The sequence below is a fragment of the Bacteroides faecium genome (assembly GCF_012113595.1).
Classification (GTDB): Bacteria; Bacteroidota; Bacteroidia; order Bacteroidales; family Bacteroidaceae; genus Bacteroides; species Bacteroides faecium.
The window spans coordinates 2,076,169-2,133,839 of record NZ_CP050831.1 but is presented as its reverse complement, the minus strand read 5'-3'; the positions used below and the strand labels follow the sequence as shown (position 1 = coordinate 2,133,839).

Sequence of the window (57,671 nt, the reverse complement as noted above, 5' to 3'; positions counted from 1 at the left end):
TGAAATTATTCGACGTATATCCTTTATATAATATCAATATAGTCAAGGGAAAAGGTTGCAAAGTCTGGGACGAGAACGGGACGGAATACTTAGACCTTTACGGCGGACACGCCGTCATCTCCATCGGACACGCACACCCTCACTATGTAGAGATGATTAGCAACCAGGTAGCCAATCTTGGTTTCTACTCGAACTCGGTAATCAACAAGCTGCAACAACAGGTAGCCGAACGGCTGGGAAAGATTTCCGGCTATGAGGATTACAGCCTGTTCCTTATCAACAGCGGTGCCGAAGCGAATGAGAACGCGCTGAAACTGGCTTCTTTCTACAACGGACGTACCAAAGTGGTTTCTTTCACCAAAGCCTTCCACGGACGTACATCACTGGCAGTAGAAGCAACCAACAATCCGTCCATCATCGCTCCTATCAACAACAACGGTCACGTTGTCTATCTTCCTCTGAATGACACCGAAGCCATGAAGCAGGAATTGTCTAAAGGAGACGTATGCGCCGTTATCATTGAAGGAATACAAGGTGTAGGCGGCATCAAGATACCGACTACCGAATTTATGCAGGAACTCCGCAAGGCATGTACCGAAACGGGCACTATCCTGATTCTCGACGAGATACAGAGCGGATACGGACGTAGCGGAAAGTTCTTCGCCCACCAGTACAATGACATCAAACCGGACATTATCACCGTAGCCAAAGGTATCGGAAACGGATTCCCGATGGCGGGTGTTCTTATCAGTCCGATGTTCAAGCCTGTGTACGGACAGCTAGGAACCACTTTCGGCGGAAACCATCTGGCATGCTCGGCAGCCCTCGCCGTAATGGACGTTATCGAACAGGAAAACCTGGTAGAAAACGCGGCTAAAGTAGGTAACTACTTGCTGGAAGAGTTGAAGAAATTCCCGCAAATCAAAGAAGTACGCGGACGCGGGCTTATGATTGGACTCGAATTTGAAAACCCCATCAAGGAATTGCGCAGCCGTCTCATCTATGACGAGCACGTGTTCACGGGAGCAAGCGGTACGAACGTACTGCGTCTTCTGCCGCCTCTCTGCCTCAGCATGGAAGAAGCAGACGAGTTCCTCGCGCGCTTCAAGAAGGTACTCTAACCGCTCATTTGATTAATAAACAGCCAACGATAAAAGCAGTCTCTATCAGAAATTTATTTCTTATTCAGGCTGCTTTTTGTTTTTTCGCAATTTACCGTTACCTTTGTCTATGACAACTCATTAAAAACAAGCGTAATATGAAAATAGCTATCATCGGTGCAGGCAATATGGGCGGTTCCATCGCTCGCGGCCTGGCAAAAGGAAGTCTGATAGAGGACTCGGATATCATCGTATCCAACCCCAGTGCAGGCAAACTGGAACTATTGAAAAAAGAATTTCCGGGTATCTCTACAACTCACAACAATGCCGAAGCGGCACTGGGAGCAGACATCGTTATCCTTGCCGTAAAGCCTTGGTTCATGCAACCCGTAATGCGCGAGTTGAAACTAAAAAGCAAACAGATACTTATCTCGGTAGCCGCCGGCATCAGTTTCGAGGAACTGGCGCATTATGTGGTATCACCGGAAATGCCGATGTTCCGCCTTATCCCCAACACCGCTATCAGCGAACTGGAAAGCATGACACTCGTTGCCGCACGAAATACCAACGACGAACAGGATAAATTCATTCTCCAACTGTTCAGAGAAATGGGAACAGTGATGCTTATCCCCGAAGACAAGATATCAGCAGCCACCGCACTGGCTTCCTGCGGCATCGCCTACGTGCTGAAATACGTGCAGGCAGCCATGCAGGCCGGCATCGAAATGGGTATCCGCCCGAAAGACGCAATGACCATGGTAGCGCAATCACTGAAAGGAGCCGCCGCACTGATTCTGAACAATGACACCCACCCCAGCGTAGAAATCGACAAGGTGACTACTCCGGGCGGAATCACCATCAAAGGAATCAATGAACTGGAACACAACGGCTTTACTTCCGCTATCATCCAGGCAATGAAGGCATCCAAATAATACCATAAAATTATTAATTATAAAATACCAACCACTTGTATGAATGACCAAATTAAACAGATAGCAGAACGCCTTCGCGGATTGCGTGATGTACTGGAACTGACTTCTGAGGACATTGCCCGCGACAGCGACATCTCTGCTGAAGAATACCGACTTGCAGAAACAGGAGAATACGACATTTCTGTCAGCATGCTGCAGAAGATTGCACGTACGTATAATGTTGCCCTCGACGCCCTGATGTTCGGCGAAGAACCTAAGATGAGCAGTTATTTCGTAACCCGTGCCGGCAAGGGAATCAGCATTGAACGTACGAAAGCCTATAAATACCAGTCACTGGCATCGGGCTTCATGAACCGCACTGCCGACCCGTTCATCGTTACCGTTGAACCGAAAGGGGACGACGAGCCTATCCACTACAACAAACATAACGGACAAGAATTCAACCTTGTGATTGAAGGACGTATGCTCATCAATATCGAAGGCAAAGAAATCATCCTCAACCAAGGAGACAGTATCTATTTTAATTCTAAACTCCCACATGGCATGAAAGCGCTCGATGGCAAAACGGTACGTTTTCTGGCAGTAATTATGTAATAACATCATGGTAGAAAGATTTTTATCACAGACCTCTTTCAGCTCACAAGAGGACTTCAACAAGAACTTGAAAATAAACGTCCCGGAGAATTTCAACTTCGGTTATGACGTAGTAGACGCCTGGGCTGCCGAACAACCCGACAAGAACGCCTTGCTCTGGACAAACGACAAAGGCGAGAGCCGCCAGTTCTCATTTGCCGACATGAAGCGCTATACGGACATGACCGCCTCGTACTTCCAAAGTCTGGGCATCGGTCGCGGTGACATGGTGATGCTGATTCTGAAACGCCGTTACGAGTTCTGGTATAGCACCATCGCCCTTCACAAGCTGGGAGCAACCGTCATCCCCGCCACTCATCTATTGACAAAAAAGGATATTATCTACCGTTGCAACGCCGCTGACATCAAAATGATTGTAGCCGCCGGTGAAGGAATTATCCTGCAACATATCAAAGATGCCCTGTCCGACTGCCCGACTGTCGAGAAACTGGTCAGTGTCGGCCCGGAAATCCCCGAAGGTTTCGAAGATTTCCATCAGGGAATAGAGAATGCCGCTCCGTTCGTACGTCCGAGACATGCAAATACCAACGATGATATTTCGCTGATGTATTTCACTTCCGGCACTACCGGCGAACCTAAAATGGTGGCACATGACTTCACTTATCCGTTAGGCCATATCGTTACAGGCAGCTTCTGGCACAATCTGGACGAGAACAGCCTTCATCTTACCATCGCCGACACAGGTTGGGGAAAAGCCGTATGGGGCAAACTTTACGGACAATGGATTGCCGGAGCCAACATCTTCGTGTATGACCACGAGAAATTCACTCCCGCCGCTATTTTGGAAATGATACAGAATTATCATGTCACTTCCCTCTGTGCGCCGCCTACCATCTTCCGCTTCCTGATTCACGAAGACCTGACGAAGTTCGACTTGTCTTCACTCAAATACTGTACGATTGCCGGTGAAGCTCTGAATCCTGCCGTATTCGAGACATTCAAGAAACTGACAGGTATCAAACTGATGGAAGGTTTCGGACAAACGGAAACTACCCTGACTATCGCCACCATGCCTTGGATGGAACCGAAACCGGGAAGCATGGGACTGCCGAATCCACAATACGATGTTGACTTGATTGACCACGAAGGCCGTTCGGTTGAAGCCGGTGAGCAGGGACAAATCGTAATCCGCACCAGCAATGGCAAACCTCTCGGACTTTTCAAAGAGTACTACCGCGATGCGGAACGTACACACGAAGCTTGGCATGACGGCATCTATTATACAGGAGACGTTGCCTGGAAAGACGAAGACGGTTATCTCTGGTTCGTAGGTCGTGCGGATGATGTTATCAAGAGCTCCGGTTACCGCATCGGCCCGTTCGAAGTGGAAAGTGCCTTGATGACTCACCCGGCTGTCGTGGAATGTGCCATCACCGGAGTACCCGACGAAATTCGCGGACAAGTAGTAAAAGCTACAATTGTTCTATCCAGAGACTATAAGAACCGTGCCGGAGAAGAACTGATTAAGGAATTGCAGAACCATGTGAAGAAAGTGACTGCTCCTTATAAATATCCGCGTGTGATTGAATTCGTGGAAGAACTCCCGAAGACTATCAGCGGTAAGATCCGCCGTGTGGAGATTCGTCAGAATGATGAGAAGTAAGTAAAAAATAGCCAATTCACTGATATATTTTCCCCTTTAGCTATCTCCTTGGATAGCTAAAGGGGGATTTTTATGGCTAATACTACAAGATGGTCTATTTATAGTTAGTTAATTCGGCGTAAAAACAAATTAATTAATAATAGAATCTTGTAACATACGGTAGATTTCCGTCCCAGCTAATAAAAAAGCTCCTGGACCATACACTTCGCTCATCTCACGTGTCACGTTCTTCGGATCAGCTCCAACAGGTTGCACATAACCCAATTTACCATCTTTCTCCACTGCTGAAAGTAATGCCCGCCATCCACTGGTCACAATTGGCAGAAATTGTTCTTTGGGAAGTAATCCCTCATTGATTCCATAAGCCAACGCATAAACAAAAAATCCGCTACAACTAGTTTCCGGAGATGGATAAGAATCAGGATCAAGAAGACTAGCATGCCAAAAGCCGTCAGAATTCTGTAACTCAGCTATCCGTCTACACATTTTTTGAAATAATTCCTGATAAAAAGGACGATATTTACTCTTTGCCGGAAATTCACGCAACATTTCAACTAGTCCACCCAATACCCAACCATTGCCACGTCCCCAAAAGACATTGGCTCCATTCGCTTCCTTCTTATCAAAATAGCGATGATCTCGATAGAATAAATTTTCCTCTTTATCAAAAAGATAGTCATAAGTCAGTTTATATTCCTTATCCATGAAACGGATAAACTTCTTATCTCCAGTTATATTGTATAAATGCAAATAAACGGGAGGAGCCATAAAAAGAGCATCACACCAAGTCCAATGTTCCAAAGTCGTCGCATCATGATAATCCAATTTAAATGAACCGGTAGGGGGATTCATTATTACCCACTCCGTACGTGCTAAAGTAGGAACAAGCATTTCCTGCTTTTTATATTTATCATACATATTTAAATACATCTGCGAAATACAAATATCATCTGCATGATACATACGTTGGTCTACCTGCCAATAGTTGCGACACCCCAAACGCATCAACCATTTATAATAAGAATCATCTTGAGTGGTTTGTTCGGCGACAGCCGCCCAGCGGGATACCCCCAAATAAAAAGTAGCATTTACCCAGTTCAATTCACTGTGATTTACCTCCCCCATATGAGCAATCTGCCAATCAGCTACCCGCTTCATAGATTGCCATACTTCCATTTTATCCATTGTTTGACCGTTCAGCACACTCAAAACATTGACGCTTAAAATAAAGAACAGGAACTTTTTCTTCATATCATCCATATCGCTATTTTTTGTTTTTATATCTCATCAATGCCTCCAAATAGTAATAATCGGCATACACTAACGGAACATCAATCTCCACTCCATGCGGAATACTCCCGACACTATGTTTTAATATGAAATTACAATTAGTTCCCGGCTCCGCCAAATATTCGGAAGAAGATAGAGATTGTAAAATATGTTCGGCAGCTTCAGCATACTTCTTTCCTTCCGTTACATACTCCGACAACTCCAGGAAAGCGGAAGCAGCAATTGCAGCCGCTGACGCATCACGAGGGATTACCTTAAAACGTTGAGGATCATAATTCCAATCCGGTATATAACCTTCCTGACCGGCATTGAAGTCCCAATAAGGTATGCCATCCTCAGGCAAACGGGGATGATTCAACCAAAAATCCGCAGTATGGACAGCCATATTCAGAAAGTCCGGATTCTTAGTTTCACGATAAGCCATCGTATAGCCATAAATAGCCCATGCCTGCCCGCGAGCCCAAGTGGAATTATCAGAGAATCCCTGACAAGTAGCCTTATGAAGTACTTCACCGGTTTCTTCATCATAATTCACTACATGGTAACTGCTATAATCATCGCGGAAGTGATTTCGGGCTGTCGTCGCCGCATGTTTATTCGCTACCTTCGCAAAGAGAGAATCTCCCGTCACTTTCGTTGCAAAATAGAGCAATTCGAGATTCATCATATTATCAATGATAACCGGAAAGAACCATTCATCCTTTCCATTCCAAGCTTTCCGATAATTCCAGGATTCGATACAACCGGTTTTTTCATTAAAACGTGTACATAAAGAACGGGCAGATTCGACCAGTACATCCTTATAAGCTTCATTTCCGGTCAGGCGGTAAGCATTACCGAAACTGCAATACATCAAAAAACCTATATCATGATGATTCGTCAATTTCTTTAATGGCTCCAACGCTTCTGTCCATTTCAGCGCAGACTGTTTCCAACTTTCATCCCTATTGTTTTCATATATATACCAAAGACATCCGGGATAAAATCCTTCTGTCCAATCATTCATCTTTGTCGTATAAAGTTCACCATTTCTAATAGTACGCGGGAAAGCAACAGGCTCCGGTACAGCTTTCAACTGGGCAGCCAATTGCCGCTCAGCCACAGAAAAAGCATTTTCGACCATGCCGCCCTGTTTCTTCTCCGTACAAGACAGACAACATACACTCACCAATAAAACGAATAACAATCCTATTTTACTCATAATTAATTTATTTCCTTATTTTCCATCATTCAACCATCGAAGAGCACTTAACGCAGAACGCCAGTTTATCCAGACATTTCCACCCCGGTACTTATCAAATATTTCCTTCAGGCTATCATCAAACTCATACAACTCATCCACTACATACAGAGTAGACGAAGGGTCGTAAGCCTTATTATAATCCTCTCTTTTCTTATCAGGCTCATACTCCGTATCCACAAATTCAACATGTCCGTATTTAGGAGTATTCATCATAAAGGGTTTCCAGAAGTCTACACACCTCTTTACCGAAGCTCCCCCGCCCACATTCTGCATATAGAAATTGTCAGCAGCATCATACCCCTCATACAATGCTATCAGATGTGCTATTTTTGCAAAAAAAGAAAGATCATACGCATGATAAGCAAATGCGTCACGCGCCAATAAATCCGTAGTAGTACCGTTGGGAAATAAATTTCCTTTCACCCATTCGGGATACGTACTTTTATACTTGTTTATCCATTTATTATCATTCAATACCAAGCCGTAGAGATAGTACTGCCGCAATAAACAGGTTCCCCAGTTGTTTCCTCGCAAGTCATTGTCTTTTTCAAACTGCGTCAAACGTTTTATCATCCATCCATCAATGAGCTGCCGGTTTTCTGCGGAAATAATATTCCGGATAAGCGAGTATCCTTCCACTGCCCACGAATACTTTTCTTCATGAATATTAGCTTTAGGCTCCGCTATATTTATCTTAGCCCATGCCGTAAGATAATCTACAGCCTTTTCCAAATATCGCTGGTCTTGGTTGAAAACATACATCACACATAAATAATAAATGGATTTCATTTCCTCATAGATGTTCACTCCCTGCTCATTGTTATTCGAAGAGACGGCGGCAACCGGCTGTTTACCGCTCGCCATCACCCTCTCTGCATATCCACGGATATGTTTGTCAAACATTGTTTTGAAAGTATTATCCCCTTCTTTCGAGAGTTCGGCTTTCAACCTATCATAATGTTCTCTTGCGATAACAGCATTAGGAAACATTTTGTCCAGTGCAGGCACTTCCTGCGAGTAGATTTTGGGGAAGAACAAAAACTCCCCCAAAATCACGATACTGAAAAGAATTGCTCTTTTTACCTTCATCATTCTATCTATAAAATGTTACTGTTTACCAACCTTCATTTTGTATCAGGTTCGTGTTTTTAAACCGTTCAGAATTAGAAATCGGATAAAAATACATGCAATCCCTAACTACACGTTCGCCATACAATTGTTTGTCATACAACATATCTGTTCCGTCTTTCCTTATCTGCACCTTATAGATTTCGGTTGTTTCATCCAGTTCTTTCCAGCGGCGTACATCCCAAAAACGATGTCCTTCAAATGCTAATTCCACGCGGCGCTCATTCTTCAAACGCTTTATAAAATCTTCCTTTGAAATATCATCCGGATAGGAAGGCATATCTACGTCATTACGACGACGAAGTTCATTTACCGCATCCAAAGCACTTATAGGATATTTATCCCCATCCTTATAGGACGGCGAGAATGCATTCGCCATCGCTTCGGCATAATTCAGAAGAATTTCTCCGTAACGGAACAAAATCCAGTTATGATGCTTTTTCGTAACCGTAGCTCCGGATTCAAAACTAATATCATTGTTGACATACTTTTTCAGATAATAACCCGTAACCGTAGCATTATTCAATGGTAACCCGTTGGCTCCACCTTCCCATATCTGCAATGCAGTCTTCGGCCACTCCATACCATTGTAAGCAATCGTCATCGCCAAGCGGGGATCTCTACCTGCATACGGATTCTTACGCATCGTCTCATTTCCCCAATCAAAAGGAGTTCCGTCAGCCTTCATTTCGTAAGCACTGACCAGATTCTCGGTCGGGCACGTAGAGGTCTTTCCACCCTGCACTCCCATAGGAAAATTACTCTGTTCGAAACTGCCGCTCTCCCCTACCGGACGTGCAAGAATAACTTCCTTTTCCTTATTGTTATCCTCATCAAACAAATCGGAATATTTACTCAATCCATATCCCAATGTTGACGCCTGACCAATAATCTCATAAGCCGCATCTGCCGCATTTTTCCATTTTTCCGGGCTATCTGACGAATAAAGAGGACTTGCCAGATAGAGCTTCAGACGAGAAGCCAAAGCCATAGCTGCTCCACGGGTGATACGCCCAGTCTCCTTGTCCATAAAACCGTCGCTAAAATTTGCCGGCAATATCTTTTTTAACTCGTCGCACTCATCCAGTATAAACTTGGCGACTTTCTCTAATGAAGCAGGTTCCACCCAATTGGCTTCTTCGGGAGTCAGCACTTTGTCCACCAAGGGGACATTTTTATAACGTTTTATCAACTCAAAATAATAATATGCACGTAAGAAACGTACTTCATGTTTGTAATATTCGAAACTTTTCATCCAAGCTTCGTAATTATCATTAAACTTCCAATCTTCAAAAGTCAATCCTTCCGCCTCTTTCAGATAAAGATTAGCAGCACGTATGCCTTCATAGTAGTGACTCCAAACATCATCTACTACAGAGTTTGCCCCCCATGTTCCATCTACAAAACGCTGAATCTTAGACGTTCTATATACATGCACTGCATCATCGGTAGCAGCGTCAAGCATAGCTCCATCAATATTGCAGAACCCGTTCGGCAGAAAACTATATACATGCGTAGCCATTTGTTTCGTCCGTTCATAACTAACAATAATGTCTTCTTTCTTATAATCCGACGACTCGTCACAATCAATGAAATCGCATCCGGTAAGTGATCCAGCCAACAGCCCCACCACATAATATTTCAGTATTATCTTTTTCATCTTACATCCATTTTAGAAAGTTAAATTCACTCCGAAAGTATATTGTGTCATCAACGGATGACCAGCCTTGACCGCTTCCGGATCCATTATATCAATCTTATCCCAAGAGAACAGATCGTGAGCACGCGCAAATAAACGTGCATTTCTCAATGGGCTTACTTTTTTCATCACTTTGGGAGAGAACTGGTAATATACTTCCAGTGTTCTTAGTTTCAGGAAGGAAGCGTCAGCCACCCACAAACTGTTTGTGTTATAGTTGTTGTTCGAACCGGAATAAGTCAGACGGGGGTACAGGGCATTCGGATTCTCTTTTGTCCATCGATTTTCATAATAATGAGTAGAAACTGTGTTGTTACTCACCAAAGGACGATAAACACTGTTCACATTCAATACTTTACTATAATTACCAGCTCCCTGGAACAAGGCATAAAATCCCAGACCTTTGTATTCTGCTCCCAAATCAAACGAATAATATATTTCAGGGCAGGTTGAGTTATATCCCAAAGCCACCTGGTCATATTCATCAATACGATTATCACCATTCTGATCCTTGAACATCAAGTCCCCCGGACGAACTTCCGACAGATACTGCTTCACTTCACGGTCATCTATTTCCTTCTGGTTCTGATAAATACCTTCTACTTCATAACCAAAAATTTGTCCCAAAGACTTTCCTGTACGCTTCAGATATTCATAAGGACGATATTGCTCATTCATTTCTACGATTTCATTCTTACTATAAGAAAACATAGCACCTGCCTGATAAGTAAAGTCGCCAATCCGATCGTTCCATTTGACAGCAAGTTCCACTCCGTAGTTATCTACCACCCCGGTATTCTGTTTAGGAGCAGCAATACCCAGCACTGTAGACATAGTGCCCGAGGCGTCCACCAAAATATCGGTGCGATGGTCATAAAAGGCATCTGCCGTCACCGACAAACAATTCCATGCGACAAGGTCTACACCAAAATTTACTTTGTGGGATTTCTCATAAGTAAATCCGGTAACTCCCAAACGTGATTCTTTCATTCCTCCCAAAGAAGTGATATTGTCTTTAAAGTAATATCCGGAACCTACACCATACACACTATTAAACAGATTCATGTCATAATTCGCACGTCCCGCAATGCCGTACGAAGCTCTCACTTTCAGTAGGTTCAGCCAGTTTCTTTTCAGATAATTTTCTTCCGAAAGTATCCAGCCAAGTCCTACCGCAGGGAAGATTCCCCAACGGTTGCCGGGCTCCAATACACTGGCAGCCGTTCCAGAGAAAGAAGCATCCAGCATATAACGATTCTTATATACATAGTGCGCTTGTGCTATCGCGTCTATAAAAGCTGTCGACTCATTACGTTCTTTCTGCGTGTTTTTATCCATCGAGTACATCAATGTCGCATTTAACTTATGATCTTCTTTCCAGGAATGTTCATAATTGACACGCGCCTCCAGATTAAAATGATTGGATACATCACCGACACTACTTCCAAAAGAAAGGGTTCCTTCATTTCTCAATGTCTTATATGTTTCCTCGCCAGTCTCAAAGTCCATTGCCGCTGACTCATAACCAAAACTTTTGGTATTACTGTCCCAATAAGTGGCATAGTTGTCCAAACTGATTCTAGCTCCGAAGGTCAGCCCCTTCGTTATAAAGTCCAAAGACTGCGTTAACTCCATATCTGCATACAACACGCGCCCTTGCGAACGTGCATAACCGGTGCCGGCTATATATCCGATTGGATTATTAGCATAGGTCGTAGTACCTCCATACACATTATTCTTGGTTTTAGCCGGAAAAGCACCGGAAGGAACTTTATACAAAGCATCGAAAATAGTCGAGGCCTCCGTTCCCGGACGATTATGCTCCGAGAAGTTTCCAAACATATTTAGCTTCAACTGCGTAGAACTACTCACCTTTATATCAAGATTGGTACGAATATTCAAACGCGAATACTTAAACTGTGTAGAATAACCATCATTCAGGTCGGTAGGCTGCAAGATGCCACGCTCGTCCAGAAAATTCAATTGTGAGTAATACTTCACATACTTCCCTCCACCACGGGCTGAGAACGTCACATTATCACCATAACTGTGATCGCGTAAGGCCTCATTCATCCAATCTACGTTCGGATAGAAATCGGGATAAGTACCTTCCTGAAATGCTTTCAGTGCTTTTGCATCGTATCGCGGCTGCAACCCGTCATTTTCCAATCCCTCATTTAACGCACGGGCATACGTATAGCCATCCACCAAATCGGGAAGCCGGCGGGGAGTCCCCATATTGAATTGATAAGAAAAATCAATCTCAGGCGCAGATTCCACTCCCCTTTTCGTTTTTACCAGAATCACTCCGTTTGCTCCTTTTATACCGTACAAACTAGCGGAAACAGCATCCTTCAATACGGTTACCGATTCTATTTCCGATGAATTAAGATAATCGAGGGGACGCTCGAACCCATCCACCAAGATCAAAGGAGACTTGGTACTCATGGTTCCCATTCCACGAACCAATAAAGAAGCTCCGTCATTCCAGGCATTATTCGCATTCTGCAATACTTGTACGCCCGGCAATAGTCCATAGAGTAAGTTTGAAGCATTTACACTTGTCCTATGCGACAGTTCGTCCGCCGTAGCAACTGCCGTAGCAGCCGTATTTTCTTTTGCATCATAAGAGATTCCACGTCCGTATTCAACGCGTTTTGCCATCTCATCTCCAGTCTTATCTGATATACTGTCTGATACTTGCGCCCATGCCGTAGATGAACAAAGAGTACCAATGATTAATAGTTTTATATAATTCCTCATAGTGTCATTGTGATTTCATTACAATTATACCGTATCTTACTCCCAACCAGGATTTTGTACCAACCCGTATCCTTTATTTATCTCATCGGACGGGAATGCGCTCAAATAATTCTTCGGAGAGAATTCTTTCTGCCATGCACGCTCCGGTAACAAGAATTCAGAAAATGCATATTCCTTGGTTGTCTTATGTTTAAAGACTTTCAGACCATGCAGGCGTTTTGAGAAGATATCTTCACGCTTCCAACGAATTAAGTCAAAGAAACGTACTTCCTCCCAAACAAACTCACATGCACGTTCACGCAAAATAAGTTCGCGGAAATCCTCTTTTCCCATATTCTTATCCAAATCTCCCAGTTCTACACGATTGCGTACCACGTCTACATAATCAAATGCATCCATTCCCAATTCATCTTTCACTTTAGCCCGACCCAATTCATTTAACGCTTCAGCATACGACAGGTAGATTTCGGCAAGACGCAAATGCGGCCACTGGATCACTCTGCCTTTAAATTCACCACCATCACGGTCAAAACCAAATTTGAAAGAAGTCAGCCCTGTATTTATACTGCTAGCATCTATCGGATACACTCCAAAATTTGCTCCTTTCGGATAGTTCACCTTATCTGCCGGATTTTCCTGAAATAGTTGGATCGGCTTCCCTTTAAAATCATCACCATCTATATAAATTGTTTCATAAAGACGCGGATCACGATTCGCAAACGGATTCTTTGCCTGTTCCTCATTATCCCAACTGAATTCCGTACCATCTGCCATTGGGAACATATCAAAACATTCTTTCGTAGGCCCGAATCCTCCCCAACGTATGCTTTGTACCAACAGAGAATTTTGATTGGCCGTACGGATGTTACGAAAAGAGGCTATGAGGGTTTCGGTCGTACCTCTCTTATAATAAGCGTCCCGAAAAGCCGCACGACTGGTTCCTTTTTGCGTATCGCCTTTCTCCACAAGCCTGTAATAGCCTTGCGATTTCATTGTTTTGAAAAATGCCAAAGCCGCATCGGCCACCGCTTGCCAACGGCTATCCTGACGGTCACCATACCAAGTCAGATATTTGTCGGACGCCTCACCCGGATAATAAGGTTTGGTATCATTAAACAAAGGACTGGCTGCAAAGAGTAACACTCTGACTTTCAATCCCATTGCCGAAGCTTTTGTAACACGACCATACCAATTGTCCTGTTCTCCTTCCGGCAATACCCAAGGCAGATCCGGACATGCCGCCGCATCATCCAACAATTTTACGATAAAATCAACCGTTTCCTGCACCGTAGCACGTGCCGGAAAATTCAGTTCATCCGCACGCAGACTATGGTCAACCAACGGCAGCCCTCCATAATGACGGAACATATTGGCATAAAAAATAGCAACCAGAATCTTTGCCTCAGCTTTCATTCTAGACTTTTCTTCCGCCGACATATCGGGTACGCGGTCTACATTTTCATAAAACAACCAGGCATGACGAATGCCACTCCATGAGCCGAATTCCTTGAAACGGAACTTAGATATATTATTCATTGAGATTGTTCCCGACTGATTGCTATTCTCTACATCAGCGGTATATTTACCCGGATAATAGATTTGTAATTCACCACTATCATTACAATAACCTTGATTCAAGTCTGTCAAGCCTTCGATATTTCCTTTTTTCATAGCAGTAAAGAACTTATCCGTAGAATAGCCATAAGGCAAATAGTCATAACTATTCCATAATACCCTGCGCGCCATTTCGGCTGTCGAGAAGATAGTATCGATCGTTATATCATTACTGGGGGGCTTTTGCAGAAATTTATCTCCCAATGCAAAGTCTTCACAAGAGGACAATGCCAGCAATAGTCCTACTCCTAATAATATATATATTTTTATCCTTTTCATATTTGGTGTCTTTTTTATTAGAAACTAAGTTTTAATCCCAGATTCACCACTTTGATAAGCGGATAGGAAGGATTTAAAGTATTTGTCATTTCGGGGTCCAATACATCCAGGCTGTCGAAAGTCAACAAGTTATATCCTGATAAATAGATTCTCAATTGGTTAACATTCATTTTCCTTACCCAAGCAGCCGGCAATGTATAGCCAATTTCCAAATTCTTCAAACGAAGATAAGAGGCATCGCGCAACCATAAATCGGAAGCCTGATAATTATGTTTCTTATTCTGAAACGAGATGCGGGGAGCTTTCGCCGAATTTCCTTTTTCCGGAGTCCACGCATTATCTACCAAATACTTCAACAGTGATTTATTATTCTGTTCACCAAATGGCTCTCTGTAAATCTGCTGCAACATACGCGACGTTTTTGTCGCACCGGACCAAGTCATGCTTATATCAAATCCCTTATATGAGAGTCCCAGATTAATCCCCCCGGTCAACAGGGGATAAATAGGATAGCCAATAGCCGACTCGTCACGATAGTCTATCACATTATCACCATTCAAATCTTTATATTTCACATCACCCGCATTGGGAGTAAAACCTGTTCCATAATCCGGCATTGTTTTACCTTTCTCCGATGTATAATCAGCTGCCTCTTTCTCCGTAAAATAGCCCTCGAATTTATAACCGAAAGACTGTCCTACCGGCTTTCCCGTTTTTGCCATATAGTCATAAGGTTGCGGAATCTCATCCATAAAAACAATCGTGTTCTTCGCATAAGAAAGGTTGACACCTATATTATATCTGAACTCCTTCAACGAATCTTCCCATTTCACACTGACCTCATATCCCTTATTGTCCACTTTTCCAATATTGGCAGTAGGCAACGTTACAGCTAGATAACCCGGCAGCACTTGTCTTGAAGTGAGAATATCTTTTCGATTTTCAATAAAATAATCAAAGGTAGTTTTGAGACGGTCATCAAAGAAATATAAATCCAAACCATAGTTTTGTTTAGTAGACGTTTCCCAAGTAACATCCGGATTTCCTTTCTTAGCTTCCGACGCGATAATCACATTTTGCGAATTGTTTATACCAAAATTATATCCATAATTATCTCCATTGGCATCATATACGTCCGGCAAATAAAGAAAACGGGATTTATCACTGGTGAGGTCGTTACCGACAACACCTAAAGAAGCACGTATTTTCATGTAGCTCACATAAGGTTTCAGCGGCTTCATAAAGTTTTCCTCTGATATAATCCAGCCCATTGAACCGGCAGGGAACAATCCGAACCGTTTACCCGGAGCAAAATTCTCGGAACCATTGTAACCGACACTAAAGTCCGCCATATAGCGTGTATGATAATCATAAGTGACACGCCCGACGAAACCGACATAGGAACGTGGAATACCAGGCCAATCTCCTTTCGGATAATACTTCATAGACTGGTTATACATAGCCAATGCAGAAACATGATGTGCCCCAAAATCACGTTTATAGTTCAAAGCCGCTTCCATGTACCAGTCTCTGGATTTGCCATATCCTACACTATATCCCAACACTGACTTTTCATGTGTTTTCTTCAAATCAACACTACCATTCTCATTGATGATAGCTTCGTACAAATCTCCATTGCCGGAAGCTCTTGTTTTTTTCTGCGTGACTCCACTGTTATAAGCCCCCTTCAAAGCCAGTTTCAGCCCTTTTGTTACAAAATCCAACTTCTGTTCCAATACAAAGTCAAAATTCAATGTATTCCCCAGTGAATTGGCATAGCCTTTCCCATAGAAATTTTGTAAAGGATCTGCCAGACTTCCCATTGTCGGGGGGATAATCGTCGGATCAGTCTTTATACGTTTCCCGTCAACGATACCCGCACCTGCAAAGGGCGGAGCCTCATATATTTCCCTAAACAGATTTATCAGGTCTGTGGAAGAACCATTGTTATAATTCGGCGTACGTGTATCGTTCAACCGTCCTCCCAGATTGATCCTCATGGTGGTGGTCTTTGTCACGTCTATATCCAAGTTGATACGATAATTATAACGGTTGTATTTATAATTACTGTCATAATCTGTTTCATAAGTCTTAAACAGTCCATCTTGCGTAAATACTCCCAATGATGCAAAAAAGCGCACCGCCTTCGCACCGCCCGATATGGTAAAATTGTGTTGTGTTTGTAAAGCCGACTTCTTAATCAACATATCCGCCCAATCGACATCCGGATAAGCCAATAAATTATTGCGGTTTTTGAATCCCTCAAGAACTTTCGGTCCGAAAGCCAAATCCTCTTCTTTTATGCCACTGGCAAGCTGTGCCTGGTTGTACACGCTTGCATACTCGTAACTATCGGCAAATTCGGGAATACGTGTCGGCATTTGCAAGCCGAAAGAGGTTGAAAAGCTCATCTTCGTTTTACCTTCCTGACCGCGTTTCGTAGTTACCAAAATAACACCATTAGCACCGCGTACACCAAATACTGCCGTAGCAGAAGCATCTTTCAGTACCGTAATATCTTCTACCTCATTCGGATCGAGCTGCCCGAACGAACGTTCCACACCATCTACCAATATCAATGGTGATGACAGTCCCTCCGACAAAGAACCGACACCACGTACATAAAGCGTGGCATCGTCCGCTCCCGGCTGTCCGGAACTTTGTACACTGGATAGTCCGGTCACCTTACCGGTCAACGCATTTGTGATACTTCCTGCCGGAGTCTTCAGAATCTCATCCGCATTTACGGAAGATATAGCTCCTGTAATAGTCACCTTTTTAGTCGTACCATAAGCAATCACCTGCACTTCCTGAAGACTGGTCACATCTTCATTCAAAGAAATCTTCAGTTCGGATGCCCCATCGTAAACGATTTCTTTATCTTTATAACCGATAAACGAAACCACAATCTTAGCCCCTACCCGGAGTTTTAATTTAAATTTACCGTCCAAATCGGTAATCACACCATTCTGTGTTCCTTTCACAAATACCGTAGCACCAATAACGGGTCCCATATCATCAGACACCGTTCCAACTACAAGCTTCTCTTTTGTTTGCTGTGCAACAGCCGCTATCTCGGAACGTACATCATTCCCCAACGCCCTGCCGAAATGCATTACCAATAGAGCCAGCACCACTAACCAAGTCTTGTTTCTCATAAGCAAAAACTTAAATAAACGTTACTTTCAAATTTGTTTTTTATTTCTTCTTTATATCTCCACTTCCCGCTGTTTATCATTCTTCGGGAAAATTTAATCGTATATCATCGATATAGCATTTGTATACTGAATGTTCGGATAGTGTCACGCCTGCTCCGTAAGTAGGCATAATGGCCAAGCCGCGGACACCTTCTTTAAAAAGCTCCAGTTTCCAACTGCTTACCACCTCAGGATCAAAAACAAACCGACAATCCACCCAACTGTTTTCCTGAATAAAGTCCAACACAACATCTTCCAATACAAGACCTTCATCCTGTTTAAAGTCATTGATAGTATTGAACTCAGAAAGTAACTTCACGCAAAGTTTTTGTCTGCTTGCAGAAGCGCTTCCTGTCCAGGTTGTTTTTCCTATCACATTCGCCGGCTGGTAAATTTTAAAGCTGATACTTCGCAATCCTCTCACCTGAACCGGTTGGGTAAACATGATTTTGATGCCATAATTCTGCGCTTCCATCGACTGATAGCTCAGCACACGCCCCGACCGATTACCGGAACCCTGAACCGGATTATTAATGACTTCGTAATCATAATTCCACCGGGGGAGATAATCAAATTCTTCTTTGGCATTTCCTTTATTGCCAAAACGAAAAAAATAGGGTGAAGTCTTTTCCGACTCAAAATCACCGACCAGCACTTCGTCGAACGGTCGGTCGGTTGCCGTTCCTCCTCCCCCATCATCGGGTTCTCCCGAGACGTCTTCTTTTGAACAAGCCGCAAAGACCGAAAACAGTAGTACTGTCAGTAGCTGAAACTTAATTCTGTTTTTCATATTATTCAAGCATTAATTTAAAACTTCCCGCTCGCATTATTATCTGTTGCAAGACAGGCCTTAGTAAACACAATGCAAATAAAAAGGGAAATAGAGAATAACGCTTTCGTTTATACAGCATACATCACCGATAATCGTATTTCGGATAATATATGCTATAATCTGTACAATTCTAGTACATTTTCAGAAGACAAACAGATAAGAATCAAGCCTGCGTACTTATTTCTTTGCAGAAGTTTTTCTGTAGCTCTGAGGAGAAACTCCATAAAAGTTTTTAAAACATTGACTGAAATAACGTGGAGAATTAAAGCCTAGTTTATAGGAAATCTCCGAGACATTGTATTGTGGTTCTTCCTTTAGCAATCTCAAAGCCTCTTCCAATTTTAGCTTTAGCGTAAATTCATTAGGAGTAAGCCCTACTACTTCTTTTATGCAGGTAAACATTTTGCTGCGCCCCAAGTTCAGTTCCGCCGCCAACATATCCATATCAAAATCCGGATTATCAAAGTTGCGCTTTATTATCTCAACAGCAGTATCCACTAACTTCTTGTCAACAGCAGTCAGCCCGCCGACCTCTTGTGTCGGTATTTTCTCTACATGAGCCATTTTCTTTAATAGCGACTGCCTATTTTTCAACAAATTGCCGCAACGTGTCAGCAGCAATTTCACATTGAAAGGTTTGATGATATAGTCATCCGCACCAAACATATATCCCTCAACCATCTGTTCTGTTGAGTTCTGTGCCGTAAGAAGCACTACCGGTATATAAGATAATTCAATGCTATTCTTTATTTTATAGCACAAATCTTTTCCCGACATGACGGGCATCATCACGTCACTCAATATAATATCCGGCTGCAACTGACAGGCCATATCAAACCCTTCCTGTCCATTTGTCGCTTTACAGACATGATAAGCAGACGAAAATACCTGTTCCAGCATATCAAGAATTTCCAAATCATCCTCAACCAACAGTATGGTGGGTCTATCCTTCATTTCTTCCTTCCTATCATCACCATCTGTATCCGAATCAATTTGATTCTCCATATCTTCGTCAATAATAACTTGCAACTCTGAATCGGAAACCATAAACCCTACATCTTCATGTTTCAACTCTTCCGGAGTAAAATGCGCATTGCCTATAGGCAGATATATTTTAAATATACTTCCTTTATCTACCTCACTATTCATTTCCATGCGTCCTTTGTGAGATTCGACAATTCCTTTGGTCAAAGCCAGCCCGATGCCTGTCCCGATCCTCATTCCTGTATTATTGTCAGCTTGATAAAAACGTTCGAATATATGAGTCCATTCCTCCTCAGGGATACCGCATCCGGTGTCTTCCACTACTATTTCTACCATTTGTTGCAACTTTCTTACCCCCACTTTTATATTCCCGCCTTTATCCGTATACTTGAAGGCATTGGACAAAAGATTAAATACAACTTTCTGCATTTGCACCGGGTCGAACCAGACATCTATATGTTTGTCGACATCCTCAAAAACATACTTGATACGTTTCCTCTTAGCAAACTCGTCAAAAGACAAATAGATTTCTTTCACAAACTCGACCACATCCTTTTGCACAACTTTCAATTTCAAAAAGCCCTGTTCCTGTTTACGGAAGTCAAGTAACTCCGTAATCAGATTCCGAAGATGCATGCCATTTTTATGTACCCGCAACAACTGTTTTTGCACAGAAGAAGAAAACTGGTTCAACTGCAACAAAGTCTCTATCTGACCAATAATCAATGTCAACGGTGTTCTGAACTCATGAGAGATATTCGTAAAGAACCGCAGTTTCATCTGGTTCAGTTCCGCAATACGCTCTTTCTCCGCTTTTTCTTTTTCCAAGGAAAGAGACAAAATCTTGCGTGTCATCTTCACTCTCCAGATCCAATAAACGACCATAAAAGTACACGCTACATACATCATCCAAGCCCATAGTGTATAATACCAGGGAGTATCTATCGTTATCACCAAAGCTATCTCCTTACATTGGTGCTCATTCAGTGAGTTTGCCGTTTCACGTACTTTCAATACATAGCGTCCGGGCGAGAGGTTGGTATAATGCAAACTGGTCTGTGTAGTCAGAATCCAATCATTATCGAATCCTTCCAGTTTATATTGATACCAAGTATTCCGCAAAATATCCACATAGTTGGAACTGGAGAAATTGACAATCAAATTATTCTGTTTGGGTGACAACTTCAGTTCATGCGTAAAAGGCAAAGACTCCTGCAATATTCCTGATTTATCCTTGGGATATATCTTTGTATTATTGACCAGCAAATCAGAGAAATAAAATCCGGAGGTACCGTCATCGTCCACATACAAATCTTCCTCACGGAAAGAAACCATCCCATCCACTCCGCCGACAAAGATCTGCTCATCTCTGCTTACAAAAATACCGCAACCGTCGGCAACAGCAGAAATGCCACCTTTTATGCCCAACTCAATAGAGTGAACTGATTTTGTCAGTGGAGAAAAAACCGTCAGTCCCTTATCACTGGTGATTAGCAAGTTACCTTTAGGAGATTCTGCCAAATTATAACAATAATTGCTCAACATATTATTGTTTTCCACTGTATAGGCAACCCATTTATCAGACACGTAGTCGTAAGTCAGCAGTCCGCCTCCCAAAGTTGTCATGTATACTAATCCGTCGGTCCCTTCCAATATCTTCGTAATTCTGCATTTTATACCGGGACTATCCGGTTCTATCCTCTTAATCTTCTCAGGAGTGCCCAGATGTATCCGAAACAGGTTTGTCCGGGTAGCCAACCACACATTATCTTTAGAATCTATTTCAAAGGTCAGAAACAGATCCGCATTATTAAGCAATTCAAATTCATTGGTATCCGGTTCCAATACCCAGAATCCGTTACGGGCAGATACATACAATTTGTCATCTCTGAAGAGTATCTGATAGATGATTTCGTCGGGGCCGTTCCCTGCTGTCCCATTCTCGGTAATGTAATTATAAAAACGTTTTGTACGCCGGTCATACCGGCTCATTCCCCCAGTATAAGTTCCGACATAAATATACCCGCGCTTTTCATCGTAAGCTATCGTTTTCGCATTATTATGAAGAATCGAGCCGGGATCTGATGCTGTATAATAGTTGAACTCTCCGGACTTTCTGTTCAGGCAATTGATACCGCCACCATCGGTACATATCCATAGGGTTCTGTCCTCATCTTCAAGCATACTACTCACAAAAGGAAAGTTCAGACAGTCATTCCGCAACTTGTCGTAAGCATAGTAATAAAAAACATCTTTGGTCTGATTGAAATAATTGATTCCTCCATAATATGTGCCAATCCAGATTGTTCCCTGGCGGTCTTTATACAAAGAAAAGACAGAAGAGTGCGTCAAAGTGCCGGGACGGTTTTCGGAAGTAAAAGAACGGTACGTATCTGTATAAGGGTTATAGACTTGTAATCCGTTGAAAGTACCAAACCAGATATTCTGTTGTTCGTCTTCTACCAATTCACGTATCTGGTTACTGATAACCTGCTTGTCCGATACCGGAACTTTACGTAACTTTCCGTCACGCTTTATATGGTATAGTCCCTGCATGCGGGAAGCAATCCACAGTTCATCTCTGCTACTCCGGAATATACGATATATTTCCACAGCAGGCAGTAGACACCTAATGTCGCCTTTTTCCTTAAGATAAAGCCCGTTGGATGTACCAATCCACAATTTACCATCTTCGACAAGCATAGATGTGATACGTTCTAGATTCAGTTTATATACAAAATCCAACATCTCTGTCTTATCGTTATACCGAAACAGGGAATCACGCACTGTACACCATACTTCACCTTGGAAAGTATCTATTGCTCCCACATTGCTTTTCCGCAAAGTAGAAAAAGTTTCATTCCGGATATCATATTTCACCAATGCACGTTCCACACGCATAAATACATCACCATTCCTGTCTCCGACAATCCTGTTCACTTCATTACCGGAAAGGTATCTGTCCATTACTTGCTGTTCTTCCGCTATCTCCCGTTTGAACTGCATCATCTGTTTTCCGTCGTAAACATTCACACCTTCACGTGTGCCAAACCACATCCTTCCCAATGTATCTTGAAAAATTGCCAGTACAGATGGCTGGGACAATCCATCTTTCATTCCCAAAGTCTTGAAGTTTTGAGCAGATATATAAGGTATAGAATAGCAAAGTAAAAAAAGAGTCATAAACGAGAGACATATATATTTTCGCACCATTTGTATTGTCGTTTTAAGGTTCTCAAATAATGGATACGCACATCAGTATCCGAATACAAAGACACTACAAATCTAATAAAATTAAGGTATAGTTTTGTACGATTATAGAGATAAAATAATCCATAATACAAAAAACACAGATAAATCAATAAAGAAAAGACAATAGTCACCCACCGTATTTCCGGTTTTCCATATCTTTGTCCCGCAAGAATCTATATACAACAACTTTAAATAAACACTCACATGAAATTTGTTTGTCGCATCATCCTCTTTTCACTATTGATTCTGGGGACATCCACAACAGTCGCAACAGAAAGCAGTCAGAACGTAATCAAAACGTCCTCTCTTTCCGTGCAAGATGAATTCGAAACTTTGATGGAGAAAATTAGGGAAGACTTTGCACAAAATCCACTTATTGATGAAGTTTTAAACAAGTACGATACCAACAAAGGATGTTTCACCGACGTAGACTACAGCCGCCGCGACCGCACCAATTGGGAACCTCTCACCCACATAGACCGATTGTATGATTTTGCTTTTGCCTATACCAATCCGCAGAACACTTACTATCAAAACGAGGATATTTACAATAAAATAGTGAAAGGACTGGAATATTGGTATGAACGTAATCCGCACTGCAACAACTGGTGGTACAACCAGATTGCCGAGCCACAGAAAATCGGCATATTGCTTGTACAGATGCGCATCGGCAAAAAACAGATTCCATCCGCACTGGAAACTAAAACCCTGCAACGCATACGTAAAGAAGGCGGAGATCCTGCCAAATGGACGGGCGCCAACCGGACAGACATCGCGCTCCACTGGATTTACCGCTCATGCCTGGAAAAGAACGAAACCGACTTGAAAACAGCTCTCGATAATGCTTACAGCCCGATAGAATATACAGTTAAAGAGGGGTTCCAACATGACAACTCTTACTTCCAACATGGGGTACAGCTTTATATCGGCGGATATGGGGATGAAATCTTGAAAGGAACCACCCAAGTAGCCATGTACACTCAAGGAACCCGATATGCGTTGAGCACTGAAAAGATACGGATTCTGAGCAAATTCATGCGCGGGACTTATTATCAGACCATACGCGGACAACATATGCTTTTCGACGTACTGGGTAGAGGAATAAGCCGGAAAGACATTACCGACAAAAGCGCTACCGCCCTGTTTGCCAAACGAATGATTGTTCTCGACCCGGAACATGCCGATGAATATAAGGCTATTATCGCACGTCTGAAAGGTGAGCAGCCTGCCGAATCTAAATTGCAGCCACTGCACACACATTATTTCCGGGGAGATTATACCCTGCACGTACGTCCCGGTTATACCTTCGACGTCCGCATGGTATCCACCCGCACGATGCGTTGCGAATACGGCAACGGGGAAAACCTAAAGACTTATTTCCTGTCGGACGGATGCACCAATATAGTAACACAAGGAAACGAATACGCCAATATCCTTCCTGTATGGAACTGGTGCAGAATCCCCGGAACGACCGCTCCGCAACTGGATACGATTCCGATGGCTGCAAGCGACTGGCAGACCAGGGGGACATCGACTTTTGCTGGCGGCGTATCCGACAGTATCTACGGAGTATCAGCCTATGCCTACATGGATAACTATGCCGGAGTCAATACCGGTGCTAAAAAAGCATGGTTCTTCTTCGATAATGAAGTGGTATGCTTAGGAGCAGGAATCAATTCTACTTCTCACGCGCCTATATACACTACAATCAACCAATGCCTGCTGAACGACAAGAATATACTAGTATCACAGGACAAGAAACAAACAGCTATAAAGAAAGGAGAATTTTCCTACGATTCTCCCGACTGGACTTTACATAACGGAATCGGATATATTTTCCCCCAAGGCGGGCGGATATACCTGAACAATGAGCAACAAACAGGCTCATGGTATGACATTAACCATACCGAATCGAAAGAAATCCAACACCGGGAAGTCTTCACTCTTGGATTTGACCACGGGACTACCCCTCACAACGCCACCTATGCATATATCATAATACCGGGGATAACTTCTGCCCGGCAGATGGAAACATACAATAAAAAGAATCCTGTTGAAATCCTTGTCAATACGGATTCGATGCAGATTGTAAGACACAAAAAGCTGAATATCTGGCAAATGGTATTTTATAGGAAAGGAACTTTCACTCATAAGGAGATTACTGTAAAGGTGGACAAAGCATGTACACTAATGCTCAAAAACATCTATCAGAACAATGCGGAACTGCATATTGCCGACCCTGCACAAAGCCAGTCGTGTGTCAAAGTAGATGTATGTATTCCCAAGGTTTCCAAAGATACCCGAAGCATCCTATGTGATTTTGAAAATACCGGCATCTATGCCGGTGCATCCAAGAAATACCTTCTTTACAAGAAACAATAATCCATTTGAGTTCCAGATAATCCCCTTGTCAGTATGCTCTGGCGAGGGGTTATTCTCACTCTTACGAGAAAAAATACTCATGCCTATGAGAAAATTTTCTCATAGGCATGAGTATTTTTTCTCATAGGGGTGAGAATGGTTGAGAAAAAACACAGGCTGATAATTTATATAGAGGAAGAATGCTCTTTATTACATCTGTTTATTGGATTATATCATCGAAAACAGCTATATTTGCTACATAATTCAAGATATTTTATCTCCAAACGAATTTAAACAGCAGATAATGAGCCCAGCCGTCATATCTATTACTATTGTGGCATACTTTATAATCCTGTTCACTATTTCTTATATAGCAGGACGCAAAGCTGACAATGAAGGATTCTTTGTAGGGAACCGTAAATCAGCTTGGTATATTGTTGCCTTTGCCATGATCGGTTCCACAATCTCCGGGGTTACTTTTGTCTCTGTTCCGGGCATGGTACAGGCAAGCAGCTTTTCTTATCTGCAAATGGTACTGGGATTTATCGTCGGACAGATTATCATAGCGTTTGTGCTCGTTCCTCTCTTTTATCGTATGAATCTAGTTTCCATTTACGAATATCTGGAAAACAGGTTCGGAAGTTCATCCTATAAGACGGGAGCCTGGTTTTTCTTTATTTCCAAAATGCTGGGAGCAGCCGTCCGACTCTTTCTCGTATGCCTGACATTGCAACTGCTTATCTTCGAACCTTTTCATCTCCCGTTCTTGCTGAATGTCATCCTAACCGTATTTATCGTATGGCTCTATACATTCCGCGGCGGGGTGAAGTCATTGATATGGACAGATGTCCTGAAAACATTCTGCCTGGTAGTTTCGGTCGTTCTCTGTATCTATTATATCGCTTCCAGCCTGCATCTGAATTTCAGCGGTCTGGTCACTACGATTTCGGACAGTGACTTCTCCAAGACGTTCTTTTTCGATGATGTCAATGACAAGCGGTATTTCTTCAAGCAATTTCTGGCAGGGGTATTCACCGTCATTGCCATGAACGGGCTAGACCAGGATATGATGCAGCGCAATCTCAGTTGCAAGAACTTCCGGGATTCACAGAAAAACATGATTACAAGCGGCATTTCGCAGTTCTTTGTCATTCTGCTTTTCCTGATGCTGGGAGTATTGCTTTATACTTTTACAGCGCAGCAGGGTATTGAGAATCCGGGAAAAAGCGATGAGCTATTTCCGATGGTCGCTACCGGAGATTATTTTCCCGGTATAGTCGGGATATTGTTCATTATCGGGTTGATAGCTTCCGCCTATTCTGCGGCAGGCTCTGCCTTGACAGCACTGACTACTTCCTTTACCGTAGATATTCTACATGCACAGAAAAAAGGGGAAGCCGCACTCAGTAAGATACGAAAGCATGTACATATCGGTATGGCAGTCGTCATGGGAGCGGTTATTTTCGTTTTCAATCTGCTGAACAATACCAGCGTGATTGACGCGATTTACACGTTGGCAAGTTATACGTACGGACCTATTTTAGGGTTGTTTGCTTTCGGCATCTTCACCAAGAAACAAGTTTATGATAAATATATCCCGTTGGTAGCTATCGCTTCCCCTGCACTTTGCTATATCCTGCAAAGAAATTCGGAAGTCTGGTTCAACGGTTACCAAATCAGTTACGAGTTGTTGATTATCAATGCCCTGTTCACATTCCTCGGACTTTGTTTGTTCATCAAAAGACAAGACAAAGAAACATCTTTCACAACTCATACTACAAAACAAGAAATAAAATAATGAAAGCAACAATCAACTGTTTTCTTCCTTTCAGCAGGTTGGAAGAAACGATACAGACGGTTAAGGAGTTACGTGCATCGGCGCTGGTAGACACGATTTATTTATTGGCATCACCGATTACCAATGTCTGCATCCCCGGATGCGAACTCATTTCTGTAGAGAAAATGCAATCTACACAAGCGATGCGAGCCATTGCCGAACACTCCGATAAAGCATATACTTTAGTTTATACTAAACGCACTGCGCTGCGACTGGGCATGTTCGCTCTTGAAAGAATGGTTCAGGTCATGGAAATGACTCAAGCAGGTATGGTCTATGCAGACCATTACCAACAGATGAACGGTGTGCAAAAACCTGCTCCGGTCATTGACTACCAACCCGGCAGTCTGCGTGACGACTTCGATTTCGGTTCGGTATTACTGTTCAATGCCAACACATTCAAGGAAGCGATAAAAGATACGGAAGAGGAATATCAATATGCAGGCTTGTATGATTTGAGACTTAAAACATCCCAAAAGAGCAGACTGGTATATATCAACGAATATCTATATACCGAAGTAGAAAGCGACAAGCGAAAAAGCGGTGAGAAGCAGTTCGATTATGTAGACCCTAAAAACCGTCAGGTACAGATTGAAATGGAACAGGCATGCACCGAGCATTTGAAAGCAATCGGCGGATATCTTTATCCCAACTTCTGTCCCGTAGACTTCTCTTCCCATACTTTTGAATATGAAGCTTCTGTTATTATACCTGTACGCAACCGCATTCGCACAATCAAAGATGCCGTATGCTCGGCACTGAACCAGCAAACGACCTTTCCGTTCAATGTCATTGTCATCGACAACCATTCGACAGACGGAACCTGTGAAGCTCTACGTGAACTTAGTTCGGACAAGCGGCTGATTCACGTCATTCCCGAAAGAGATGATCTCGGTATAGGCGGATGTTGGAATGTAGGTATCCATCACGAGAAATGCGGAAAATTTGCCGTCCAACTGGATAGCGACGACGTGTATAAAGACGAACATACGCTGCAAATTATGGTTAATGCTTTCTATGAACAGAATTGCGCGATGGTTATCGGCACTTACATGATGACGGACTTCAACATGAACGAGATAGCTCCCGGCATCATCGACCATAAAGAATGGACACCCGATAACGGACGGAATAACGCCTTGCGCATTAATGGACTGGGAGCACCGAGAGCTTTTTATACTCCTATTCTTCGGGAAATCAATGTGCCGAACACAAGTTACGGAGAGGACTATGCACTCGGCCTGAGAATCTCACACGACTATCAAATCGGGCGGGTGTACGATGTCGTCTACCTCTGTCGCCGTTGGGAAGGTAATTCGGATGCCGCGTTGCCTGTTGAGAAAGTCAATCGGAATAATCTATACAAAGACCGGCTCCGTACGTGGGAATTGGAACAGCGCATCCTGCAACAAAAAACGACATTAGAGAATTTTCAGCAGGAAATCGAACAGTTATTCCAAAAGCAGACCCTTTCATGGGAACTTGCCAAAGAGAATTATCGGACATTGGAACAATATAAAAAGCAAAAAAGAGATCTCTCCAAATGGATAGGCAAGACCCTCATAGAAGCAGGTGCGTTCCTTAACCCGAAACGTATTCTTTCGGCTACGGCACAAACAGATACTGCCTCTGTTCACTCACGACCTTGTTTCCTCTGCCAGAAAAACCGTCCGCAAGAACAAGAATTCCTCAGCTATAAGAATTATCAGATACTGGTCAACCCCTACCCCGTATTTAAACACCACTTCACCATCGCGGACAAAGAACACCGCCCACAATCCATAGCAGGATATTTTGATGACATGATAGAATTTACCGACATCATGAGAGAGTACTTCCTCATGTATAACGGGCCGGAATGTGGTGCTTCCGCTCCCGATCATGCCCATTTTCAAGCCTGTACAAAAGAAGAATATATGGCTGGAATTTCTTACGATCTCTCCAACGATTGTACGGATTTAATAGACGACGATCAGTTACAAATAAATTATGTATGCGCACCGGCCAGCTTAATCAATGTTCAAGCGGATAGTAAGGAAACAATGTCAAAGACCTTTCATTTGATTTACGACATTTTATCCGCCGATAGCAACGGCAAGGAACCCATGATGAATATTCTTGCCTGGTATGGCTCGGAATGCACCAAAGATTTTTTGGGAGATAACTACGAAGACGAACTTGAAACCGCAACCAGATACCCTTACAAATGCTGCATCTTCTTACGCAGCAAACACCGTCCTGACTGCTATTTCGCAAAAGGAAACGAACAAATTCTCATCAGTCCTGCTATTGCTGAAATGAACGGCATATTCCCTATAGTACGCGAAGAGGATATGGAGAAACTAACTTCTGAAAAGGTATATGATATCTATCAGGAAATATCCATATCGAAAGAAAAGCTGCAAGAAATAACAGAACGTATTAAAGCCGCATTATGACAGAGCCGCAAATAGCAGTTGGCATTCTTTCCGGAAAAGAGATTAACTTCTCTTTCCCGTCTTTCCCGGGAAAATTTATCTCTTCGGATGGAATGGCTATTTCCGGAATACAGCAAGCCGTTTATCGAAATGGGAAAGTCTGTTGGCAAGAAAAAGAGTATGACGAGCTTTCCTTTAGTCCTCAACAGGATATTACGTTCCAACAGGATATCATACCCCAACAAGATATCACTCCCCAACAGGATACTTCTTCTTTCTTTGAACTGCAAGACGTAACCATTGGCATCAACTTCCATTGGGAACGTAAAGAAGTGCAAAGGTTCAAAGGTGAACTGAAGATTATCGTTGAAGATGACAAGCTAACCGCCATCAATATAATTTCTATCGAAGATTATCTCACCAGCGTGATTTCATCAGAAATGAGCGCAACAGCCTCTTTAGAGCTGTTGAAAGCACATGCAGTTATCTCCCGAAGCTGGCTGTTGAATAAATTAAAAATTGAGAATGAAAAATTAAAAAATAAGATGCAACCGGACAGCGCAGCCATTTCTCAATTCTCAATTCTCAATTCTCAATTTATCAAATGGTACGACCATGAAGCCCACAAGAACTTTGATGTATGTGCCGACGACCATTGCCAGCGTTATCAAGGAATTACACGTGCCTCAACTCCGCAGGCTGTTGAGGCTGTTTCCGCGACACGGGGTGAAGTACTTATGTATGAAGGAAAGATTTGTGACGCCCGCTTTTCCAAATGTTGTGGCGGCGCTTTTGAAGAATTCCAGAACTGCTGGGAGAATGTAAGGCATCCCTATCTTATCGGACAGCGGGACAGCCAAACAGCAAACAAACTTCCTGACCTGACCGTAGAAGCTGAAGCTGACAAGTGGATACGCACTTCGCCCGTCGCATTCTGCAACACACAGGACAAGAAGATTCTCAGTCAGGTTTTAAATAACTACGACCAGGAGACTGCCGACTTCTATCGTTGGAAAGTAAGCTATTCCCAAGAAGAACTGTCCGAATTGATTCACAAACGCTCGGGTATTGATTTCGGGAAGATTATAGATTTAATTCCCGTAGAAAGGGGAACGTCCGGTCGTATCGTCCGACTGAAGATAGTAGGTACGTTACGCACACTCACCATCGGAAAAGAGTTGGAAATACGCCGCACGCTATCGACTTCTCATCTTTATAGTTCTGCTTTCGTTGTGGATAAGGAATACAAAGAAGAAGAGCAAGAAATCCCTTCCCGCTTTATCCTCACCGGTGCCGGATGGGGACATGGAGTGGGGCTTTGCCAGATTGGTGCTGCCGTAATGGGAGAACAAGGTTATAAATACGAAGAGATACTATCTCACTACTACCCCGGTAGTATGATTGAGAGACAATATAAATAAAATCAGACTGATGCTATGACAACGCCAACCATAAACAAAAATCCCTGGAGCTGGATTCCAACCCTCTACTTTGCAGAAGGGCTGCCCTATGTAGCGGTAATGACTATTGCCGTCATCATGTACAAGCGCCTGGGATTGTCGAATACAGAAATAGCCTTATACACTTCCTGGCTTTATCTTCCCTGGACTATCAAGCCTTTGTGGAGTCCTTTCGTTGATTTGGTAAAAACGAAGCGTGCCTGGGTTATTGCCATGCAAGGACTCATTGCTGCCGGATTTGCAGGGATAGCCTTTTTTATCCCTACGCCTCATTATGTGCAGTTCACTCTTGCCTTTTTCTGGCTGTTGGCGTTCAGTTCGGCTACGCATGACATCGCAGCGGACGGTTTCTATATGCTTGGGCTCAATAACAAAGAGCAATCTTTCTTTGTTGGTATCCGAAATACATTCTACCGGCTTGCCAATATCTTCGGACAAGGTATTCTTGTGATGCTGGCAGGTTGGTTGGAGACGTCACAAAACAATATTCCCCTGGCATGGAGCATTACATTCTACTTTATGGCGGGATTATTTCTTGCCCTTACTATCTACCACCGCTTTATTCTCCCCCATCCCGCTTCCGACACTAAACGTCCGGGACTGACAGCGGGAAAGTTACTAGAAGATTTTCTCCTGACTTTCGTCACTTTCTTCAAGAAGAAGCATTTGGGACTTATGTTCTTTTTCCTGCTCACCTACCGGTTGGGAGAATCGCAATTAACCAAAATAGCCTCTCCTTTCCTGCTCGATACTACGGATAAAGGCGGGCTGGGATTATCGACGGCAACCGTCGGAATGATTTACGGTACGATAGGCGTTATAGCCCTGTTAGTCGGGGGAATTATCAGCGGCTTCCTTGTGTCACGCGACGGATTCAAGAAATGGATACTCCCCATGGCACTGGCTATCAACCTGCCGGATATTTTATACGTATGGATGGCTGCCACCACTCCGGATAATCCCCTGTTTATATCCATCTGTGTAGCTATCGAACAACTGGGCTACGGTTTCGGCTTCACAGCTTATATGCTTTATCTGATTTATATTGCGGAAGGTGAGCACAAGACTGCCCATTATGCTATCGGAACGGGATTTATGGCACTGGGCATGATGATTCCGGGAATGCCCGCAGGCTGGATACAGGAACACACCAGCTACACCAGCTTCTTTATCTGGGTATGTATCTGTACCATACCCGGCATTATCGCTTCATTAATGATTCGCAACCGACTGGACGATTCTTTTGGAAAGAAACAATAAACAATTTACTTAATAACTTAACACATTAACAAGTAACAGTCATGAATGTAACAAGTAACAAACGCCTGCTGGCACTCGATGTAATGCGGGGCATTACCATCGCAGGAATGATTCTGGTGAATAATCCAGGGTCTTGGGGATACGTATATCCCCCTCTTAAACATGCTCAATGGAACGGTCTTACCCCCACAGACCTGGTTTTCCCTTTCTTCATGTTTATCATGGGAATCTCTACTTACATCTCACTCAGAAAGTATAACTTCACGTTCAGTACCCCCGCTGCCCTGAAGATTATCAAAAGAACAATTGTCATTTTCCTTATCGGAATAGCCATCAACTGGTTTGCCTTGCTTTGCTACCACCACGACCCGCTTCCTTTTGCCCAAATCCGGGTATTGGGAGTAATGCAACGGCTTGCCCTTTGCTACGGAGCGTCCGCATTAATTGCCTTGCTTATCAAACACAAGTATATCCCCTATCTGATTTTTGTATTATTGGCAGGTTACTTTATCATTCTTATCACCGGCAACGGCTTTGCCTACAACGAAACGAACATTCTTTCCATTGTAGACCGGAGCATCTTGGGAGACGCGCATATGTATCAAGACAACCACATTGACCCGGAAGGACTTCTCAGCACTATCCCTTCCATCGCACACGTACTGATAGGTTTCTGCGTCGGTAAACTATTGATGGAAGTCAAAGACATTCGCGAAAAACTCGAACGACTCTTCCTTATCGGAACTATCCTCACTTTCGCTGGTTTCCTGCTCAGCTACGGATGCCCGTTCAACAAAAAGATATGGTCACCGACTTTTGTCCTGGTCACTTGCGGACTGGGCTCGAGCCTGTTGGCTTTGCTTGTCTGGATTATCGACCTGAAAGGGTACAAGAAATGGAGCCATTTCTTCGAATCTTTCGGAGTGAATCCGCTCTTTATCTATGTGCTGGCAGATGTTCTCGCCATCCTGCTAGGCGTCATAACCGTTACTTGCCAGGGAGAAAGCACTTCCTTGCAGCAAGCCTTTTATGCCGGTACCCTGCAACCCATTTTCGGAAACGAAGGGGGGGCACTAGCTTTCGCCATACTGTTCGTCCTGCTCAACTGGGCAATAGGATATATACTATATAAAAAGAAAATATACATTAAGATATGATACTGATTGCAGACAGCGGTTCTACCAAGACCGACTGGTGTGTCGTACTCAACGACACACCTATCAAACGAATTGGAACGAAAGGGCTTAACCCTTTCTTCCAATCGGAAGAGGAAGTTCAACAAGAACTGACACATTCTCTCCTGCCACAACTACCGGAAGGGACGATTAACTCCGTCTATTTCTACGGTGCAGGTTGTACCCCCGAAAAAGCTCCTGTCATCCGGCGGGCTATTGCCGACAGTTTACCCATTGTCGGGAATATCAAAGCCTATTCGGATATGTTGGCTGCCGCCCGCGGGTTATGCGGACACGAGGCAGGCATTGTCTGTATTCTGGGAACCGGTTCCAACTCCTGCTTTTACAATGGAGAAGAGATTGTCAATAACGTCTCACCGCTAGGATTTATCTTAGGCGACGAGGGAAGTGGCGCAGTACTGGGGAAATTATTAGTAGGTGATATTCTGAAAAATCAGCTCTCACCTGCCGTAAAGGAAGCGTTTCTCAAACAATTCGACTTGACAGCTCCCGAAATCATCGACCGGGTTTACCGTCAGCCTTTCCCGAACCGCTTTCTGGCAAGCCTTTCTCCTTTCATTGCCCAGCATCTGGAAGAACCGGGTATCCGTCAATTAGTCCTCAATAGTTTCATCGCTTTCCTGCGAAGAAATGTGATGCAATATGACTATGCACAGTATCCGGCACATTTCATCGGTTCGGTAGCTCATTGCTACAAGGAGATATTGCAGGAAGCCGCACGGGAAACGGGAATCAGCATCGGTAAGATTCTCCAAAGTCCGATGGAAGGATTAATCCGATACCATACCGCTCTGCCCAATCAATTTAGTTTATAATTAGTAGCTTATAATTAGTAAATTGTAATCATTCCAACCCTATGCAGATAACCGAACAAGCGTCCCTCTACGATGATTTAGAAAAAAAGTCTGTACGAGAAATACTAGAAGATATCAATCGTGAAGACCAAAAGGTGGCATTAGCTGTAAAAAAGAGCATCCCGCAGATTGAACAGCTTGTCAGTCTGATTGTCCCCCGTATGAAGCAGGGCGGACGCATCTTTTATATGGGTGCAGGAACAAGCGGTCGTTTGGGAGTACTGGATGCTTCGGAGATACCACCGACATTCGGCATGCCGCCTACCTGGATTATCGGCTTGATAGCCGGTGGAGACACCGCTCTGCGTAATCCGGTGGAAGGTGCCGAGGACGATATGAACCGGGGATGGGAAGAGCTTACCGAACATCAGATTAATGATAAGGATACCGTAATCGGCATCGCTGCTTCCGGCACTACGCCTTATGTTATCGGTGCTTTGCGGGAAGCCCGCAAACATGGTATCCTGACAGGTTGTATCACCAGCAATCCCGATTCTCCGATGGCGGCAGAAGCGGACGTCGCCATCGAAATGATTGTCGGGCCGGAATATGTGACGGGAAGTTCACGGATGAAATCAGGCACCGGACAGAAGATGATTCTGAATATGATTAGTACTTCGGTGATGATTCAACTCGGACGGGTGAAGGGGAATAAGATGGTGAATATGCAGTTGAGTAATCAGAAGTTAGTGGAAAGAGGAACCCGGATGATTATGGAAGAACTGGGGTTAGACCATGGGCATGCGCAAAAGTTGTTATTGCTTCATGGTTCGGTAAAGAAGGCGATTGACGCATACAATTCAATATCCAAATTATAAAGTAATTGCTATTATCCTTTACCGGCATATAGACACACTGAACGGGCATCTATATATTATCGGCATGAAGGTAATAGCAATTACTTATTTATGGGATAAACCGTTTATCAGTCTTGTCCGTCAGTCAGATGAAAATCTAGTACTTTTACAGTACCCGGCTTTGACTTAGTCAGATAGATTGCCTTAATTTTGCGCATTCCGTCAAATTCCACTTTTATCTGGTCTTTCCCCATATTAATCTGACCTAGTTTTACATCTTCCTCTTCACCGTCATTATCATAGATAATATGAAGTTCGACACGTGAATCCGTCGGTTCAATCTCTAATACCATATGGGTATAAGCCGACAAGTCGGTTTTAAAACCTTTGTTATTCCATCCGAAACGTCCGTACCCTTTGTCATAAGTAATCGTTTGAGCTCCGTTGTTCCCTTTCGTATAGTACCCATAACTGCGAGGAAAAATCTTTACCGGCTCTTTCTTTGCCTGAATAGAAAGAACTGCACACATACAAATCAAAAGAATAATTACCTTTTTCATATACAACTTATTTAATTAATTAGACATTTATACTATCACCGGCTGTTCCTCTCATTCCAGTAACAACTGATATACATAGTTATTTAACTCCAGATTGTTTGCCTTTTCAACAAGTTCCTGCAAACTTTCAACTTTCTGATGCCTGACCTTCATATCCTTCAATGTGACATTCCGGATAAAAGCCTCGTCATCCTTACCTTCAAAGCGCACTTTTACGCCATCCATGCCATTCCAAACATCCACATCGGATATTTTTATATCAGATATTGTACTAGTACAAGGAACCGCGTCCCGGTTCATCAGCCGGAAATCTATCAAACGATAGCCACCGGACAATTTATAAAACCCTTCAATAACAATGTTCTCAAACCGGACATTACTGATTTGAGAACCGTCTTTAGCATCAATCACAATCGAGCGCTGCGCACTTACAATATCAATATTACGGAAAACGACCTCATTTATCCGGTGTACGAAAGTCTCTGTTCCTATTTTCACCCCTGACGAATTGGTTACGGTCAATACTCCGTCATACAAGATATCTTCCGTATCATACTCCAAACGCCTGTCACGCCCTTTCACCACACAATTATCATCACCGCCATAGATTACTGCATTGCGCAGCGAACAATGTAACGAAGAATCAAAAACAATTCCGTCCGTATTAGTCCAGTCACGTTCCGGACGGTCATTAAGAACCTTTATATTTTCCATCCTTACCTCGCGCGAACGAAAAATACGTGTGTTCCAAAATACAGGGTCACGAAGTACCACCCCATCGAAATACAGATTCTGACAATCAGAAGCAAACATCAAATAAATCTCTGTCGCATAATTAACGGGCTTTCCTCCTTCGGGAACCGATTCTCCAGGTTTTCTCCGTAATCCCGACCAAGCCGCACCATCAATCGTACCATTGCCAATCATTCGGAAATTACTGACTCCCGCCAAACGGATTAAAGAACCACACGCGGCGGCATTTGTCCCGTATTCCTTCTCACGAATATAATCACTCTCAACCGTACTTCCTATGATAAGCGCCCCGTCCGATAAGAAAACTGTCATATTACTACGCATCTGCAAAGTACCGGTACGGTAAATCCCATCCGGGAAATAAAGGACTGCCTGTTGTCTCGCCGCTTCATCTATCGCTTGTTGCAATACGGCTGTCTGCACTGTTTCCCCCGTAATGTCCGAAACGTAATCCGTCACATTGATTATCTTTTTGTTTGCTATCTGAGCCCGATAATCAACTTGTGGATTTATTAAGAGAAACAAATCCTCCAAGTCATTGATTCTCACTAAAAAATATCCCGGTTCATTTACTGTAAATTGAAGCGTATTGCCTTCCGCACGACCTTGGATTCCCTTTCGCAACGGACTAATGGAATACCTGTTTATCGCCTCGTCAACTGTTATTTCAACCTGAAGTACCTCTTCTGACCGGATACTCAATTGTGCATAGTGGATAGGCACATCATAATGTCCCTTAGTCTCGACAAAGGCAGCCTGCCCATTGACTTTCATTGCAAATGTACCGCTCAAGGGAAAATCCCCCAAACGCGGGAACAACACTACCCCGCTCTCTTCTGTCTTGGTGTCTTCATCCGTCGCTCCGTCATCAGTAACAGATATTTCCTGTTCACTGCATGCACATGACAGAACAAGCCCGAAGACGAACAGCACCCGGCTCACTATTTTACTTCTATTAATTCTCATCTGGCACATACTATCTTTCGATTAATAAAGTGACCACGCTATAAGCTTCCACTTCTACCCCATCATCTAAATCAACCGTTGATTGAGCCATCTTCTTATTCGTCCCGGCAAGGGTTGTACCGGAGACTGTCACAACTTTAGTAATCTTGCCAGCCTTAAAAGGTAGATTCAGTTTCAAATCTTTCATTGCATTTGCCGACGAATTAACCAACATCACAGATATATTTCCATCCGCATCTTTATAGGCAGTGGCGGATATTCCCGAAACAATACTTTGGGGCAAGGTTGCTTTAACACGTGTCCGCCCGGTTGCATATTTTGCAAAATGAGACAGGAAATATCCCCGTGTAGTAACTTCACTTCGGACAGAACCACCGTCCCCATCTCCCAACATGCTATAGAAACGTCTCAGATACCACCATATATAGACATTAAAGCCTTTCTCCATACACTGGTTCACTTCTTCCGCAAATGCAAGATTCTCCATTCTCAATGCCTCAGGACTTTTCAATGTCTTATCATCCCATGCTTTATTGAGCAAATGTTCAGTCATCCAATATTCCTTCCCTTTTTGCGAAACCAAATCGTACTCAGCCAGACCACCGCCATAAATATGCCCGCCAATACAATCCATATTTTCTGCAACCTGTGCATCATTCAGAAGCAGGTCTGTAAATGTATGGTTAAATTTTGAATGTTCGGCAGCCAGCAGTTTCACTCCGGTATTACGAAGCTCCGCACCATAGGCTTTCACAAAGTTATATATCTGTGCGGGCGACCATTGGCAACTCTCATAGTCTACATCAATATCCGGTTCGTTCTGAATGGAAAGTACATCAATGGCAGCATCATTATCTTTCATATACTGTACAAAACGTTTCAGATAAGCTGCATATCCCGCATAATCTTCCAGTTCTCCCTGCACGATGCTTTTGTTGGTTTTCAGTTCGGCAGGAGCCGTCCAGGGAGTAGCTAGAATTACCGCTCCCAACGATTTAGCTTTCCTTACCGTACCTGTTATCTGTTTCCAGTCCTTCTCACCATTAGGAGATATACGTATCCTCAACACATTATAGCCCAGTTGCCCACTCTCTTTCCCATAAAGGGTGGCCACCTCGCTATCAGACAAAGTAGAAGCCTGCCACTTGGTATTCATTCCACCGAAACCTATTATTTCCTGATATTCAATATCTGTATCAATAGAAAGAGTTTCATACGGGTCGATTTCTGTCTCCGGATTCTTATCCGGAGACTCTAATTTCTCATTACTTCCTCCGCAAGAAAGGAATAATAAGAAGACAAGTAATATATAAGTAAATCTATTCATAGGAAACACAGTTTACTCCCCTTTAACATATGGGACAATACGGAAATTACCAAAGCAGATACGGAAACCATCCATAGCTTCTCCACGAGACCAACTTGAATAATTAAAACGTCCGAAGATAAATGTAAACCGTCCATTCTCTGTACTTTCGGAAGCCTGCTTTACTGTTTTTCCTGCAACACTTGCCATTTCCGACAATGGGAAAGTAAATGTTTTCCAGCCTTTTGAAAAATCGACATCAACCGTTTTGTATTCATCACTCCAGCCTGTATGCCACGGAACAAATGTTATTTCATTATCGCCTTTGAAGGCAAAACGAAGAGCCCCCGCAGTCCAGTTGCAACTCATCCAGCAATCAAACTGAACAGCCAAATCATCACAATTAACAGTCCCGTCAAGAGCATTATTATCTAATAAATGCTGCCAGGCTTTCTGTACTTTGAAGGAATAATATCCGTTGTTATTCGTATCATCAGTACCATCGGCTTTATAATCAACAGTACCGTTGGCAGGAAAAGCACGGTATACTCCGGGGTTCTGCGGCCATTCACCTGAAACACCGACTTCCGCCGATAAATTACCGGAAATTCTCGTTCCCGCCTGATGCGTTCCCCAACTGTCACCACTAAACTTCTCGATAAACACATTACTGTGACAATTCAAATAACCATAAGAATATCCTATACCATTAATACCTTCCACCCGGATAGCTCCTGCAGTCTGGTCACCACCTACAGGTATCAGAACAGATAAGGTCTTATAATCACTGCCAACTGTCATTGTCTGCAAGTCAGCTTCCACCTCACCCGGGAACACCACCTTTTCTATGTCGATAAAGTTTTCTCCCAGTAATTCGATACGTTCTCCCGCTTTCGCCAACGTATGTGAAACCCGGTCAATCACCGGAGCAGCACCATTTCCCCTAAATTCAAAGTCAAGCGCAGCTTCTCCGAATTCCGATACAATCCGAATTTTATTTCTGGTTTCTTCATTCGTTACAGCCGAACCGACAGGCAAATCCTTAGGAAGTGTCAACAGGATATATTCCGGTGTAGTCTCGAAATCGGTCAATTCTTTGCCATTGCAATAGATACTCGTCACAGTCTCCAAATGTGTTCCAATCAGCCGGATTGTTTCTCCGCCTTTAGATTTAGTGATTACTTCCGACCCGTCGGCAGAACGCACGCCGGTGAATGTCGGCGGATTACCTTTAATGGTGAACGAATAAATAAATTTCTCTCCAAATTCGGTCTCCACTGTTATCGTATTCCGGTCGGAAGAATTAGTGACATTAGAGCCTAACGGAGTATCCTTCGGTATGTGCAATGTAATTCCTACGGCAGACTGCAAGATAAATTTTTCTGTGGTTGCCTTCCCGTTAAAATAAACAGCCGTTACAAAATCCAAACCTGCCCCCTGTATTTGAATCTTGCTGCCTAACTCCGCTTCGGTTACAGTACTTCCGGGAATAGATGCTTCTTCGTTTTCATACAAAGCAATGCCACTTACATTCAACGATTTACTGATAATGTTCAGTTCCGATGTAAACTCGTTTACATCGGTCACTACCCGAACCGTATTCTTCACCGTTTCGTCTGTCACCTGGTGTCCGATAGGAGTATTCTCCGGCACTACTGTTTCAATATATGTTTTGCCTATATTGGTGAAATGCTCTGAAGTCACCTCATATCCATTGAAGTAGACAGCGGAAGCCTTTTCCAAGTTATTCCCTTCTATCCGGACAGCCGTACCGACACGTACTTGTGCCACAGGAGCCCATAAATCATTGCTCTGCACGCGGATACTTTCAATCAGTACTTTATCAGAACCGGCATCCCGTTTGTTATATACATCATCGTCGCCGCACGATATCAGTCCCCCACTCATCATTATCAAGAGAGAGAACAACCAGCTATATTTCAAATATTGTATTGTTTTCATCATTTCTAAAGGTTAGTTATTATCATATGGCTTTTTGGAATAAGGCACTACACGGAAATTACCCACAAAAACCTGGCAATCCCGCATTGTTATTCCGGTATAGTAGGTTCCGCCAACCTGGAATTTGCCCACCTTGAACATAAACTTGCCCCCTTTATCACCAACAGCCTCTTTTACCTGCTTCACAGTCTTTCCCTTCACGTCCGTCATTTCAGATAAAGGCATAGTCAATGTTCTCCATCCTCTGAAGGTCACCGGAACAATCTCTCCGCTCTCTACCCATGACAATGTCGTCTGTCGGTAATTTCCGTTACTTTCAATCATTTCCCAACGGAAACAACCTGTCGTCCATGGAGTAGTGGCATAATAATCAAATTGAATAGCCAACTTGTCACAAAGTGTATTTTCCTTTATCAGCCCGTTGGAATTAGCCAGTACAATATCCCACATCTTGGCGGAATAAAGCCTGAAATTCCCTATCTCCTGATTATCATTCAATATAGGGTCGATGTCCGACGGCCCGTCTTTCGGGAAGCCTCTGTAACACTCCGGGTTTCCCGGTTCTCCATATGTTTCTTCCGGTAGTGGCGACTGCATGACAGCCGTCAGCATATTGCTATAATTATAAGCATCATCATCGCCCTGCTGGAATTTATTTATAAAGACACATTCTTTACAGTTCATATAATTATAAGAATAAGCGCCACCGCTTACACCTTCCACGCTAAGTTCTCCGGCTACCAAGTCACCACCTTCGGGAACATTCACCGTTATTGTCGTATAATCAGTATTCTCTGTAAACGCATCCGCTTCCACAACAATGCCACCCGGAAATGTCACTTTCTCTATCCCGCGAAGATTGGTTCCGTAGATTTTAATCTGTTCGCCGGCTTTCGCCAAGGTATGGGAAACTCCGGTTATTGCAGGCGTACCGCCCAAAATAGGAATCGGGTAAACAAAATCATCATACTTGGTCACAATACGTATCGTGTTCAGTTCTTCCTTATTCTTGACTTCCGAACCAATAGGGATGGATTTGGGCACGGTAAAAATAATCTGTGTATCAGTAATGAAGTTACTGTTTACTCCCGACACTAATGTACCATTGCAATAAACAGCTTTCGTCGTAGCAAATCCGCTACCCTCAATGCGTACCATCTCTCCCAGGCGTACCTTGGTCAGTTCCGTCTGTGTATCACCCACTTTCTGCGTACAGATACGGGCTACCGATACCCGGTCTTCATCCTGGCATGCCGACAAGCATACAACCAACATCAGCCCCAGCATGCAATTCTTTCCTATATATTTTAAAAGCTTCATTTAATTTCGATTTTAAAGGTTATTATTCTGCCGCAATATCAAAATGAACAGGTTCTTCCCTCAACAAAGGATTCATTGTCACTTCATTCAGCGGGTAAGGCAGCAACAGTTTATCTTCCGTTGCCGGTTTCGCTTCACGACCGTCCGAATCTCTCCACTTGAAGGTGGAGCCGTCATACGTATATTTATAACCTCTTTTCTGGTTATTCAGAAAGTCGAGTACCCATTCCTTATTCCAATATGCACGACGTACAATATCATACCAGAACTGTCCTTCCATTGCCAGTTCGCAACGACGTTCCGTCCAAATATCATCCAATGTCAGCCTGGTCAAGTCCGCCAAATTCTCATTCGGCTCTTCCGCGTTCTTATCACGGGCACGCTCACGGACATTATTGAAATAAAGCAAAGCCTTTTTGCCTTCTACGGTGGTAGCGTCAATCTCACTCTTTGTACCCAGTACCGCTTCCGCATAAAGCAAATAAACCTCCGCCAAACGCAACATAGGAGTAGCAAAGCCCGAATTTTCGGCTACCGCCCCACCGTCCGTATCTTTTGTACCACCAACGATATGCTTCTTCACGTTACACATGGAGCGTCCCGAAACCACCCACTTACCTGCATCGGTAGCAGTTCCGATATAATCATAAACAGCACCGTTATAGAAAAAAGTAGCCCGTTTACGGGACAGCTCACCCCGCTTATGTATCAGTTCGACAAACTCGGCAGACAGATAGCCGGAACCACCATAAGCTTTCAGGCCACCTAACATCTCCGTAGAATAACAAAGGTTAATCTGCATACGGTTTCCTACTCCGTAGACCGTGCTTCCCGGCACCCACTGAAGTGCAAACAAAGATTCCGAATTATTATTGTTCTGCACACGGAACAGTTGTTCATAATCTGCCATCAGCGAATATTGCGTACCTTCTTCACATACGGTCAAAGCGGCTTCCGCTGCTTTCCGGTAATAAACCTCGGGATTCGTTTCATACCGTTCCGGCGAGAAATTTCCACCACGGGCATAACATGCGGCAGTGATATATAAACGGGACAACATTCCCAACGCACTGTAACGTGTCAAGCGTCCGGGCTCGTCACTCTCAGGCAGATACGTTGCCGCGAATTCCATATCCTTCATTGCATACTGTAATACATCTTCGCGATGATTAGTGCGTACCACAAAGTTATTGGAGAGTTGCACCGGGTCTTCTATGATAGGGACATTCCCCCATATACTAGCCAGATACCAGTATGCCAAACCACGCATGAAACGCGCTTCCCCCTTACATGCATTCACCACTTTCGGGTCTACACCATAATCCAGCGCACGGTAGATATTATTCAGAATATGGTCTGACTGGCCAATCACCGAATAAAGTGCGTCCCAACCGTTTTCCAGGTCATCCGTGTTAGACGTTTCCATGAAACGGTTGAAGATTGCAGAAGCATAAGTAGCCAGGTCGACGTACATATTATTGGCACGCGAGTCGCCTATCTCCCACAGGAATTTACTGTTAAAGTCGAACCATACAGCATTATAGAGAGCCGCCGTCGCCGACCGGCAGTCATTTGCATTCTTATAAAAAGTTTCATAAGTAAGCTCCTGTTTGGAAGTAACGTCCAAGAAATCGCTGCATCCGGCTCCCACTAATGAAAACAGACCTATTATCAGTATTTTTTCTATCTTTTTCATATTGCAATCGTCTTAATTAAAATCCTACATTGATACCAAAAGTATATACACGCGGAGAAGGATAACGTCCTGTATCAAAACCGTTCAGAAGAGCACTCTGGCTATAGTTCGAGTACTGGTCACGAGCCATCCCCACTTCCGGGTCGTATCCGGAATATTTAGTCAACGTGAACAGGTTGGATACATTGGCATACAGTTTGACCATACTAAGACCTATTTTGCTCACCCAACGTTTCGGGAAATTATAACTCAACGAAACATTCTGAAGACGAAGATAGGAACCGTCCTCTATGATACGGGTAGAGATGCGGTTGTTCTGATTCGGGTCGGCAGGCAGGATACGGTACATACGTTCCGCGCCACTTGCCACATAGTTATTATAAATGTTATCGGCCGAACCATTCGGGTCAATCAACGCAACCTTGGCATAATCCACAGCGGCACGCTTGGTTATATTATACATGCGCTCATTCGGATTGTCGACATTTACATTCAGCCAGTTCATGATGTCATTGCCATAAGAGAAAGTGAAATATAAGTTCAAATCGAAACCTTTATAAGAGAAAGTATTACCGAAACCACCGGTAAATTTAGGTAACGGATTGCCGATGATAGTCTGGTCTTTCTCGTCAATGACTCCATCATTATTCAAATCCTCAAAAATCAAGTCGCCTACCCATACTCCCTTTGTCTTGTCGACCGTCAACCCTTCCGGAAGAGCAATCTTGACATTTCCATTTTCATCATACAAATCGTAAGCGGAATTGATACGGCCGATACATTTGTAGCCATAGAACTGCCCGATGGGACTTCCAACTTGCGTACGGGTTACGATACGGTCTTTACCACCGGTCTGATAAGTTTTGTCCACAAAGGCATTTGCCGTATTCAGGCTAAGCACCTTATTTCTGTTCAGCGTAAAGACCAGACTGCTTCTCCACTGGAAATTGCGTTTACTGATATTGACCGTATTCAAAGTCAGTTCAACACCTTTATTTTCCAATGAGCCTACATTATCCCACGGAGCTTGGGTCGTAACGTTTATTGTTCCGTTGGTTCCGGTCGTTCCCGGCAAAGAAAGAATCAGAAGCAGGTCATCCGTTTTCTTGTAGTACCAGTCGGCGATAAATTCTACCCGGTTGTTGAATAAAGCAATGTCCAGTCCGACATTAAAAGATTTCGTCGTCTCCCAAGTAATGTCCTCATTCGGGATACGTGAGAGCATATTACCATTTCCCCAAATCGTAGGAATGGTCTTTAAGACCGATGTATAGGCAAATTGAGATACATTGGAGTTACCGACATGCCCGTAACCCGCACGCAGTTTCAGATTGCTGACCCAGTCTACGCTTTTCATAAACTTCTCCTTATTGATACGCCAGGCGGCAGAAACAGAAGGGAAACAGCCCCAGCGATGTCCATCGCCAAAATTAGAAGAGCCGTCATAACGGAGAGTGGCAGTCAGCAAATAACGCTCCATCAGTGAATAATTCAGACGGCCGAAGAAAGAAAGGAACGCGCTCCTTCCTGTATAGCCGCTATTCTCGGCTGTCAACGCATCTCCCGCACTCAAATCCGGCAGGCTTCCGTCCTCGCCATTCAATCGTTTGCCATATAGGCGGTTACTTTCACGTTCGGTCATTTCATGTCCCAGCATCAGGTTGATACTTTGACGCTTCGTCGGCTTATAGCTGAAATTCATCTGATTACGCCATGCCCAATAATAGGTATTCTGCATGGTTTCTTCACGGGAAGCTTCCGAGTTCTGGCTCCAAGCATTGAACCAATAAGTGGGTACAAAGCTGTGTGTCTCGTCTGAGTTGATGCTAGCCGAGAATTCGGTTTTGAAGTTAAACCATTTCACGGGAGCTACCGTAGCGTAGACATTCGCACGAACAGAGAGTTTACGGTTATTCTTGTCCGATAAACGGGAAACTGCCAATGGATTGGACAAGTCGTTGTCCTGCTCCTCCGGAGCTGCATACGAACCATCCAAATTAGTGACGGGTATATTCGGTTTCTGACGTACAGCACTGTTTATCAGGTTCCAGTCGGCAATTGTTACTGTTTGCGTAGTACGCGACAATGTGGTTCGTCCGCCAATTTTCAACCATTTGCGCACCTGTGAGTCCATTCCTGCCGTCAGGGTAATACGGTCAAAATCCGAGCCGCTGGCAATACCGTCCTGCGTCAGGTAGTTGCCGGAAAGCTTATAGGTTGTCCCTTTCGAGCCGCCGGACATATTGAAATTATAATTCTGCATGGAAGCGGGGCGGAAAATAGCTTGCTGCCAGTTTGTTCCCTTACCCAAAGTAGAGGGGTCGGCAAACAGGCTGCTCTTGCCATATCCCAAGGCATCGTAAATATCGTTACTGTGATAAGCAAATTCGCGCAAGTCAGCCACTTCAATCTCACGGGGCAAGTACTGGATGCCATATTGTGCTTCAACATTAATTTTAGCTTTTCCTTCTTTACCGCTTTTGGTAGTGATAATGATAACACCATTAGCGCCCTGCGCACCATAGATAGCAGTAGCGGAAGCATCTTTCAATATCTCCATTGATTCAATATCCAACGGATTAATGGAAGACAGCGCGTTATCCGTCTGCGTTCCGGTATCTCCACTGATTGTAACTCCGTCAATCACATAAATAGGTTCATTCGTACTATTGATGGAGTTCAAGCCGCGAATCTGGATGGAAGACCCACCACCGGGAATACCGGAATTCTGCGTCATCTGCACACCGGCAGCACGGCCTTGCAATACCTGGTCGATGGAAGTAGGATTCATCTGCTCGATAGCTTCCGAACTTACAGAGACAACTGCGCCTGTCAAGTCCGAACGTTTCATCGTACCATACCCGATAGCTACTACTTCATCCAAAGCCACTGCATCATCATGCATGGTTACGTTAATCGTCTTTTTATCAGCCACCTTCACCGACACTTTTTTCATACCTACAAAAGAGAATTCAATGGTCTGTCCTGATTTGACCGCAATCGAATAACGACCGTCCAAATCTGTGACCGTTCCGGTAGACGTTCCTTTCACCATGACGCTGGCTCCAATCACCGGTTCGCCTTCAGAATCGGTAACCGTACCTGTCACACGGGAGATTTGCTGTAATTCTTCTACCACTTCAAATTCCTCTGCTGCCACCATATCTATAGGGTATGCGGAAAGCCCCAGCACGCATATTCCTATCAGAAAGCTGAACCAACGTCGAGCAGAACAAAAGAATCGTTGCTTTTCAATGTCATTTTTCATACTATAAAATTTATTATTAATAGATTACGTAAGGTCAATCAAAGAGTCTGTTGACTAAAAGACTTTTTCTGACTGATGCAAACTTACGCAACTTATCGCCGAAACACGTTCACCCGTGTTACATAAGCTAGAATGCCCGTTTCCACACTTTTTCAATCTGTTTCATTCAAGTTTCTAAAGGTAACGACAAGGCTTTCCATATGCTTTCCGACGCTTAATCCGCCACTTATTTATTGTTTTCCACACCTGCGATATAGTCTGTCGGAGACACTCCGTAGAACTTCTTGAAGGCAGTAGAGAAATGCGTATGGTTGGTAAAACCAACCGCATAAGCGACCTGGGAAATATTCATTTTCTTATCTTTGAGTAGTATGGCAGCTTGTTTCAACCGTATATTCCGGATAAACTCACTGGCAGGGATTCCGGTCAGTTCTTTCAGCCGCCGATGAAGTTGCACACGGCTCAGCCCGACTTGTTCCGCCAGCATTTCCACATTCAGTTCCGAGTCGTCCAGATGACCGTTCACCACTTTCATGACGCGCTCCATCAGAATCTCGTCAGTAGATTTCACTTCTACGGATTTCACTTTATCTTCCTGGTCTTGCGCACCGGAGAACTTGCCTTTCAACAACATACGGTTGGCTATCAGACTGGAAATCATAGTCGTCAGTTCTTCCACGACAAAAGGTTTTGTCAAGTAAGCGTCCGCTCCCTTATCCAGTCCTTGAATCCGGTCGGCATGTTCTGTTTTAGAGGTCAAGAGGATGACAGGTATATGGCTGGTGTTGCCATTACCCTTCAACTTCCGAACCAATGTAAAGCCGTCCATCTCCGGCATCACCACATCCGAAACAATCACATCCGGCTGTTGCTTCAATGCTACCTGCAATCCTTCGGCACCATTTCCGCAAGCCAGCACACGATAGGTTCCACCTAATTCGGCTTGCAGGAACTCACGTACATCTTCATCATCGTCTACAATCAGCACTTTATAGTGCGTCTTGCTTCTGCCGGATTTCTTTTTTTCCGGTTCATCCATCAGTTCATAAGAGGGGGGTTGCAGGGCAACCCGGTTTGTAACCGAACGGTCTGCCATTTCTTCTTTCTTCAAATGAGCGTTCCCCAACGGAATACGAATGACAAAGCAACTTCCCGTACGGTCTTTCCGGTTGGAAGCCACAATCGTGCCATGATGCAGGCTCACCAACAACCGGCATAGATTAAGCCCGATACCAAAACCTATCGGCGCGGAAGCCAAATCGGCAGAAGCCTGATAGAAACGTTCGAATATCTTTTCCAACTTACTTTCATCAATTCCCTCCCCTGTATCGAGCACTGTGATTTCTGCGTAATTCCGAAGTGCGCCTGTCTCTTTCCTATTGGTTCCTGTTGCCAACCGGACGGTAATTTCTCCGTTATCAGGCGTATATTTAAAGGCATTGGAGAGAAGGTTCACCAATACTTTATCAAAATTATTCCGGTCAATCCATACAGGAAGCTCTTTCTGTTCATATTCAAATGTAAAACGGATATTACGTTTCCCGGACTGATAATCAAACGTCTGGAACAGGTCGTCAATGAATCCCACCAAGTCTGTCTCCGAACAGGATATGCGCATCTGTCCCTTGTCAATCTTACGGATGTCCAGCAACTGGTTTATCAAACTTATAATGCGATTGGCATTCTTATACATAGAACGCAGCGCTTTTGAAGTCGTTTCATCATAATCGCGTTTCAGCAATGATTCCAGCGGACTGATAATCATTGTCATCGGAGAACGGATTTCGTGGGAAATGTTGATAAAGAACTTCAATTTCTCTTCATTGATTTCTTCTCTCCGCTTTCTTTTCAACATATAGTAGATTTGCATGCCTATGGCAAGCAATAATAAGAAATAGCATATATAGGCAATGGTCGTCCGATACCAGGGCGGCGCTATATGAATATACACTTCCTTGACAGGAGTATATGCCCCGTTTTCACAGGCACGCACTTCCAGGGTATAATTGCCTGGAGACAAATGGCTGTAAGTTATCCGGTTCACCCCCGGCAGAGTGTTGTTCCATGACAGGCTTAATTCTTTCAACCGGTATTCATAATGAATATTTTCCGCCTCGCGGAAATCCATCGTCGAGAACTCGAATGTAAACGTGTTGTCTTCGTGAGACAGGTAGAAATCACGGGCATCCATCAGTATGCCGTCAATCACGGGATTCTTCCCCGAACGGGTTTGCGCAGTGACGGGGCGGTTGTCCAGATACATATTGGTAATCATCACTTCTTTATCAAACTCCGTAGGGCGAATCATGTTGGGGAAGAAATGAGTGATTCCATAATTTCCGCCGAAATAAATACGGTCTTCCTTATCGTGAAAATAGACACCGCGAGAAAATTCCTTGTCTATCAATCCATTGCCGGTATAGTAGTTGACGATTCGTTTTTCTCCCGTTTTTATCTGGTTTATGCCCCGGAATGTGCTGCACCAAATGTTCCCTTCCTTATCTTCCGCCAAGCCGCAAATTACATTATTCGAAAGCCCCTCTTCCGTAGAATACCGTTTGAACGTTTTCAGCATCCGGTTCCACACGTACAGCCCGTTATTAGTGCCCATCCATATATTCCCGCCACGGTCTTCCAGCAACGAATAGCACACGTGCCTGTCGAGAACGGAGTCTCCCTCTATCTTTATATAACGGTCGTTCCGGGCATCGTAGCAGCTTATCCCTTTATAGTTTCCCATCCATATCAGGTCTTTCGAATCACAAAGCAACACGTTTATCCAGCGGTTTTTCATCAGTCCTTTTGTTTCCGGTGCCGTTTCAGCAAGCTCCCAAACTTCCCCCGTAGAAAGGCGATAACCTTTCATACCCACTCCGAAAACGGATATATACAGATTTTTCCGGGAGTCTTCTACAATGCTCTTGATGCGTTGACCGTCAAACCGGGAAATAAACCGGGACTCTCCGGTACGGGTATTCAACATAGCCAGTCCATTGTAATAGGTTCCCACCCAAAAATTATGGTTGCTATCTTCAAACATCGAGACAACCGTCTGGGGAGTGGCAAAATGAGCGGTCACTTCTCCTGCCTCATCAAACTTGAACAGTCCGCCACCTTCCAGTCCGCCCCAGACAAAACCCTCGCTGTCACGGTACACAGAAGTGACAGTCCCGCCCTGCTCATATCCCTTTTCAGACAAGTCCCAAAAGCCAAACGACATCGGGCGATTGGGAATCATCAGCAGTCCTTTCTGAAAACATGCCAGCCATAGATTCTGACTGCGGTCTTCAATCATGGAAACGACTTTTGCCGTACCGATATTAAAGAACGGGCTATGGAGAGTTTCGACGGGAAATAACAGTTGTTTACCCCGGTCGATATAGAAAACGCCTTTTCCGTAGGTGCTGATATAAACCCTACCATCTTTATCAAGCGTCATGTCACGTATATCCAAATCCATTCCGTTATAGCTTTTAACTTGCACAAAGCGGTTGTCCGCCTCATCCAGTCTCATGACACTTCCTGCGACCACGACATACAAAGTCCCCTCTTTGTCTTCTATAATCACAGAAGCCGACTTACCGGGTAATTCCGGGACTGTATAGTTCTTTACCTCTTTCCGATCAGGATAAAGACAGACCAGCCCTTCCTTGTCCGTACTTATCCAAATACGGTTGAAACGGTCTTCATAAAGACGATTGATAGAATAAGTCCCGCATTTTTTGGTCAGTTCGTTCAAAGGACGGACTTTCTCATTCTGTACATCTACCGCGAAAATCCCCCGGCCGGAAGCCAGCAACCAAATTTCTCCCGTATGCAACTGATAGATTTGAATTACACTCGGAGACAAGTTTCCCTCGAAAGGAACGGTACGGAACGCATCCTTTTCGGGTACATAATATTGTAGTCCGCTACTGCACCCTACCCACAAACGATGGTCTTTATCCACCATCAGGCTACGGATTATATTATTCTGCAAAGAGGTCGTATCATTCTCCCGGTTCAGATATTGTGTAAACTGAACCCCATCGAATTTATTCAGCCCATATTCTGTTCCTACCCAGATAAAGCCACGGTTGTCCTGGCAGATTTTTGTAATCAGGTTGCAAGACAACTGCCCGGAATCATAGAAACGGGTATTCTCCGAAAGAAGCTGTTCGCAAAAAAGACAAAACACGAATAGTAATCCCAAATGTTTCTTCATAGCAATCAATCTGTTATAGTGAGTTCATGCTCGCAAAATAGAGAAGTTTTCCCGAATTACACAAATAGAAAAGGATGTTTTTTCTACGTTTCATGGGGCATATCACGGCGATGTAACAAATAGAAAACCATATGCAACATATAGAATAGCTGTAGTTACGTGGGACTATGGAATAGAATCAAATATTTCACTGATTATGGAGCGGATGCCTTACCTTTGCCATCAGAGAAAACAAATCGTGATTAACCATTTTATTTGTAAACCATGAAGAAGATATTTTTGTCATTGTGTCTGTCGGTCATCAGCCTTTCCGCTTTTTCCGCTGACCAATTTATCGTATTTAAACCGACAGCCAGTCACTTCCCGTTAATAGCGGAAGGAAAAACCTGTCCGATAAGAATAGATGCCAGCGAAGATAAAGGGGTGAGAATGGCAGTAGACAATCTGCAACAGGATTTATTCCGCATATGTGGCATCAAACCTGAAATAACTACGAATACAAACAGTAAACGTACTATTCTGATAGGAACCTGTCAGACACCCCTGATTCAACAACTATTGTCTTCCGGAAAACTGGATAAGAAAGAGCTGGAAGGTAAAAGGGAAAAATATCTTCTGCAAGTAGTCTCCTCTCCTTGTGAGGGAGTGGACGAAGCACTTGTCATCGCAGGCAGCGACAAGCGGGGAGCTATCTATGGTATCTACGAGCTCTCCAGACAAATGGGAGTATCTCCCTGGTATTGGTGGGCGGACGTGCCTGTCGCCAAACAAAAAAATGTATATGTAAAGCCCGGCATATATACCGACGGTGAACCCAAAGTGGAATATCGGGGTATCTTCCTAAACGATGAATGGCCTTGTCTGGGCAACTGGTCTAAAGAGAAATTCGGTGGATTCAACAGCAAATTCTATAAACATGTTTTCGAATTGGTATTACGCCTGAAGGGTAACTTTATGTGGCCTGCCATGTGGGGAAGCGCATTTTATGATGACGACCCGCAGAATGGGGCATTAGCCGACACCATGGGCATCGTGATGGGAACTTCCCACCACGAGCCGATGGCATTGGCACAACAGGACTGGAAACGCCGGGGCGAGGGAGCCTGGGATTATAACCACAATGCCAAAGGTTTACGTGATTTCTGGACGTATGGGATAGAGCGTGCCAAAGACTGGGAAACAGTTGTCACAATCGGTATGCGCGGAGATGGTGACGAACCGATGAGCGAGGGCTCCAATATTACCTTGTTAGAGAATATAGTCAAAGACCAACGCAAGATTATCGAGAAAGTAACAGGCAAAAAAGCTAAGGAGACTCCGCAGGTATGGGCTCTTTACAAAGAGGTACAGGATTATTATGACAAAGGGATGCGCGTTCCTGACGATGTCACATTGTTGTTGTGTGACGACAACTGGGGGAATGTGCGCAAACTCCCGGGACTGAACGAGAAGCCCCGTGCCGGCGGTTATGGCATGTATTACCATTTCGACTATGTAGGCGCTCCCCGCAATTCCAAATGGATTAATATCAGTCCCATACCACGCGTTTGGGAACAGATGAATCTGACTTATGAGTATGGTGTCCGTAAACTATGGATTGTGAATGTAGGCGACCTGAAGCCAATGGAATATCCCATCACCTTTTTCCTGGATATGGCCTGGAATCCTGAGAAATTCAATGCTGGGAATTTACAGCAACATGTAGAAGATTTCTGCGCACAACAGTTCGGACAAAAATACGCCAAAGAAGCGGCACGCATCCTTTCTCTTTATACAAAATACAACCGCCGGGTCACTCCCGAAATGTTGACTGCCAAGACTTATAGTTTCAACTATGGAGAATGGGAACGTGTAGTAAACGAATATAATACTTTGGCATTAGATGCTCACAATCTAGGGTTCTTATTATCTTCTGAATACAGGGATGCTTACGACCAACTTATTTCTTTCCCTGTTCAAGCCTGTGCTAATCTGTACAATATGTATTATGCTCAAGCAAAGAACCAAAAGCTAGCTGCCCAAAAGAACCCGGAAGCCAACGAATGGGCAGACAAGGTGGCAGCCTGCTTCCAACGGGATTCTATACTGACTGACTACTATCACAAAGTAATAGCAAACGGTAAATGGAATCATCTTATGAGCCAGACACATATCGGATATACTTCCTGGAACAATCCGGAGAAGCAGATAATGCCTAAAGTAATCCGTATCCCTGAACGTTCTACCGGTTATGTTTTTAAAGAGATTGACGGATATGTCTCCATCGAAGCCGAACATTTCACCCGTTCAATAGCTGAAGGAGAAACGAGCTGGAGTATTATTCCCGATTTCGGGAAAACACTATCGGGCATCACCACACTCCCTGTAACTAAGACACCGGAGAAAATGTACCTGGAATACGATATTGAAATGGAAAAGACAGGGAATGTAAGAGTAGAATTGCTACTTGCCCCTACACTCAATTTCAATGATAACAAAGGATTGAGTTATGCAGTTTGTTTTGATGGCGGCAAAGAACAAATCATTAATTTCAACGGGCACTATAATGGTGAGTTAGGTAAGTGGCAGGCAAATCCGATTATCGAATCCCGCTCCATTCATGAATTGAAGAAGAAAGGGAAACATACTTTACGCATCCGCCCGTTAGACCCGGGAATCGTGATTGAAAAGATTCTGATTCATGCAGGCGAATTGAAACCGAGCTATTTGGGAGCACCGGAAACATTAAAGAAATAACAGTAATTGAGGGGATACATCGTACATAACGACATATCCCCTTTTTCAGATTTAAACTCACACCAATCAAACATTTTGTAATAACCATTTCCAGGCCGGTACAATATTAATCTGCTTGTCTTCATAGGTGATTACTGCCTCTTCATCTTTCGTGACAATAAGCAAATTGTCACATCCAGTTGCCACGGAAGCTTCCCTTATGCCGGAAATCTCGCGTTCACGAGTATCTTCATTCGACATATCCCATGTCACTTGTATGAGCTGTACCACGCTATCTCCACGTTGAATTACAAAGTCACATTCGGTATCACCTTGATAATACGAAATCTTATCCGAAGGTAGTTTTATCCGATTCAACTGCATAAAAACCGTATTCTCCAAATTCTTTCCGTTATCATTGCTTTGAGGCATAAGCACTGCACTTCGCATACCATTATCTATGCAATAATACTTGTCGAGCGATTTCTGTTCCTTAACCAAAGAGCGGTCATACTTAGAAATACGAACGAACATAAAAATATCGCATATATAGTTCGCCCAAAGATATAAATCATCCTTGCCCACTTTCAAACCTTGCGACTTGATATCTTTGTATATACCATTGATTGATGTCGGTTTAGTGAGATTTGCCATAATACGCTTTACAAAGTACCTTACAACACCAATATTCGATATTTTATAATGCTCAGCCAAATCCTTCAGCAACATCGTATCAAAATATCCGTGCAACAATTTCAATTGTTCCGACTTTGACGGGGTCAACACGATTTCCGGAAATGCACTTTCCCGATTATACTCTTCAAAGGCAATTCTCAATCTAACCCTGTCCTGTTCAAGATAACTATTGGTATTAATCCCCGTGAAACGACAATATTCATTAAAAGAAAGCGGATAGGTCTCATATTCGAGTGGGTATCCCCTCAATGCCGAACTTAATTCCGTCGAAAGCATCGTAGCATTGCTTCCACATACATACATGTTTTTGCAATAGGTCTTATAGACTCGCAGTACAAAATACTCCCAATTCTTGATAAGCTGGATTTCATCAAAAAACATATATACATCTTTAATTGGTATATTCGGAAACATCTCCATATATGCAACAATAACCTCATCCAAATCTTCCGATGTCATACTTCTCAAACGCTCATCATCAAAGCCCAGCCACAAGATATTCTCTCGTGAAACTCCACTTTCTACAAGCATATTTATAGCAATCTCCATCAAAGTGGATTTACCGCAACGACGCACACCGGGAACAGTAATAATCTTCTTACGCTCTATCGGTAGCTTTATATCGCGCTCAATAACATCAAACGGAATTTCACTCTGCTTAATAGCAATAAGCGACTTAATAACATCTTTCCTCATAGTCTTTCCTTTTATTTAGGACAAAAATACAATTTTCTTTCCTAAATAAAAGGAATCTATATCTTTTTTCAATGCAGCTATCACAAAAACAGCAACCGGACAGCCTGTTGAAGGACAATGTGACATAGAAGATATAAAATGAAACTTACGGTAACACTGATTTCCGTTCAATAATGCTCGATGCAAATATCCGTACTGACTATAATAAGTTGCGCCACCTTATCCATATAGACAAAACCTTCGGTGAGAATGCCAGTGTGGTTCAGGAAATTATAGAGAAAGGTCCTACCACGGAGTTGAAAAGTATTACGTTAGTATTTCAAGGATGGAAACTTGTAAGAGTGGAAGAGGTGCGATATGGAAAGTTTGAAGTATAAAACAAAATCACACACCCATCAACCGACTAATAAAAGGCAAACAAATATAGAGAGCCGAATGCCAATATTCCCAAGTATGCCCTCCATCGCGCACACGAAACTGACAGGGGATATCAGCCTGCCTCATTGCACGATAAAATTCAATATTACGGTCGAGTAAGAAGTCATCGTCACCACAATCTACAAACCAAGCTACACTGCGCAGTTCATTCTTCCGTTCTTCATCTGCCCCGGTAACATATTTCACACAACTTTTTTCTATAACCGAACGAGTCAAAACTGCCAATTTACCATTTGGATCATTAAAGCGGGCGGCCCCTTCTTCCGGAATATCCATCAATGCACTCATAGCATAGACTGCACAGAAAAGTTCTGTATAGCGTTGCCCATAACAAGTAGCTCCGCCACCACCCATCGAAAGTCCTGCTATAGCCCGATGCTGTTTATCACCCATCACACGAAAACGTTTCTCTACATAGGGCAGAAACTCCGTAAAAAAGAATGTTTCATACGCCCAACCCGGCATATTGAAATACCCATTCTGAAAGATATTCGGATCTCCTCCCCCCGCATCGGGGCAGACTATTATCATTTCACGAGCTTCCCCACTGGCTGTAAGACAGTCCATCACATCCTTTACATGCCCGCGATTCATCCATACATCATTTTTCTCCCACATACCATGCAACAGGTAGAGAACAGGATACATTTTCTTTTTATCCTGTTCGAAACTCTTAGGAAGATAAACTGTATATGCACGCTTTGCTTTTAATACGTTACTGTAGAGCGTATCTGTCATCACTCTACTCTGATACTTCGTTTGTGCATACAACGACAAACAACAAACTGATACAATAAAAAATAAAATCAACTTCTTCATATTGCCAATTATCTGTTCTGAAAAAGGTTGCACAATCAATGTGACTGCCAATAGTATAAATGCATTCTTTACAGTAATCATGATTATTATAATGCATTTTATCAGTTATTCAAGACACTCGTTTGATGCTTCCACTTTTCAAACTTATATTGCAAAAATACTTCGTTCTCATACAAAAAGCAAAAAAAATCCACCCTCAATAAGCCGTATGTAACATACATCATAGTATTGGTAACACAACCACAGGGAGAAGCAACCTACAGACAAATAATCGGATACATATTTTATCTTTTGTAACACATAAATAATCTACCTTTGCAACAAATACATCCGACAATTTTATACAAAGACTATAATTATGAATAGAAACACACTCTTCCTGTTACTCCTGTTAACAAGTCATTTAGTTTCAGGACAAGATTTGAAACTTTGGTACAGCCAACCGGCACAGAACTGGTCGGAAGCTCTTCCTATCGGTAATTCCCGCCTTGGGGCGATGGTATATGGAGGAACCGAACGTGAAGAACTGCAACTTAATGAAGAAACGTTTTGGGCAGGCTCTCCTTATAACAATAATAACCCGAATGCAGTACATGTCCTGCCTATTGTGCGCAAACTGATATTTGAAGAAAGAAACCAGGAAGCACAAAGGCTCATCGATGCCAATTTTCTAACCCGGCAACACGGAATGAGCTATCTGACATTGGGAAATCTGTATCTGGAGTTCCCCGGACATAAGGATGCCTCCGACTTCTACCGCGACTTGAATCTGGAAAATGCAACAACTACTACCCGCTATCAAGTGAATGGTATAAACTACACCCGTACTACTTTCGCCTCATTCACGGATAATGTCATCATTATGCACATCAAGGCGAGTCGACCCAATGCATTAAATTTCAATGTGTCATACAACTGCCCATTGAAAAATGAGGTCAATGCTCAAAATGACAAACTGACTATCACCTGTCAAGGAAAAGAACAGGAAGGTATGAAAGCCGCACTACGCGCAGAATGTCAGGTTCAAGTGAAAACAGATGGCATTATCCACCCGGCAGGCAATATTCTTCAGATAGACGGTGGTACAGAAGCAACTCTTTACATATCGGCAGCTACAAACTACGTGAATTACCAGAATGTCAGCGCAGATGAATCCCGACGGACTTCTAATTATCTGAAAGAAGCAACACTCATTCCTTATGAAAAAGCTCTAAAAGACCATATCTCCTTCTATAAAAAACAATTCGACCGTGTCCAACTTCATTTGCCGTCAAGTGAGGCATCTCAAATAGAAACTCCCCAGCGAATTGAAAACTTCGGGAAAGGCAAAGACATGGCAATGGCAGCCTTGCTTTTCCAATATGGACGTTATCTGCTGATTTCTTCCTCACAGCCGGGAGGACAACCAGCCAATTTGCAAGGAATATGGAATAACAGCACATATGCCCCGTGGGATAGCAAGTACACAATTAATATTAATACAGAAATGAACTATTGGCCGGCAGAAGTCACCAATTTAA

The 57,671-nt window shown here is 43.4% G+C and carries 33 protein-coding genes and 1 pseudogene (2 of these 34 only partly in view); 15 read left to right on the top strand and 19 right to left on the bottom strand.

From position 1 onward, the window contains the following. The 4 genes from BacF7301_RS07415 to BacF7301_RS07400 form a co-directional block, all read left to right on the top strand. Positions 1-1,121 carry the 3' portion of an aspartate aminotransferase family protein gene (locus tag BacF7301_RS07415; protein WP_167961627.1) on the top strand. 1 nt of this gene lie to the left of the window's left edge, so the window shows 1,121 of its 1,122 coding nt (coding positions 2-1,122); its start codon straddles the left edge of the window (only 2 of its three bases are visible, at positions 1-2); the stop codon is at positions 1,119-1,121. A gap of 137 nt (positions 1,122-1,258) precedes the next feature. Next, entirely contained in the window at positions 1,259-2,032 is a 774-nt protein-coding gene (proC, locus tag BacF7301_RS07410) for a pyrroline-5-carboxylate reductase (RefSeq protein WP_167961625.1), read from the top strand. A gap of 39 nt (positions 2,033-2,071) precedes the next feature. Further along, a complete protein-coding gene (locus BacF7301_RS07405) occupies positions 2,072-2,626 on the top strand; it encodes a helix-turn-helix domain-containing protein (protein ID WP_167961623.1) in 555 nt (184 codons plus the stop codon). 7 nt (positions 2,627-2,633) lie between these two features. Then, on the top strand, positions 2,634-4,289 hold the full coding sequence (locus BacF7301_RS07400; protein ID WP_167961621.1) for an AMP-binding protein: 1,656 nt from the start codon (positions 2,634-2,636) through the stop codon (positions 4,287-4,289). A gap of 129 nt (positions 4,290-4,418) precedes the next feature. Here BacF7301_RS07400 and BacF7301_RS07395 read toward each other — a convergent pair whose 3' ends face one another. From BacF7301_RS07395 to BacF7301_RS07355, 9 genes are all read right to left on the bottom strand, one after another. After that, positions 4,419-5,540, bottom strand: coding sequence for a glycoside hydrolase family 88/105 protein (locus BacF7301_RS07395; RefSeq protein WP_167967139.1), 1,122 nt, complete (start codon positions 5,538-5,540; stop codon positions 4,419-4,421). Positions 5,541-5,553: 13 nt separating this feature from the next. Continuing rightward, positions 5,554-6,780, bottom strand: a complete 1,227-nt coding sequence (locus BacF7301_RS07390) for a glycoside hydrolase family 88 protein (RefSeq protein WP_167961619.1) — start codon at positions 6,778-6,780, stop codon at positions 5,554-5,556. A gap of 15 nt (positions 6,781-6,795) precedes the next feature. Beyond that, a complete protein-coding gene (locus tag BacF7301_RS07385; protein ID WP_245208409.1) occupies positions 6,796-7,914 on the bottom strand; it encodes an alginate lyase family protein in 1,119 nt (372 codons plus the stop codon). Positions 7,915-7,936: 22 nt separating this feature from the next. Beyond that, the gene (locus BacF7301_RS07380) at positions 7,937-9,610 is read right to left on the bottom strand and encodes a RagB/SusD family nutrient uptake outer membrane protein (RefSeq protein WP_167961617.1); all 1,674 of its coding nucleotides are present in this window, start codon (positions 9,608-9,610) and stop codon (positions 7,937-7,939) included. A gap of 12 nt (positions 9,611-9,622) precedes the next feature. Further along, positions 9,623-12,412, bottom strand: a complete 2,790-nt coding sequence (locus BacF7301_RS07375; RefSeq protein ID WP_167961615.1) for a SusC/RagA family TonB-linked outer membrane protein — start codon at positions 12,410-12,412, stop codon at positions 9,623-9,625. A 36-nt stretch (positions 12,413-12,448) separates the two neighbouring features. Then, positions 12,449-14,305 (bottom strand): RagB/SusD family nutrient uptake outer membrane protein, encoded by a 1,857-nt coding sequence (locus BacF7301_RS07370; RefSeq protein WP_167961613.1) that lies wholly within the window; start codon positions 14,303-14,305, stop codon positions 12,449-12,451. Between the two features lie 17 nt (positions 14,306-14,322). Next, positions 14,323-17,463, bottom strand: a complete 3,141-nt coding sequence (locus BacF7301_RS07365) for a SusC/RagA family TonB-linked outer membrane protein (protein WP_167961611.1) — start codon at positions 17,461-17,463, stop codon at positions 14,323-14,325. Positions 17,464-17,539: 76 nt separating this feature from the next. After that, positions 17,540-18,292 (bottom strand): hypothetical protein, encoded by a 753-nt coding sequence (locus BacF7301_RS07360; RefSeq protein ID WP_167961609.1) that lies wholly within the window; start codon positions 18,290-18,292, stop codon positions 17,540-17,542. A 219-nt stretch (positions 18,293-18,511) separates the two neighbouring features. Continuing rightward, a complete protein-coding gene (locus BacF7301_RS07355; protein ID WP_245208407.1) occupies positions 18,512-22,501 on the bottom strand; it encodes a hybrid sensor histidine kinase/response regulator transcription factor in 3,990 nt (1,329 codons plus the stop codon). Between the two features lie 273 nt (positions 22,502-22,774). Between BacF7301_RS07355 and BacF7301_RS07350 the strand changes: the two genes are divergently transcribed. The 8 genes from BacF7301_RS07350 to murQ all read left to right on the top strand — a co-directional run bounded on the left by BacF7301_RS07350 (position 22,775) and on the right by murQ (position 34,773). Then, positions 22,775-24,952: a polysaccharide lyase 8 family protein gene (locus BacF7301_RS07350; protein WP_167961604.1), complete on the top strand. Its 2,178-nt coding sequence runs from the start codon at positions 22,775-22,777 to the stop codon at positions 24,950-24,952. Between the two features lie 283 nt (positions 24,953-25,235). Beyond that, positions 25,236-26,729, top strand: coding sequence for a sodium:solute symporter (locus BacF7301_RS07345; RefSeq protein ID WP_167961602.1), 1,494 nt, complete (start codon positions 25,236-25,238; stop codon positions 26,727-26,729). Continuing rightward, the gene (locus BacF7301_RS07340; protein WP_167961600.1) at positions 26,729-29,206 is read left to right on the top strand and encodes a DUF4922 domain-containing protein; all 2,478 of its coding nucleotides are present in this window, start codon (positions 26,729-26,731) and stop codon (positions 29,204-29,206) included. The genes BacF7301_RS07345 and BacF7301_RS07340 overlap by 1 nt, the downstream gene beginning before the upstream one ends. Beyond that, positions 29,203-30,606: a SpoIID/LytB domain-containing protein gene (locus tag BacF7301_RS07335; RefSeq protein WP_167961598.1), complete on the top strand. Its 1,404-nt coding sequence runs from the start codon at positions 29,203-29,205 to the stop codon at positions 30,604-30,606. Before BacF7301_RS07340 ends, BacF7301_RS07335 begins: the two co-directional genes overlap by 4 nt. A gap of 15 nt (positions 30,607-30,621) precedes the next feature. Next, positions 30,622-31,905 (top strand): MFS transporter, encoded by a 1,284-nt coding sequence (locus BacF7301_RS07330; protein WP_167961596.1) that lies wholly within the window; start codon positions 30,622-30,624, stop codon positions 31,903-31,905. Between the two features lie 41 nt (positions 31,906-31,946). Continuing rightward, positions 31,947-33,062, top strand: coding sequence for an acyltransferase family protein (locus BacF7301_RS07325; protein ID WP_167961594.1), 1,116 nt, complete (start codon positions 31,947-31,949; stop codon positions 33,060-33,062). After that, on the top strand, positions 33,059-33,916 hold the full coding sequence (locus BacF7301_RS07320) for an ATPase (protein WP_167961592.1): 858 nt from the start codon (positions 33,059-33,061) through the stop codon (positions 33,914-33,916). Before BacF7301_RS07325 ends, BacF7301_RS07320 begins: the two co-directional genes overlap by 4 nt. 41 nt (positions 33,917-33,957) lie before the next feature. Beyond that, complete coding sequence (gene murQ / locus BacF7301_RS07315) at positions 33,958-34,773, top strand: N-acetylmuramic acid 6-phosphate etherase (protein WP_167961590.1); 816 nt, start codon at positions 33,958-33,960, stop codon at positions 34,771-34,773. 107 nt (positions 34,774-34,880) lie between these two features. Here the strand turns inward: murQ and BacF7301_RS07310 are convergent, their stop codons facing one another. The 8 genes from BacF7301_RS07310 to BacF7301_RS07275 form a co-directional block, all read right to left on the bottom strand. Next, entirely contained in the window at positions 34,881-35,312 is a 432-nt protein-coding gene (locus tag BacF7301_RS07310; protein WP_245208405.1) for a hypothetical protein, read from the bottom strand. A 51-nt stretch (positions 35,313-35,363) separates the two neighbouring features. Further along, positions 35,364-37,031, bottom strand: coding sequence for a glycoside hydrolase family 28 protein (locus BacF7301_RS07305; protein ID WP_167961588.1), 1,668 nt, complete (start codon positions 37,029-37,031; stop codon positions 35,364-35,366). Positions 37,032-37,041: 10 nt separating this feature from the next. Beyond that, the gene (locus tag BacF7301_RS07300) at positions 37,042-38,358 is read right to left on the bottom strand and encodes a glycoside hydrolase (RefSeq protein ID WP_167961586.1); all 1,317 of its coding nucleotides are present in this window, start codon (positions 38,356-38,358) and stop codon (positions 37,042-37,044) included. 12 nt (positions 38,359-38,370) lie between these two features. Then, positions 38,371-40,302 (bottom strand): glycan-binding surface protein, encoded by a 1,932-nt coding sequence (locus BacF7301_RS07295; RefSeq protein ID WP_167961584.1) that lies wholly within the window; start codon positions 40,300-40,302, stop codon positions 38,371-38,373. 9 nt (positions 40,303-40,311) lie between these two features. Beyond that, positions 40,312-41,619 (bottom strand): glycan-binding surface protein, encoded by a 1,308-nt coding sequence (locus BacF7301_RS07290; protein ID WP_167961582.1) that lies wholly within the window; start codon positions 41,617-41,619, stop codon positions 40,312-40,314. A 22-nt stretch (positions 41,620-41,641) separates the two neighbouring features. Further along, complete coding sequence (locus tag BacF7301_RS07285; protein WP_167961581.1) at positions 41,642-43,315, bottom strand: RagB/SusD family nutrient uptake outer membrane protein; 1,674 nt, start codon at positions 43,313-43,315, stop codon at positions 41,642-41,644. A 16-nt stretch (positions 43,316-43,331) separates the two neighbouring features. Continuing rightward, on the bottom strand, positions 43,332-46,583 hold the full coding sequence (locus BacF7301_RS07280) for a SusC/RagA family TonB-linked outer membrane protein (protein ID WP_167961580.1): 3,252 nt from the start codon (positions 46,581-46,583) through the stop codon (positions 43,332-43,334). Positions 46,584-46,809: 226 nt separating this feature from the next. After that, entirely contained in the window at positions 46,810-50,787 is a 3,978-nt protein-coding gene (locus tag BacF7301_RS07275) for a hybrid sensor histidine kinase/response regulator transcription factor (RefSeq protein WP_167961579.1), read from the bottom strand. Between the two features lie 264 nt (positions 50,788-51,051). Here BacF7301_RS07275 and BacF7301_RS07270 point away from each other — a divergent pair, with 264 nt between their 5' ends. Continuing rightward, a complete protein-coding gene (locus BacF7301_RS07270) occupies positions 51,052-53,523 on the top strand; it encodes a glycosyl hydrolase 115 family protein (RefSeq protein ID WP_167961578.1) in 2,472 nt (823 codons plus the stop codon). A gap of 66 nt (positions 53,524-53,589) precedes the next feature. Here BacF7301_RS07270 and BacF7301_RS07265 read toward each other — a convergent pair whose 3' ends face one another. Continuing rightward, positions 53,590-54,894: an ATP-binding protein gene (locus BacF7301_RS07265; protein ID WP_167961577.1), complete on the bottom strand. Its 1,305-nt coding sequence runs from the start codon at positions 54,892-54,894 to the stop codon at positions 53,590-53,592. A 167-nt stretch (positions 54,895-55,061) separates the two neighbouring features. On the opposite strand from BacF7301_RS07265, the pseudogene BacF7301_RS26150 reads away from it, so the two are divergent. Then, positions 55,062-55,187, top strand: a pseudogene (locus BacF7301_RS26150) (AAA family ATPase); the annotation flags it as partial. A 91-nt stretch (positions 55,188-55,278) separates the two neighbouring features. Here BacF7301_RS26150 and BacF7301_RS07255 read toward each other — a convergent pair. Beyond that, positions 55,279-56,151 (bottom strand): alpha/beta hydrolase, encoded by an 873-nt coding sequence (locus BacF7301_RS07255; protein ID WP_167967136.1) that lies wholly within the window; start codon positions 56,149-56,151, stop codon positions 55,279-55,281. Positions 56,152-56,509: 358 nt separating this feature from the next. Between BacF7301_RS07255 and BacF7301_RS07250 the strand changes: the two genes are divergently transcribed. Further along, positions 56,510-57,671, top strand: partial view of a glycoside hydrolase family 95 protein gene (locus BacF7301_RS07250; RefSeq protein WP_167961575.1) — the 5' portion only. It continues 1,256 nt past the right edge of the window; only the first 1,162 of its 2,418 coding nucleotides appear in the window; it begins with the start codon at positions 56,510-56,512; its stop codon lies off the right edge, out of view.

Bases quoted from the DNA above. Each gene is read 5' to 3' on its own strand.
- BacF7301_RS07370 (WP_167961613.1), bottom strand. From the start codon at position 14,305: ATGAAAAGGATAAAAATATATATATTATTAGGAGTAGGACTATTGCTG.
- BacF7301_RS07275 (WP_167961579.1), bottom strand. From the start codon at position 50,787: ATGAAGAAACATTTGGGATTACTATTCGTGTTTTGTCTTTTTTGCGAA.
- BacF7301_RS07255 (WP_167967136.1), bottom strand. From the start codon at position 56,151: ATGAAGAAGTTGATTTTATTTTTTATTGTATCAGTTTGTTGTTTGTCG.
- BacF7301_RS07400 (WP_167961621.1), top strand. From the start codon at position 2,634: ATGGTAGAAAGATTTTTATCACAGACCTCTTTCAGCTCACAAGAGGAC.
- BacF7301_RS07385 (WP_245208409.1), bottom strand. From the start codon at position 7,914: ATGATGAAGGTAAAAAGAGCAATTCTTTTCAGTATCGTGATTTTGGGG.
- BacF7301_RS07335 (WP_167961598.1), top strand. From the start codon at position 29,203: ATGACAGAGCCGCAAATAGCAGTTGGCATTCTTTCCGGAAAAGAGATT.
- BacF7301_RS07265 (WP_167961577.1), bottom strand. From the start codon at position 54,894: ATGAGGAAAGATGTTATTAAGTCGCTTATTGCTATTAAGCAGAGTGAA.
- BacF7301_RS07390 (WP_167961619.1), bottom strand. From the start codon at position 6,780: ATGAGTAAAATAGGATTGTTATTCGTTTTATTGGTGAGTGTATGTTGT.
- BacF7301_RS07305 (WP_167961588.1), bottom strand. From the start codon at position 37,031: ATGAGAATTAATAGAAGTAAAATAGTGAGCCGGGTGCTGTTCGTCTTC.
- BacF7301_RS07405 (WP_167961623.1), top strand. From the start codon at position 2,072: ATGAATGACCAAATTAAACAGATAGCAGAACGCCTTCGCGGATTGCGT.
- BacF7301_RS07325 (WP_167961594.1), top strand. From the start codon at position 31,947: ATGAATGTAACAAGTAACAAACGCCTGCTGGCACTCGATGTAATGCGG.
- BacF7301_RS07295 (WP_167961584.1), bottom strand. From the start codon at position 40,302: ATGATGAAAACAATACAATATTTGAAATATAGCTGGTTGTTCTCTCTC.
- BacF7301_RS07310 (WP_245208405.1), bottom strand. From the start codon at position 35,312: ATGAAAAAGGTAATTATTCTTTTGATTTGTATGTGTGCAGTTCTTTCT.
- BacF7301_RS07320 (WP_167961592.1), top strand. From the start codon at position 33,059: ATGATACTGATTGCAGACAGCGGTTCTACCAAGACCGACTGGTGTGTC.
- BacF7301_RS07380 (WP_167961617.1), bottom strand. From the start codon at position 9,610: ATGAAAAAGATAATACTGAAATATTATGTGGTGGGGCTGTTGGCTGGA.
- BacF7301_RS07365 (WP_167961611.1), bottom strand. From the start codon at position 17,463: ATGAGAAACAAGACTTGGTTAGTGGTGCTGGCTCTATTGGTAATGCAT.
- BacF7301_RS07285 (WP_167961581.1), bottom strand. From the start codon at position 43,315: ATGAAAAAGATAGAAAAAATACTGATAATAGGTCTGTTTTCATTAGTG.
- BacF7301_RS07270 (WP_167961578.1), top strand. From the start codon at position 51,052: ATGAAGAAGATATTTTTGTCATTGTGTCTGTCGGTCATCAGCCTTTCC.
- BacF7301_RS07290 (WP_167961582.1), bottom strand. From the start codon at position 41,619: ATGAAGCTTTTAAAATATATAGGAAAGAATTGCATGCTGGGGCTGATG.
- BacF7301_RS07340 (WP_167961600.1), top strand. From the start codon at position 26,729: ATGAAAGCAACAATCAACTGTTTTCTTCCTTTCAGCAGGTTGGAAGAA.
- BacF7301_RS07300 (WP_167961586.1), bottom strand. From the start codon at position 38,358: ATGAATAGATTTACTTATATATTACTTGTCTTCTTATTATTCCTTTCT.
- BacF7301_RS07330 (WP_167961596.1), top strand. From the start codon at position 30,622: ATGACAACGCCAACCATAAACAAAAATCCCTGGAGCTGGATTCCAACC.
- BacF7301_RS07360 (WP_167961609.1), bottom strand. From the start codon at position 18,292: ATGAAAAACAGAATTAAGTTTCAGCTACTGACAGTACTACTGTTTTCG.
- BacF7301_RS07395 (WP_167967139.1), bottom strand. From the start codon at position 5,540: ATGAAGAAAAAGTTCCTGTTCTTTATTTTAAGCGTCAATGTTTTGAGT.
- BacF7301_RS07375 (WP_167961615.1), bottom strand. From the start codon at position 12,412: ATGAGGAATTATATAAAACTATTAATCATTGGTACTCTTTGTTCATCT.
- BacF7301_RS07280 (WP_167961580.1), bottom strand. From the start codon at position 46,583: ATGAAAAATGACATTGAAAAGCAACGATTCTTTTGTTCTGCTCGACGT.
- BacF7301_RS07355 (WP_245208407.1), bottom strand. From the start codon at position 22,501: ATGACTCTTTTTTTACTTTGCTATTCTATACCTTATATATCTGCTCAA.
- BacF7301_RS07350 (WP_167961604.1), top strand. From the start codon at position 22,775: ATGAAATTTGTTTGTCGCATCATCCTCTTTTCACTATTGATTCTGGGG.
- murQ (WP_167961590.1), top strand. From the start codon at position 33,958: ATGCAGATAACCGAACAAGCGTCCCTCTACGATGATTTAGAAAAAAAG.
- BacF7301_RS07345 (WP_167961602.1), top strand. From the start codon at position 25,236: ATGAGCCCAGCCGTCATATCTATTACTATTGTGGCATACTTTATAATC.
- proC (WP_167961625.1), top strand. From the start codon at position 1,259: ATGAAAATAGCTATCATCGGTGCAGGCAATATGGGCGGTTCCATCGCT.